General features: G+C 65.5%; 44 protein-coding genes. 20 read left to right on the forward strand and 24 right to left on the reverse strand.

Features of this window, described 5'->3' with window-relative positions:
- The 4 genes from AC6H42_RS31790 to xapA form a co-directional block, all read right to left on the reverse strand.
- Positions 1-684, reverse strand: a 684-nt coding sequence (locus AC6H42_RS31790) for an aldehyde dehydrogenase family protein (protein ID WP_497549807.1), incomplete at its 3' end; no start/stop codon positions are given.
- A 12-nt stretch (positions 685-696) separates the two neighbouring features.
- Positions 697-1,653 (reverse strand): deoxyribose-phosphate aldolase, encoded by a 957-nt coding sequence (gene deoC, locus AC6H42_RS31795; protein ID WP_057153405.1) that lies wholly within the window; start codon positions 1,651-1,653, stop codon positions 697-699.
- Positions 1,650-2,843, reverse strand: coding sequence for a phosphopentomutase (locus AC6H42_RS31800; RefSeq protein WP_497549808.1), 1,194 nt, complete (start codon positions 2,841-2,843; stop codon positions 1,650-1,652). Before AC6H42_RS31800 ends, deoC begins: the two co-directional genes overlap by 4 nt.
- Before the next feature lie 70 nt (positions 2,844-2,913).
- Entirely contained in the window at positions 2,914-3,753 is an 840-nt protein-coding gene (xapA, locus tag AC6H42_RS31805) for a xanthosine phosphorylase (protein ID WP_057153403.1), read from the reverse strand.
- 244 nt (positions 3,754-3,997) lie between these two features.
- On the opposite strand from xapA, the gene AC6H42_RS31810 reads away from it, so the two are divergent.
- From AC6H42_RS31810 to AC6H42_RS31820, 3 genes are read left to right on the forward strand one after another with little or no spacing between them, the layout of a single operon-like run.
- Positions 3,998-5,116 carry a carbohydrate kinase gene (locus AC6H42_RS31810; RefSeq protein WP_057153402.1) on the forward strand — a complete coding sequence of 373 codons (1,119 nt, stop codon included), beginning with the start codon at positions 3,998-4,000 and terminating at the stop codon, positions 5,114-5,116.
- 11 nt (positions 5,117-5,127) lie between these two features.
- Positions 5,128-6,048 (forward strand): pseudouridine-5'-phosphate glycosidase, encoded by a 921-nt coding sequence (locus AC6H42_RS31815; RefSeq protein ID WP_497549809.1) that lies wholly within the window; start codon positions 5,128-5,130, stop codon positions 6,046-6,048.
- A gap of 25 nt (positions 6,049-6,073) precedes the next feature.
- Entirely contained in the window at positions 6,074-6,973 is a 900-nt protein-coding gene (locus AC6H42_RS31820; protein WP_057153400.1) for a LysR family transcriptional regulator, read from the forward strand.
- A 21-nt stretch (positions 6,974-6,994) separates the two neighbouring features.
- Here AC6H42_RS31820 and pcp read toward each other — a convergent pair whose 3' ends face one another.
- From pcp to AC6H42_RS31840, 4 genes are all read right to left on the reverse strand, one after another.
- Positions 6,995-7,642, reverse strand: a complete 648-nt coding sequence (gene pcp, locus AC6H42_RS31825) for a pyroglutamyl-peptidase I (protein WP_057153399.1) — start codon at positions 7,640-7,642, stop codon at positions 6,995-6,997.
- Between the two features lies 1 nt (position 7,643).
- Positions 7,644-8,600 carry a DUF979 domain-containing protein gene (locus AC6H42_RS31830; RefSeq protein ID WP_497549810.1) on the reverse strand — a complete coding sequence of 319 codons (957 nt, stop codon included), beginning with the start codon at positions 8,598-8,600 and terminating at the stop codon, positions 7,644-7,646.
- Positions 8,597-9,325 carry a DUF969 domain-containing protein gene (locus tag AC6H42_RS31835; protein ID WP_497549811.1) on the reverse strand — a complete coding sequence of 243 codons (729 nt, stop codon included), beginning with the start codon at positions 9,323-9,325 and terminating at the stop codon, positions 8,597-8,599. The genes AC6H42_RS31830 and AC6H42_RS31835 overlap by 4 nt, the downstream gene beginning before the upstream one ends.
- 69 nt (positions 9,326-9,394) lie before the next feature.
- Positions 9,395-11,647, reverse strand: coding sequence for a TonB-dependent receptor (locus AC6H42_RS31840; protein WP_057153704.1), 2,253 nt, complete (start codon positions 11,645-11,647; stop codon positions 9,395-9,397).
- Between the two features lie 578 nt (positions 11,648-12,225).
- Between AC6H42_RS31840 and AC6H42_RS31845 the strand changes: the two genes are divergently transcribed.
- From AC6H42_RS31845 to AC6H42_RS31880, 8 genes are all read left to right on the forward strand, one after another.
- Positions 12,226-13,221, forward strand: a complete 996-nt coding sequence (locus AC6H42_RS31845; protein ID WP_057153396.1) for a BMP family lipoprotein — start codon at positions 12,226-12,228, stop codon at positions 13,219-13,221.
- Positions 13,222-13,307: 86 nt separating this feature from the next.
- The gene (locus AC6H42_RS31850) at positions 13,308-14,837 is read left to right on the forward strand and encodes an ABC transporter ATP-binding protein (protein WP_497549812.1); all 1,530 of its coding nucleotides are present in this window, start codon (positions 13,308-13,310) and stop codon (positions 14,835-14,837) included.
- Positions 14,834-15,913 (forward strand): ABC transporter permease, encoded by a 1,080-nt coding sequence (locus AC6H42_RS31855; RefSeq protein ID WP_057153394.1) that lies wholly within the window; start codon positions 14,834-14,836, stop codon positions 15,911-15,913. The genes AC6H42_RS31850 and AC6H42_RS31855 overlap by 4 nt, the downstream gene beginning before the upstream one ends.
- A 4-nt stretch (positions 15,914-15,917) precedes the next feature.
- A complete protein-coding gene (locus tag AC6H42_RS31860) occupies positions 15,918-16,889 on the forward strand; it encodes an ABC transporter permease (RefSeq protein WP_057153393.1) in 972 nt (323 codons plus the stop codon).
- Positions 16,890-17,321: 432 nt separating this feature from the next.
- Positions 17,322-17,876: a DUF1569 domain-containing protein gene (locus AC6H42_RS31865; protein WP_497549813.1), complete on the forward strand. Its 555-nt coding sequence runs from the start codon at positions 17,322-17,324 to the stop codon at positions 17,874-17,876.
- Positions 17,877-17,879: 3 nt separating this feature from the next.
- The gene (locus AC6H42_RS31870) at positions 17,880-18,584 is read left to right on the forward strand and encodes a glycine-rich domain-containing protein (RefSeq protein ID WP_497549814.1); all 705 of its coding nucleotides are present in this window, start codon (positions 17,880-17,882) and stop codon (positions 18,582-18,584) included.
- 27 nt (positions 18,585-18,611) lie between these two features.
- Entirely contained in the window at positions 18,612-18,923 is a 312-nt protein-coding gene (locus tag AC6H42_RS31875) for a hypothetical protein (protein ID WP_157200797.1), read from the forward strand.
- A 72-nt stretch (positions 18,924-18,995) separates the two neighbouring features.
- Entirely contained in the window at positions 18,996-19,403 is a 408-nt protein-coding gene (locus AC6H42_RS31880) for a VOC family protein (RefSeq protein ID WP_057153390.1), read from the forward strand.
- Here AC6H42_RS31880 and AC6H42_RS31885 read toward each other — a convergent pair.
- Entirely contained in the window at positions 19,388-19,978 is a 591-nt protein-coding gene (locus AC6H42_RS31885) for an NUDIX domain-containing protein (RefSeq protein WP_057153389.1), read from the reverse strand. The two genes, AC6H42_RS31880 and AC6H42_RS31885, sit on opposite strands and share 16 nt — an antisense overlap.
- Positions 19,979-20,052: 74 nt before the next feature.
- Here AC6H42_RS31885 and AC6H42_RS31890 point away from each other — a divergent pair, with 74 nt between their 5' ends.
- The 3 genes from AC6H42_RS31890 to AC6H42_RS31900 all read left to right on the forward strand — a co-directional run bounded on the left by AC6H42_RS31890 (position 20,053) and on the right by AC6H42_RS31900 (position 22,680).
- Entirely contained in the window at positions 20,053-20,811 is a 759-nt protein-coding gene (locus AC6H42_RS31890) for a DeoR/GlpR family DNA-binding transcription regulator (protein WP_057153388.1), read from the forward strand.
- 52 nt (positions 20,812-20,863) lie between these two features.
- A complete protein-coding gene (locus tag AC6H42_RS31895) occupies positions 20,864-21,679 on the forward strand; it encodes an isocitrate lyase/PEP mutase family protein (protein ID WP_057153387.1) in 816 nt (271 codons plus the stop codon).
- Positions 21,680-21,765: 86 nt separating this feature from the next.
- The gene (locus tag AC6H42_RS31900) at positions 21,766-22,680 is read left to right on the forward strand and encodes a hypothetical protein (protein WP_497549815.1); all 915 of its coding nucleotides are present in this window, start codon (positions 21,766-21,768) and stop codon (positions 22,678-22,680) included.
- On the opposite strand, the gene AC6H42_RS31905 is transcribed toward AC6H42_RS31900, so the two are convergent.
- From AC6H42_RS31905 to puuE, 10 genes are all read right to left on the reverse strand, one after another.
- Positions 22,681-23,784: a S1/P1 nuclease gene (locus AC6H42_RS31905; RefSeq protein ID WP_057153386.1), complete on the reverse strand. Its 1,104-nt coding sequence runs from the start codon at positions 23,782-23,784 to the stop codon at positions 22,681-22,683.
- Entirely contained in the window at positions 23,785-25,002 is a 1,218-nt protein-coding gene (locus AC6H42_RS31910; protein ID WP_057153699.1) for a phospholipase D-like domain-containing protein, read from the reverse strand.
- A gap of 17 nt (positions 25,003-25,019) precedes the next feature.
- Positions 25,020-26,720: a bifunctional metallophosphatase/5'-nucleotidase gene (locus AC6H42_RS31915; RefSeq protein ID WP_497549816.1), complete on the reverse strand. Its 1,701-nt coding sequence runs from the start codon at positions 26,718-26,720 to the stop codon at positions 25,020-25,022.
- A gap of 174 nt (positions 26,721-26,894) precedes the next feature.
- Positions 26,895-29,222 carry a TonB-dependent receptor gene (locus tag AC6H42_RS31920; RefSeq protein WP_229418048.1) on the reverse strand — a complete coding sequence of 776 codons (2,328 nt, stop codon included), beginning with the start codon at positions 29,220-29,222 and terminating at the stop codon, positions 26,895-26,897.
- A gap of 517 nt (positions 29,223-29,739) precedes the next feature.
- On the reverse strand, positions 29,740-31,239 hold the full coding sequence (locus AC6H42_RS31925; RefSeq protein WP_497549817.1) for an adenosine deaminase family protein: 1,500 nt from the start codon (positions 31,237-31,239) through the stop codon (positions 29,740-29,742).
- Positions 31,240-31,332: 93 nt separating this feature from the next.
- Positions 31,333-32,637, reverse strand: a complete 1,305-nt coding sequence (gene guaD / locus AC6H42_RS31930) for a guanine deaminase (RefSeq protein ID WP_057153382.1) — start codon at positions 32,635-32,637, stop codon at positions 31,333-31,335.
- 10 nt (positions 32,638-32,647) lie between these two features.
- Complete coding sequence (gene xdhC, locus AC6H42_RS31935; RefSeq protein ID WP_497549818.1) at positions 32,648-33,739, reverse strand: xanthine dehydrogenase accessory protein XdhC; 1,092 nt, start codon at positions 33,737-33,739, stop codon at positions 32,648-32,650.
- Positions 33,736-36,084 carry a xanthine dehydrogenase molybdopterin binding subunit gene (gene xdhB, locus AC6H42_RS31940; protein WP_057153380.1) on the reverse strand — a complete coding sequence of 783 codons (2,349 nt, stop codon included), beginning with the start codon at positions 36,082-36,084 and terminating at the stop codon, positions 33,736-33,738. Before xdhB ends, xdhC begins: the two co-directional genes overlap by 4 nt.
- 25 nt (positions 36,085-36,109) lie before the next feature.
- Complete coding sequence (gene xdhA / locus AC6H42_RS31945; protein ID WP_497549819.1) at positions 36,110-37,576, reverse strand: xanthine dehydrogenase small subunit; 1,467 nt, start codon at positions 37,574-37,576, stop codon at positions 36,110-36,112.
- 85 nt (positions 37,577-37,661) lie between these two features.
- A complete protein-coding gene (gene puuE, locus AC6H42_RS31950; protein WP_057153378.1) occupies positions 37,662-38,615 on the reverse strand; it encodes an allantoinase PuuE in 954 nt (317 codons plus the stop codon).
- A gap of 82 nt (positions 38,616-38,697) precedes the next feature.
- On the opposite strand from puuE, the gene uraH reads away from it, so the two are divergent.
- On the forward strand, positions 38,698-39,051 hold the full coding sequence (gene uraH, locus AC6H42_RS31955) for a hydroxyisourate hydrolase (RefSeq protein WP_057153377.1): 354 nt from the start codon (positions 38,698-38,700) through the stop codon (positions 39,049-39,051).
- Complete coding sequence (gene bla, locus AC6H42_RS31960; protein WP_497549820.1) at positions 39,051-39,932, forward strand: class A beta-lactamase; 882 nt, start codon at positions 39,051-39,053, stop codon at positions 39,930-39,932. Before uraH ends, bla begins: the two co-directional genes overlap by 1 nt.
- Before the next feature lie 79 nt (positions 39,933-40,011).
- Here the strand turns inward: bla and AC6H42_RS31965 are convergent, their stop codons facing one another.
- Entirely contained in the window at positions 40,012-41,271 is a 1,260-nt protein-coding gene (locus AC6H42_RS31965; protein ID WP_497549821.1) for a glutamate carboxypeptidase, read from the reverse strand.
- A 176-nt stretch (positions 41,272-41,447) separates the two neighbouring features.
- A complete protein-coding gene (locus AC6H42_RS31970) occupies positions 41,448-41,876 on the reverse strand; it encodes an META domain-containing protein (RefSeq protein ID WP_497549822.1) in 429 nt (142 codons plus the stop codon).
- A gap of 114 nt (positions 41,877-41,990) precedes the next feature.
- Here AC6H42_RS31970 and AC6H42_RS31975 point away from each other — a divergent pair, with 114 nt between their 5' ends.
- On the forward strand, positions 41,991-42,308 hold the full coding sequence (locus tag AC6H42_RS31975) for a PsiF family protein (protein ID WP_057153374.1): 318 nt from the start codon (positions 41,991-41,993) through the stop codon (positions 42,306-42,308).
- Between the two features lie 7 nt (positions 42,309-42,315).
- Positions 42,316-43,677, forward strand: a complete 1,362-nt coding sequence (locus AC6H42_RS31980; RefSeq protein WP_057153373.1) for a sodium/glutamate symporter — start codon at positions 42,316-42,318, stop codon at positions 43,675-43,677.
- An 18-nt stretch (positions 43,678-43,695) separates the two neighbouring features.
- Here AC6H42_RS31980 and AC6H42_RS31985 read toward each other — a convergent pair whose 3' ends face one another.
- The 3 genes from AC6H42_RS31985 to AC6H42_RS31995 form a co-directional block, all read right to left on the reverse strand.
- Positions 43,696-44,859 (reverse strand): right-handed parallel beta-helix repeat-containing protein, encoded by a 1,164-nt coding sequence (locus AC6H42_RS31985; RefSeq protein ID WP_497549823.1) that lies wholly within the window; start codon positions 44,857-44,859, stop codon positions 43,696-43,698.
- A 117-nt stretch (positions 44,860-44,976) separates the two neighbouring features.
- Complete coding sequence (locus tag AC6H42_RS31990; protein ID WP_057153372.1) at positions 44,977-45,483, reverse strand: NuoB/complex I 20 kDa subunit family protein; 507 nt, start codon at positions 45,481-45,483, stop codon at positions 44,977-44,979.
- 78 nt (positions 45,484-45,561) lie between these two features.
- Positions 45,562-46,440: a helix-turn-helix domain-containing protein gene (locus tag AC6H42_RS31995; protein WP_497549824.1), complete on the reverse strand. Its 879-nt coding sequence runs from the start codon at positions 46,438-46,440 to the stop codon at positions 45,562-45,564.
- A 155-nt stretch (positions 46,441-46,595) separates the two neighbouring features.
- On the opposite strand from AC6H42_RS31995, the gene AC6H42_RS32000 reads away from it, so the two are divergent.
- Both AC6H42_RS32000 and AC6H42_RS32005 read left to right on the forward strand, forming a co-directional pair.
- Complete coding sequence (locus tag AC6H42_RS32000; RefSeq protein ID WP_057153370.1) at positions 46,596-47,873, forward strand: HlyC/CorC family transporter; 1,278 nt, start codon at positions 46,596-46,598, stop codon at positions 47,871-47,873.
- A gap of 121 nt (positions 47,874-47,994) precedes the next feature.
- Positions 47,995-49,324, forward strand: a 1,330-nt coding sequence (locus AC6H42_RS32005; RefSeq protein WP_497549825.1) for an ATPase, T2SS/T4P/T4SS family, incomplete at its 3' end; no start/stop codon positions are given.

A 49,324-nucleotide genomic window follows, 5' to 3' on the forward strand; every position in this document is an offset into this window, starting at 1 on the left:
TTCGCCCACGCGGCCGTCGCCGGTGACGATATTCACAACACCGGCAGGCACGCCGGCCTGCACGCAGATGTCGGCGAACAGCATGGCCGTCAGCGAAGTGAATTCGGCCGGTTTGAAGACCACGGTGTTGCCGGCGGCCAGCGCCGGGGCGATTTTCCACGCCAGCATCAGCAGCGGGAAATTCCAGGGGACGATCTGGCCGACCACGCCCACCGGACGGTGGTTGGCGAATTCTTCGTCCTGCAGCTGGGCCCAGCCTGCGTGGTAGTAGAAGTGGCGCGCCACCAGCGGCAGGTCGGCGTCGCGGGTTTCGCGGATGGTCTTGCCGTTGTCCAGCGTTTCCAGCACGGCGAACAGGCGCGAATGCTTTTGCATCAGGCGCGCGACCGAATACAGGATCCTGGCGCGGCCATGGCCGCCCAGGCCTTGCCAGGCCGGCTGCGCGCGGCGCGCCGCTGCCACGGCGCGGTCGACGTCGTCGCCGGTGGCCTGCGTCAGCCTGGCCAGCTCTTTGCCGTCGGCCGGGTTGGTCGATGCGAACAGTTCACCGGCGTCGCTCCAGGCGTTGTCGATGAACAGGCCGAACTGGCGGCCCTTCTGGTCCAGCCACGCTTGCGCTTCTTTCTGGCTTTCTGGTGCCGGGCCGTATTCCATGGTGTTGAGGATCTCGTTGATAGTTGGCATATCGGTGTCTTCTTAAGGTTGCGCGTGACGGTGGGCAGCGGAGTAGTTGCCGGTGACGTAGTGCTCGAGCTGACGCTCGATGTCGGTCAGCAGGCTCGATGCGCCGATGCGGAACAGGTGCGGCTCCAGCCACTCGTTGCCCAGTTCCTCTTTCATCACGGTCATGTACTGCAGGGCGCCCTTGGCCGTGCCCACGCCGCCGGCGGGCTTGTAGCCGATCTTGAAGCCGGTCTGTTCGTAGAACTCGCGGATCGCGCGCACCATCACCAGCGACACCGGAATGGTGGCGTTCACGCCTTCCTTGCCGGTGGAGGTCTTGATGAAGTCCGCGCCGGCCATCATGCACACCCACGATGCCTTGGCCACGTTTTCCAGCGTCACCAGGTCGCCGGTGGCCAGGATGGCCTTCACGTGCGCTTCGCCGCAGGCTTTGCGGTAAGCCAGCATTTCGTCGTACAGCGCCTGCCAGTTGCCGGTCAGGACGTGCTGGCGGGTGATCACGATGTCGATCTCGGTGGCGCCTGCGGCCACGCTCAGTTCAATCTCGCGCACCTTGGTTTCCATGCTGGTCAGGCCGGCCGGGAAGCCGGTCGACACGGCGGCGATCGGCAGGCGGCCCTGCAGCACCTGCACCGCCGGCTTGATCATCTCGTGGTACACGCACACCGCGCCGGTGGTCACATTCGAGATGCCCAGCGCTTCCACCAAATCCGAACGCAGCGGACGCATGGCCTTCATGCACAGGCGCTCGACACGGCCCGGGGTGTCGTCGCCCGACAGCGTGGTCAGGTCGATCAGGCCGATGGCCTTCACCAGCCAGGCGGCCTGGTACTCTTTCTTCACCGAGCGGCGGTTTGCCAGCGAGGCGGCGCGGCGGTCGGCCGCTGCCTTGTTCACGTGGATATGGTTCAGCCAGCTCAGGTCGAGGGCCATGGCCTCGGTGCGCTTGAAGTCGTGCGGGATGGTCATAGGAGGTTGGTTCCGTTGGAAAGTGGTTTCACGCCCAGGTGGTGCGCCAGCGTCTGGCCGATGTCGGAGAAGGTCTCCGAGATGCCAAGCGGGCGGCCTTGCACGCCTGGACCGAAGAAGATCATCGGGATGTGTTCGCGGGTGTGGTCCGAGCCCGGCGAGGTCGGATCGCAGCCATGGTCGGCCGTGATCACGCACAGGTCGCCGTCCTTCATCCTGGCGAAGAACTCGGGCAGGCGGGCGTCCATTTCGTGCAGCGCGTTGGCGTAGCCGGCCACGTCGCGGCGGTGGCCGAAGGCCTGGTCGAAGTCGACGAAGTTCACGAAGGTGAGCGACTTCTCGCCCGCCTCGTCCTGCACCTTCAGCAGCGCATCGAACAAGGCCATGTTGTCCACGCCCTTGACCACGCGGCTCACGCCCTTGGCGGCGTAGATGTCGCTGATCTTGCCCAGGGCGATCACTTCGCCGCCTTCGTCGTGCACGTGGTCCAGCAGCGTCGGCGCGTGCGGCGGAATGGCGTAGTCGTGGCGGTTCGAGGTGCGCTTGTAGTTGCCGTTGGCGCCCGTAAACGGGCGCGCGATGATGCGGCCGATGTTGTACGGCTTGACCAGCTCATACGCCTTCTCGCACATGTCGTACAGGCGTTCCAGGCCGAAGTGCTCTTCGTGGCAGGCGATCTGCAGCACCGAATCGGCCGAGGTATAGAGAATAGGCTTGCCGCTGGCGACGTGTTCGTCGCCCAGCTCGTTGATGATGGTGGTGCCGGACGCGTGGCAGTTGCCCAGGAAGCCGGGCACGCCGGTCAGTTCCTGCAGCTTGTCGGTCAGCTCTTGGGGGAAGGACGGCACGGTCTTGGGGAAGTAGCCCCAGTCGAACAGCACCGGCACGCCGGCGATTTCCCAGTGGCCGCTCTGCGTGTCCTTGCCGGTGGACTGTTCGCGCGCCGCGCCGTAGGCGGCGGTGAAACCGTCGCGCAGGGCAAAACCGTCGGCCCACTGGCCGCAGGCTGCGTGGGCGGCGGCGGCCAGGCCCAGCTTTTCCATGTTCGGCAGCGACATCGGCTTGCCTTCCCTGGCGGCCCAGGCGGCGATATGGCCGAAGGTGTTGGTGGCGCTGTCGCCGTATTTGTCGGCGTCCGGGGTTGCACCCAGGCCGAAGGAATCCAGTAGGAGGATGAATGCGCGTGACATGATAGGCTCGCTCAAAAGGTCAGTTTATGCCGAATAAAGCACAGGGGCGGTCCAGCCGCCCCTTTTTACATTACGCCTTAGGCGTTTTTGCCACGTTTTCCACGAAGCCCAGGATCAGTTTGATCAGGCTTTCGGCGCCGATGGCGGCGTACTTCAGGGTCTGCTCGTGCGACAGCGGGAACGGCGACAGGCCTTCGGCCAGGTTGGTGACAACGGACACGCCCACCACCTTCAGGCCGCAATGCCGCGCAGGCACCACTTCCGGCACCACCGACATGCCCACCACGTCCGCGCCCAGCGTCTTGAAGGCGCGGATTTCAGCCGGCGTTTCGAAGTTGGGGCCGGCGTAGGCGATGTAGACGCCGTCGTGCAGCGTGATGGACTGCTCGGCGGCAGTGCTCTTCAGCAGGCTGCGCAGGTCGGCGTCGTAGGCGTTGGCCATGCTGAAGAAGCGCGGGCCGAAGCGTTCGTCGTTCGGGCCGATCATCGGCGTGCCCGGCAGGAAATTGATATGGTCGGTCAGCGCCACTAGCGAGCCGGCGTCCACTTCGGGACGCAGCGAGCCGGCCGCGTTGGTGACGAACAGGAAGTCCACGCCCAGCAGTTTCAGGGTGCGCACGGCGGACGTCATCACGCCCAGGCCGTAGCCTTCGTAGAAGTGGCCGCGCCCCTTCAGCATCACCACCTGCACGCCGTTCAGCGTGCCCAGCACCATGGCGCCGGCGTGGCCGTGCACGGTGGAGATGGGAAAGCCCGGCAGCTCGTCGAAGCCGATGGTCACCGCGTCCGTCATCTGTTCCGCCAGCACGCCCAGGCCGGAGCCGAGGATCATCGCCAGGCGCGGCTGGAAGCTCGCAGGCATGCGCGAACGGACAATGGCGGCGGCCTGGAATGGAGAATTGTTAGACATGGTTATCCTCGTTTTTAAGATGTTTTTAACTATGAGATTGAGCTGCTGCGTGTGGCGGATATGTGACGTATGAATATACAGGCGACACTATGCCTGAGCGGCTATATGTATGGCAAATACCATTTTTCTTGTTCATTTATAGCAAATTCATATAAATTAGGGAAGGCACCCGGTTTTGCGCCCGATTGACACTGTGCAAACAAATGTTTACGATTAAGGACAAATGTTTACAAGGCTACCGCCCGTGACGGACACCTCCAAAAAGGAACAGCTGTACCAGCTGATCCGCGCCAACCCCTTCGTCTCGCAGCAAGACCTCGCGGTCGAGCTGCGCCTGTCGCGCTCCGCCGTGGCTGGCCATGTCGCCAGCCTGATACGCGAACGCCGCCTGCTCGGCCGTGCCTACGTGCTACCGGACAAGCGTCCCGTTCTCTGTATAGGCGCTGCCAACCTGGACCGCAAGCTACGCACGCTGTCCGCGCTGCAGATGGGCACCTCCAATCCGGCCTACGCCGAGGAAGTGCACGGCGGCGTGGCGCGCAACATCGCAGAAAACCTGGCCCGCCTCGGCCTGCCGTCCGCGCTGCTGACGGCAGTGGGCGACGACGCGGCCGGCAACTCGCTGCAGTCGCGCGCCGAAAGCGCCGGCATCGACACGCGCGGCAGCCTGCGCCTGAACGACACCTACAGCGGCACCTACACGGCGGTGCTGGACGAGCGCGGCGAGATGGTGCTGGCCTTGGCCGACATGGCCCTGTACGACCAGATGACGCCGGAGTTCCTGGCCAGCCGCGCGCCGCAGCGCGCCGGCGCGGCTATGGTGGTGGCCGACCTGAACCTGCCGCTGGACAGCGTGGCCACGCTGCTGCAGGACGCGCGCCGCGACGCGGTGGCGCTGATCATCGTGGCGGTATCGCAGCCCAAGATGGCGCGCCTGCCGCGCGAGCTGCACGGCCTGCGCCTGCTGGTGCTCAACCGCGGCGAACTGGAAACCCGGGTCGGCCGCGCCCTGCCCGACGAAGCCGCGCTGGCGGCGGCCTGCCGCGAAGTGCAGGAGCAAGGCGCGCGCGACATCATCATCACTTGCGGCGGCGCGGGCGTGTTCCACACCGCAGGCGCCGGCGGTGGCCTGAACTGGCTGCCCGCGCCGCAAGTGGACGTGGTCGATGTGACCGGCGCCGGCGACGCCTTCGCCGCCGGCGTGTGCTGGTCCATCTACCAGGGCAGCAGCGACCTCACGCTGGCCTGCCGGCGCGGCCTGAAAGTGGCCGCCATGACGCTGGAAAGCCCCGATACCGTCTCCCCGCTGCTGGCCGCCGACATCCTCGACGAGATCAGCGAATTCCAACACCAGGCCCCTTAAGGAACCCCACCATGCACCAATTCCTCTCCTACTCGGCCGAAGTGGCCAACGCGCGCGCTGCGGGCAAACCTGTCGTGGCGCTGGAATCGACCATTATTTCGCACGGCATGCCCTACCCGCAGAACGTGCAGACGGCCCGGGAAGTCGAGCAGATCATCCGCGACGCGGGCGCCGTGCCGGCCACCATCGCCATCATCGGCGGCAAGATCTGCATCGGCCTGTCGCCCGAGCAGCTGGAATTGCTGGGCAATTCGCCGGATGCCATGAAGGTGAGCCGGCGCGACCTTCCCTACGTGCTCTCGCAGGGCAAACTGGGCGCCACCACCGTGGCCGCCACCATGATCTGCGCCGAATTGGCCGGCATCCATGTGTTCGTCACCGGCGGCATCGGCGGCGTGCACCGCGGCGCGGAAACCAGCTTCGACATCTCGGCCGACCTGCAGGAACTGGCGCAAACCTCGGTGGCCGTGGTGTGTGCGGGCGTGAAGTCCATCCTCGACATCGGCTTGACCCTGGAATACCTCGAAACGCACGGCGTGCCGGTGGTGAGCGTGGGCCAGGCCGGCTTCCCGGCCTTCTTCACGCGCGAGAGCGGCTTCAATGCCGACTTCCAGCTCGACACGCCGGCCGAACAGGCCTCCTTCATCAACACCAAGTGGAAGCTGGGCCTGAAGGGCGGCGTGGTGGTGAGCGCGCCGGTGCCGCAGGCCGACGCCATGCCGAAGGCGGAAATCGACGCCATCACCGCGCAGGCGCTGGGCGAGGCGGCAGCCGGCGGCGTCACCGGCAAGAAGGTCACGCCCTTCCTGCTGGCGCGCATCAAGCAGCTGACCGAGGGCCGCAGCCTGGCCACCAATATCGCGCTGGTCAAGAACAACGCGCGGGTAGGCGCCGAACTGGCCCGCGCCCTGCTGGAGCATCCTGTCGCTTGAACGCGGCGACGCCTGGAGACATGCCATGTCCATCGACCTGAAACAGCTAAAGTACTTTCTCGCCGTCGCAGAAGAAAAGAGTTTCAGCCGCGCCGCCGAACGCCTGCACATATCGCAGCCGCCCCTGAGCCAGCAGATCATGAAGCTGGAAAGCGAGTTGGGCGTGCGCCTGTTCGCGCGCACCACGCGCACCTTCGAGCTGACGGTGGCGGGCAAAGCCCTGATGTCCGAGGCGTCCGACCTGCTGGCCAAGATGCGCATGACCATCGACACCATCCGCCAGATCGACCGGGGCGAAGTGGGCCGGCTGCGGGTGGGCATCGTCGGTTCGGCGATGTGGGGGCCGATTCCCTCGCTGCTGGAGGAATTCCAGAGCAAATATCCGCGCGTGACCTGGACCATCCACGAGTTCGGCCCCACGGTGCAGTACGAGGCGCTGCGCGCCAAGCAGATCGACGTGGGCTTCTGGCGCGAACCCCGGCTCAACGATGACGACCTGAAGAACGACAACCTGCGCCAGGAACTGTGCTTCCGGGAGAACGTGTGCGTGGCGCTCAACGAGCACCACCCGCTGGCCAAGCAGGACGCGATCGAGCTGACCGACATCGCCAGCGAACCGATGCTGACGCTGGCGCTCGACAAGTCCGCCTTCCCGCGCTACCTGATCCAGTGCTGCGTCAAGGCCGGCTTCCAGCCCACCATCTTCCAGGAGGCCTCCGAGCCGCAAACCCTGCTGGCCATGGTGGGCGCGGGGTTGGGCGTGGCGCTGCTGCCGGAGACCACCAGCCGCATCGGCTGGCCCGGCGTGGTGTTCGTGCCGATCCGCACCAATCCGCCGTCGGCCAACCTCTACATCACTTACACCACGCTGGATGACGCGCCGGTGGTGCGCGCCTTCCTCAACATACTGAAACCGGCCACCTGACGCTCCCCGGGCGGCACGCGGTTACTGCGTCGCCCCGCCCTGCATGCGCAGGTCGGCCCCGGTGGCAAGCGTGGTGCGCACCGCGATGCGCAGTCCCTCGACCATGTCCGCCAGCGACATGCTGGCCGCACCCGGATGGGCGGCCGCCTGCTGCGGCAGGTAGGGAATGTGGATGAACCCGCCCCTCATGGCGTCCGTGCGCGAGGCGGCGGCGTGCATCAGGCCATAGAACACATGGTTGCAGACGAAGGTGCCGGCGGTCTGCGACACCGAAGCCGGCAGACCGGCGGCGCGCAGGGCCTGCACGATGGCCTTGATCGGCAGCGTGGCGAAATAGGCCGCCGGGCCGTCCGCCACGATGGCCTGGTCCACCAGCTGCTGCTGGCGGTTGTCCATGATGGGCGCATCGTCGATGTTGATGGCGATGCGCTCGACCGACAGGTCGCAGCGCCCGCCGGCCTGCCCCACCGCAATCACTACCGCGGGCTCAAGTTCGGCCAGCGCCTGCGCCATCGCCTGGTTGGCCGCGCCGAACACGCAGGGCAGCTGGCGCGCCACGACCCGGAAGCCGTCCTCGCTCCAGCCGTCCAGCGCGCGCACGGTTTCCCAGGCGGGGTTGATGGTCTCTTGGTTAAACGGCTCGAAGCCGGTCAGCAGTACGGTTCTCATCTTAAAAATCCATCAGGAAGTACAACAGCAGTATATTCGCGCCCAGCAGCGGCAGCGCGGTGGGAATCTGGGCCTTGATGACGGCGTGCTTGTCGTGCAGGTCGAGCAGCGCGGCCGGCACGATGTTGAAGTTGGCCGCCATCGGCGTCATCAGGGTGCCGCAATAGCCGCTGAACATGCCGATGGCGGCCATGACCGCCGGATTGGCGCCATACACGTTGACCAGCACCGGCACGCCGACGCCGCCCGCCATCACCGGGAAAGCCGCGAAGCCGTTGCCCATGACGATGGTAAACAGTGCCATGCCGCCGCAATACACGGCCACCGCCACCAGCTTCCAGTCCATATTGATGTAGGACGTGCTGACATGCGCCACGGCCTTGCCCACGCCCGCCTCGGTGAACAGCAGGCCCAGCACGGCCAGCATGTGCGGCAGCACGATGGCCCAGCCCATGGCGTCCACCAGGCGGCGCTGCTCGCGCGCCGCTTGCAGCGGCGAGGCGCGCAGCATCACGCAGGCCACCGCCACGGCGATGACGGAGGCGCAGCCCAGCGCGGCCAAAGTGATGTGCTTCTGGTCGAACAGGAACAGGCCGCCCAGCTGCACGTCCTTGAGCAGCGTGGCGCAGGCCATGGTGACGGCCGGGATCACGAGCGCGGGCACGAACAGCTTGTTGCCGAGGCGCTGGGCGCTGCTGCGGCGCTCCGCTTCGGGCAGGTTCTTCGGCGCCCCCATGCGCACGCCGCCGAATCCGGCCAGCAGGGCCATGGCGATCATGATGGCGCCGGCCGTGGCGTCCGGCAGCGCTGCGCCGGCCAGGTAGATGATGGCATACAGCGCCCAGAACAGCGCGGTGCTGTAGCGGCGGGGATTGCTGCGGTCCGCCAGCGTGAGCAGCGCGATCAGGCCCAATACAGCGCCCAGCAGCAGGTAGAAATAGTCGAGCTTGAAGATCATGGCTGCGCTCCCGGGGCCGCTGCCGCCCTGGCAGCTGCGGCGGCCAGCTCGCGCTCGATCTCGCGGTCCAGGCGGCGCAAGCGCCAGGCGTGGATCAGGTAGGCGGTGACGGCGGTGGGAATGCCCCACATTGCCATGTGCAGCGGGTTCACGTCGATGCCTTCGCCGTGCAGGATGGTCTGCATCAGCACAATGGCGCCAAAGGCCACGAAGATGTCCTCGCCAAAGAACAGGCCGACGTTGTCGGTGGCGGCGGCCATGGCGCGCACGCGCTGGCGCAGACGCTCGCTCAGGCCCGGGTGGCGCAGCTCGGCCGCCGCTTCGGCCATCGGCGCCACCAGCGGGCGCACCATGTTGGGATGCCCGCCCAGGCTGGTCAGCCCGCCGGCGGCGGACAGTTCGCGCACCGTCAGGTAGACGATCAGGATACGCCCCGCCGTGGCCGACTTCACGCGCGCGATGGCCGCCTGCGCATGCTCGCGCAAGCCGTAGCGCTCCAGCAGGCCGATGGCGGCCAGCGGCAGCAAATAGATCAGCGGCAGGTTGCGCGTCTTGACGAAAGCCCTGCCCAGCGACGCCAGCAAGGCCTCCACCGGCATCATGGCCGCGAACCCGGTGGTGAAGCACGCCGCCACCACCACCAGTACCGGGTGCGCGCGCAGCAGGAAGCCCGCCACGATCACCCCTACGCCCAGCAAGGGCCATAAACTCACCGCTGTCTGCATGCGTCTCCCCTGAAAGTAAAAAAGCCCGCACATCTTACGATGCGCGGGCTTCGCTAATAAAGCAACTTATCAGAAGTTCGCTTTGAACTGCACACCATAGGTGCGCGGCTCGTTGACGATGCCGGTCAGGTTGTTGAAGTCGATCGCGGCGATGACTTGCTCGCGGCCGGTGATGTTGCGGCCGTAGGCGGCCACTTCATACTTGCCATCGGCCCACTTGTAGCCGGCGCGCAGGCCGCCTTCCAGCATGGACTTGGCTTTGTATTCCTTCGCTTCATACAGGAACATGTTGTATTTGTCGCGGTAGGCCCAGTCGGTGTAGGCGTAGAACTCGCCGTTGCCCACAGGCGTGCTGTAGCGCAGCGTGAAGTTGCCTACCCACTTGGGCGCGCGCGGCAGCGGATTGCCGTTGATCAGCGCGACGCGGCTGCCGCCCACGGTCTGGGTCGGGTTGGTCACGGTGCAGCCGTTGCCGCATGGGGACACGAACAGGCCTGCATCCTTGATCTCGGTGTCGTTGTAGCTGCCGCCGATGGTGGCGCGCCATTCGTCCGAGATGATCGCTTGCAGGTCGAGCTCGAAGCCCTGGCCTTCAGCCTTGTCCGCGTTGACCAGGCGATTCTGGTTGACTGCGCCCGAACCTGCGGTCAGCTGCAGGTCTTTCACGCGGTACTTGAAGACCGATGCCGACAGGCGCGCGCGCTTGTTCAGGAAGTCCTGCTTGATGCCGGCCTCCACCGACAGGTTCTTTTCCGAGTCGCCCACCGAGATGGTGTCACCGAACAGCACGCGGCCCTGGATCGACGGTGCGCGGTAGCCGGTCGCGATGCGGCCGTAGACGTTGGTGTTCTTGTCGATTTCGTAGTTGGTGCTCAGGTCCCAGCTGACATTGGTGTCTTGCGGATGCGCAAACAGCGGACCGACGTTCTTGCCGCCGAACGGCGTCAGGGTGCGGGCTGCCACGAAGTCCTTCTTGTCGTCGGTGTAGCGGATACCGGCGCGCACTTTCCATACATCGCTCAGCGCGTAGTTCACCGAGCCGAAGGCGGCCCACGAACGCGAGTTCTGGGTCTGCTGCGCATAGCCATTGACCACGCCGCCGCCCAGGGTGTCGAAGTTGAAGCTGTCGACGACGATGTCTTCCTTGAAGTAGTACACGCCGGCGATCCACTGCAGGCGGTCCTTGGTGTTGGACTCGACGCGGAACTCTTGCGAGATCTGTTTGTGGTCCGGCAGCCCGTCGGCGGTTTCGGAAGTGAACGGGATGAAGGCCGGCGCCGGACCGGAGGTGGCGCCGGAACCGTAGCCGCCGTCCACATCGGCGCGGCTATAGAACTTGGCCTTCTCGTAGCCCGTGATGGAGTGCAGCGTCATCGCCGGCAGGTCGTAGCGCAGGGTCAGGCTGGAGCCGGTGACCTTCAGCTTCTGGGTGTTGAAGCCGTCGGTCGGATAGCTGCCGTAGTCGAAGCCGTCGACGATGTCGTTGGTGCCCTTCTTGATGATGCCGGCGCGGAACAGGGTGGCGCTGCCGTCCATGTCGCGATGGTGCACGTTGAACAGCGCGCTGAAGTCCTTGTTAGGCTTGAACGCCACCTGCACGCGGGCCGCGTTGTCCTTGTAGCCTTCGAAGTCCTGGGTACCGGTGATGCGCGGATTGTGCACGCGGTCGTCGCGCGACTGCGACTGCAGCGACACGCGGGCGTTGATCATTTCGTTGACCGGCAGGTTGAACGCGCCTTCGGCGTTGAACACGCCGTCCTTGCCGAAGCCGGCCGACACATAGCCTTCCTGTTTGTTCGACGGCTTGACCGAATCGAACTTGATCACGCCGGCTGGCGAGTTGCGGCCGAACAGTGTGCCTTGCGGGCCGCGCAGCACTTCGATCTGTTCCACGTCGAAGACCGGGAAGCCTTTCAGCATCGGCGACTCCTGCACCACGCCGTCGTACACCAGGCCCACTGGCTGGGATGCGTTCAGGTCGAAGTCGGTGTTGCCCAGGCCGCGGATGTAGAAGCGCGGGAAGGAACGGCCGAAGTCCGATTCCACGTTCAGCGACGGCGTGCGGCCGGACATGAAGCGGATGTCGTCGCCGCCGGCGGTCAGCACGTCCAGCTTTTCGCCTTTCATGGTGGAGATGGCCATCGGCACATCCTTGATGTTTTCCGAGCGGCGCGCTGCCGTCACGATCACCGTCTCGAGCTGGCCGGCTTGCGGCTTGGCTTCGGCTTGAGCGGCCTCCTGGGCCATCGCGCCTTGCAGCGGGAAGGCAGCGGCGATTGCCAGGGCGATCAGCGTACGGGACGCGTACTTACTTTTTGTCATCATGAACCAACTCCTTGCTGGGATTGCACCGGGGTGCGAAATGGGCGTAAAACATTCGTTCAAGCTTTACAAAAAACAAAGAAAAAACGTTACAAGCGCGAATCCTAGCATGAAAAGTTTTGACTGGAAATTACGACACATTAGTTTCTATTTATATGTTTGACATATAAATAAGCAATAAAAAACGTATTTGCCATACATATACAGGCTCATGCATAGTAAGCGACTATCCAACCGCGATGCAGGCCATTTATATAGTGCGCTCCTGCCATAGTGCGGCAGAGTGCGGTGGAGGGAATGGGGCGCGGTGCCGATTTGGCAATACCAATCGACAACAGCATGAAAAAGCAACAAGGCAAAATAAATTTCGGTGTTTCGACAATGTTGCATCAGCACGACATGACCCGGACACAATATGACCAAGTTTCACGTTTTTGATGGCATGCCATAGTAACAATGAAGCAGGCCGGACCGCCGCCGGGAATCAGGCCATTCAAGACGCGGGCCTCTAAAATGAGCCCAAATTACATGTTTCAGCCGCAAAAAATATACAATATCGAACTTCCAGGAGCCTACTCATGAAAATCAAACAACTCAGTATGACGATAGCCGCCATGTGCGTGGCCGCCGGCGCCTCCGCCGCTGCCCCGAAACTGGCCGTCGTCTACGACGCGGGCGGTAAGTTCGACAAGTCGTTCAACCAGTCCGCTTTCGAAGGCGCCTCGCGCTTCAAGAAAGACACCGGCATCAACTTCATCGAAGTGCAGGCCAGCAGCGACACGCAGGCCGAGCAGGTGCTGCGCGGCCTGGCGCGCAAGAACATGGACCTGATCGCCTCGATCGGCTTCGCCCAGACCCAGGCGGTGCAGAAGGTGGCCAAGGAATTCCCGAAAGTGCGCTTCGTGCTGATCGACGGCGTGGCGCAAGGCGCCAATGTGAACTCGATCACCTTCAAGGAAGAAGAAGGCTCCTACCTGGTGGGCGTAGCCGGCGCCATGGCGTCGAAGACCAAGAAGCTGGGCTTCATCGGCGGCATCGACATTCCGCTGATCCGCACCTTCGCCTGCGGCTATGCGCAAGGCGCGAAGGCGGCCGACAAGAAATCGGAAGTGTTCCAGAACATGGTGGGCACCACCTCGGCCGCATGGAACGACCCGGCCAAGGGCGGCGAACTGGCGCGCTCGCAGTTCGAGCGCGGCGTGGACGTGGTGTTCGCCGTGGCCGGCGGCTCGGGCATGGGCACGCTGCAGACCGCCAAGGAAAAAGGCAAGCTGTCGATCGGCGTCGATTCCAACCAGAACAGCCTGTATCCGGGCAGCGTGCTGACCTCCATGGTCAAGCGCATCGACAACGCCGTCTACGATTCCTTCACGCAGATGAAGGACGGCACCTGGAAGGCCGGCGTGCAGGCCAAGGGCTTGAAGGAAGGCGGCGTGGACTGGGCGCTGGACGAGCATAACCGCAAGCTGATCACCCCGGAGATCGAAAAGAAAGTCCTGGGCGTCCGCAAAGACATCATCGACGGCAAGATCAAAGTGATCGACTACCGCACTGGCAACAGCTGCCCGGTCTAATCACGTGATTCAATAAAGAGAACGCGCCGGCGGGTGATCCCGTCCGGCGCGTTTTTTAGTCATAGCAACCATCATCCAGTGATCCTATGCACCCAGCAGTAGAATTTCGCGGCATCTCCAAGCACTTCGGGGCGGTCAAGGCGAACACGGACGTCAGCTTCAGCATCGCCAAGGGCGCCATCCATGGCCTGGTGGGCGAGAATGGCGCCGGCAAATCGACCCTGATGAGCATCCTGTACGGATACTACCGCGCCGACAGCGGCAGCATCCTGCTGGACGGCCAGGCCCGCAACATCCACAGCAGCCACGAGGCGATCCGCCTGGGCATCGGCATGGTGCACCAGCACTTCATGCTGGTCGAGAACATGACCGTGCTCGACAACGTGATGCTGGGCGCCGAGGGCGGCTTCAAGCTGGCCGGCAAGCGCGCCGCCGTGGAAGCGCAGCTGCGCGAGATCTGCGCGCGCTACCGGCTGGACGTCGATCCGCTGGCCACCATCCACGACCTGTCGGTGGGCGCGCAGCAGCGCGTCGAGATCCTCAAGCAGATCTACCGCAGCGCCAACATCCTGATCCTGGACGAGCCGACCGCCGTGCTGACCGCGCAGGAAACCGCGTCGCTGTTCGAGATCCTGCGCCTGTTCAAGGAACAGGGCAAGACCATCATCCTGATCACCCACAAGCTGCAGGAAATCCTCGACATCACCGACACCGTGACGGTGATGCGCGGCGGCCGCGTGGTCGGTGCGGTGGACACCGCGCAGACCTCGAAAGAGGACCTGGCCAACATGATGGTGGGCCGCCCGATCGAGAACAACCTGCCGCGCGGCGCCTACAACCCCGGCGCGCCGGTGCTGGAAGTGCGCGACCTGCAGCTGACCGACGACCAGGGCGTAACGCTGCTGAACAAGCTGAACTTCACGCTGCGCGCGGGCGAGATCGTCGCCATTGCCGGCGTGTCGGGCAACGGCCAGAGCGAGCTGATGGAAATCCTGTCGGGCATGCGCCTGCCGAGCGCCGGCCAGGTGGACTTCGAAGGCAAGGCCCTGCCCTACGCCGGGCGCGGCGACGCCGACGGCCTGCCGCTGGAATTCCGCCACCTGGGCATCGGCCACGTGCCGGAAGACCGCCTGCGCGACGGCGTGATCAAGAACTTCTCGGTCATGCACAACACCTTCTTCGGCTACCAGGACCGCGTGAAGAACGCCTGGGGCCTGATCGACTTCAAGGGCGTGGCCGAGCGCTGCGCCGGCCTGCTGAAGGCGTTCGACGTGCGCCCGGCCAACCCGGACCTGCGCATCGGCCTGCTCTCGGGCGGCAACCAGCAGAAGGTGGTGATCGCGCGCGAGGTGCTGGCCAAGCCCAAGCTGATGCTGGTGGGCCAGCCCACGCGCGGCGTGGACATCGGCACCATCGAGTCCATCCACACCCAGCTGCTCGCGCTGCGCGACGCGGGCGTGGCCATCCTGCTCGTGTCCGTGGAGCTGGAGGAGGTGCGCGCGCTGGCCGACCGCATCCTGGTCATGTGCGGCGGCAGCATCACCGGCGAACTGAAAATCGACGAATTCGACACCACCCGCATCGGCTTGCTGATGGGCGGGATGCACAAATCATGAACACTAACGATATGCCACGCTGGGCGACAGCCTTTGTCCTGCCCGTACTGAACCTGCTCTCGGCGCTGCTGGTGGCGGCCCTGGTGATCCACCTGCTCGGTGAAGACCCGGTCGACTCCATGCGCATCCTGATCAACAGCGCCATCGTCAATCCGGAGGGCCTGAGCTACACGCTGTTCTACGCCTCCACCTTCATCTTCACCGGCCTGTCGGTGTCGATTGCCATGCAGGCGGGCCTGTTCAACATCGGCTCGGAAGGCCAGATGTATATCGGCGGCCTGGGCCTGACGCTGGCCATGCTGGCCTTCGACGCCACGCTGCCGTGGTGGCTGCTGATCCCGTGCGGCATTCTGGGCGCGGCCGTCTTCGGCGCGCTGTGGGGCTTCCTGCCGGGCTACCTGCAGGCCAAGCGCGGCAGCCACATTGTGGTCACCACCATCATGTTCAACTTCATCGCGGCCTCGCTGATGAATTTCTTCATCGTCAAATACCTGATCCCGCCGGGCGAGCAGAACACCGCCAGCCGCGTGTTCTCGGCCGCCGCCGAAATGCCGCGCCTGAACAGCTGGTTCCCCATCCTGGGCGACACGCCGCTCAACGTGAGCTTCCTGCTGGCCATCTTCGCGCTGGCCGTGTACGGCGTGGTGGTGTCGCGCTCGGCCTGGGGCTACAAGCTGCGCGCCACCGGCTTGAACAAGCACGCCGCGCACTACGCGGGCATCCGCATCAGCAAGATGATCATCGTGGTCATGCTGATCTCGGGCGCGCTGGCCGGCCTCGGCTCGGTCAACTCCATCATGGGCTCGACCCACTACCTGTCGCTCAACTTCGTCGGCGGCGCGGGCTTTGTCGGCATCGCCATTGCGCTGATGGGCCGCCAGCACCCGGTCGGCATCTTCCTGTCGGCCGTGCTGTTCGGCGCGCTGATCCAGGGCGGCTTCGACCTGTCGCTGGAAAAGCCGAACATCCCGACCGAAACGTTTATCTTCATCCAGGGCCTGATCATCCTGTTCTGCGGCGCCATGGAGAACTTCTACGCACCGGCCATCGCCAAGCTGATCAAGGCCAAGGGGTAATGACATGACTTTTGAAGACCTGCATATCGGCAGCATCCTGGTATCGACCGTGCGCAACGCGCCGGTGCTGATTTTCGCCGCCATGGCCGGCCTGTTCGCGGAGCGCTCCGGCGTGATCGACATCGGCCTGGAAGGCAAGATCCTGGCCTCGGCCTTCGTCTCGGCGGCGGTGGCCTTCGCCACCCAGAACCCGTGGTATGGCGTGGCCGCCGGCGTGGCCGTGTCGGTGGCGCTGGCCACCCTGCAAGGCTACGTCAGCATCACGCAAAAGGGCAACCAGCTGGTGGCCGGCATCGCCATCAACATCGCCATGAGCGGGCTGACCTTCGTGGTGGCCCAGTTCTTCTTCCAGCAGGGCGGCCGCACGCCGGACCTGGGCCAGGCGCGCCTGTTCGACGTGGTGCTGCCGGGCAGCGCGGCGGTGGCGGACGTGCCCTTCCTGGGCTGGCTGTACACCAAGCTGATCGGCGGCCATTCGGTGCTGGTCTACCTGGCGTTTGCGCTGGTGCCGCTGGTGCACTGGGTGCTGTACCACACCCGCTTCGGCCTGCGCCTGCGCGCCTGCGGGGAAAATCCGCATGCTGCGGATGCGGCCGGCGTGTCGGTGGAATGGACGCGCTACAAGGCGATGATCATCGCCGGCGTGCTGTGCTCGTTCTCGGGCGCCTACCTGGCCATCGTGCAGAGCGGCTTCTTCCTGCGCGACATGTCGGCCGGCGCCGGCTACCTGGCGCTGACGGCCATGGTGTTCGGCAACTGGCGTCCGCTGTACACCTTCTTCGGCTGCCTGATGTTCGGCTTCTTCGGCGCGGTGCAGATCCAGATCGAAGGCGTGGACCTGCCGCTGGTGGGCCGCATCCCCGGCTCGCTGATCCAGATGGTGCCGTACGTGGTCACCGTGATTGTGCTGGCCGGCCTGATGGCCAAATCGGTGGCCCCGAAAGCCATCGGCGTACCGTTCGTCAAATCGCGCTAACGCGCCCTCCTGCGGATGGCGCCGCGCGCGCCATCCGCAGGGCCGGGTTCAGATTGAAGAACTTTCCACGGCGAACCGCCACGTTTTAGGTAAACGCCCGACTGCCGTCCAGCAGGCCCGACAATTCGATCTTGTCTACAACCGGCCGCAGGTCCTTCGCAGTCCACACCCCCTGCTCCATAAGGTCCTGCACTCACTGGTGCGCCTCCACAGCCGCCAGTACCACGCGCTCTGCCGCAAGGCCTTTGGCCATTACTTGCGATTGCAAAGCCCGGATTCCCGGCCTGGGCAACGCCGGCGCACCGGGCGGCAGCGGTGGCGACGCAGGCGGATGCGACAGTTGGGCGCAGCGCGCAGGACCGTCCATATCATTGACTCGATATTTCGCATATGCAATCATCGACTGCATTCCATCACAGCCCCGGGTCCTGTATGCAAAACAAGCTCGATACAAAGCGGCGCTCGATACTGATCGCGGCCACCGGCGCCGCCGCTGCGGGCCTGGCCGGTTGCCGGGGCGCGTCCACGGAGGACCGCCAGCTGCAGTTCGCCAGCCTGGCGGAGGCCGGGCAAGAGCTGGCGCGGCTGGCGCAGGCCGGGGAACTGGCCTCCAGCGCCGCGTGGAGCTGGGCCCAGACGCTGGCGCACTGCGCGCAAAGCATTGAATTTTCCATGTCCGGTTTTCCACAATCGAAGTCCGCGCTGTTCCAGCGCACCGTGGGCTCGGCCGCACTGGGCGTGTTCGCCTGGCGCGGCCGCATGAGCCACGACCTGTCCGAACCCATCCCCGGCGCCCCGGCCCTGGATGCGGCGGCAGATCCCGCCCAGGCCCTGCAGCGCCTGGGCGCCGCCATCGCGGCGTTCCGTGCCTGGACCGGCCCGCTGCGCCCGCACTTTGCCTACGGCGCGCTTGGCAAACAGGACTACGAGCTGGCGCACGCCATGCACCTGGCCAACCATCTGTCCGCCTTCCGCGTCAAGGCCTGAGCCATGTCGCTCCTCATCTCCATCGCCTGCGCCTCGCTGGCCGGGCTGTCGGCCATGCTGTGGCGGCGCCAGGTCAAGCTCAAGCGCGAAGCCTATATCCGCACTTTCGTGCTGCCCAAAGGCTTGTTCGAGAAGCTGATGCAAAAGCATCCGCAACTCAGCACCAAGGACTGCCAGCTGGTGGCGCAAGGCTTGCGGCAGTTCTTCCTGGCCCATTTGAAGAGCGGCCGCCAGTATGTGTCGATGCCGTCCCAGGTGGCGGACGACCTGTGGCATGAATTTATCCTCTACACCAAGAATTACCAGCAGTTCTGCCAGCACGCCTTCGGCCGCTTTCTGCACCACACGCCGGCGGTGGTGCTGGGCAAAGGCCAGCAGGGCAACGCCGGCATCCGTCGCTGCTGGCATTTCGCCTGCCACGAGGAAAACATCAACCCGGCCAGGCCAACCCGCCTGCCGCTGCTGTTCGCGCTGGACAGCAAACTGAACATTCCGAACGGCTTTGTGTACGCGGCCGACTGCAGCGGCTTCAAGCGGCAGGACGACAGCGGCGCGGGCGCGGTCTACTGCGGCGCCGACCTGGGCTGCGGCGACGGCGGCAGCGGTTCAGGCTCGGACGCCAGCAGCGACAGTGACGGGGGCGGCGGCGACAGCGGCGGCGGCGACAGCGGCTGCGGCGGCGGTGGCTGCGGCGGCGGTGGCGACTGAGGCCGGCCGCCCCGTATAATGCCGCCCATGGATAAACTGAAAACCCACCTCCTGGCCCGCATCTGCTGGCTGACCTTCGGCGGCGTGATGGCGGCCACCCGCATTGTCGACGGCATCAAGCAAAGTTCCACCGGCATGACCGTCACCGGCATCGGCTGGCTGCTGCTGGGCATCCTGTGGTTCCTGAGCCCGCTCATCATTGGCAAGAAGAAGGCCGACATGGCACTGCAGCAACGCCAGGCCGCTATCGGCTCCGACGGCTTGCGCAACAAGCTGCTGTTTACCGCCGCCGGCTGCGTGATCGTGGGCATGGTGCTGCGCTACGGCTTCGGTAATTGACTGCCGTCAAAGTGGCGCGCCTGCCGCGCTAGCACACCTATACTGGCGCGACCCATATTCAAGGAGCGAGCCATGGAATTCCATCGAGGCAGGCTGTTTGACCACGTGCACCTGCGCGTGGCCGATGTGGACGCGAGCAAGCGTTTTTACCGGGCGGCGTTCGGCGCGCTGGGCCTGGACCAGGAAGTGGTCGAGGGCGAAGGCAACTTCTATCTCGACGACTTGTATGTGGACAAGGCGGACGGCCCCGTGTCCCATGTGCATATCGCCTTCATTGCCAAGGACCAGGAAACGGTCAAGGCCTTCCACCAGGCCGTGCTGGCGGCCGGCGGGCGCGACAACGGTCCTCCCGGCGAGCGCGACTACCATCCCGGCTACTACGCCGCCTTCGCCTTCGACCCGGACGGCAACAACGTCGAGGCGGTATTCCATGGACCGTTCAAGCGCTCGGCCGAATCGGTGGTCTATACGGCGTTGTGAAACAGGTGCAGCTGCGCGTATTGCAGCAGCATGATGGTCTTGGCGTCGCAGATGTCGCCGCTGGCCATCATGTCGGCTGCGCGCTCCAGCGGCAATTCCAGCACTTCGATGTCTTCCCCTTCCGCAGCCAGGCCGCCCCCGCCGCCCGGGCGCGAGGCGGGGTCGTACTCGGCCACGAAAAAGTGCAGGCGCTCGGTGACCGAACCCGGGCTCATGAAGGCTGAGAAGATCTTCTGCACCTCGGCCACGCGGTAGCCGGTCTCCTCCTCCACTTCCGCCTTGATGCGTTCCTCCGGGCTGGCCTGGTCCAGCAGCCCGGCCGGCGCTTCGATCAGGAAACCGTCGTGCCCGTCCTGCCCGTAGGCGGGAAAGCGGAACTGGCGCACCAGGATCACGCTGCGCTGCGCGCGGTGGTACAGCAGGATGACGGCGCCGTGCCCCCGGTCGTAGGTCTCGCGCGACATGGCCTGCCAGCTGCCGTCGCTGCGGCGGTAGTCGAAGGTGGTCTTGCGCAGCAGATACCAGTCGTCCGACAGGGTCTCCACGGCGCGTATCCTGACGCGGTCTTCCGGCATGCTGCTCTCCTTGTTGTGTAAGCGGGTTTACATGATAGTATGCAAATTCATGCAACATCAAGAAAATTCGTGCAATGCTGACACGCCAACGCAAAGAGCTGCTGCTCAAAATCCTGCGCGAGGACGGCCAGATCGTGGCCAAAACGCTGAGCGAAAAACTGGGCCTGTCCGAGGACACCATCCGGCGCGACTTGCGCGAGCTGGCCAAGGAAGGCCTGCTGGAGCGGGTGCACGGCGGCGCCCTGCCCGCCTCGCCGGCCATGGGCAATTTCGCCCAGCGCCAGCAGATCTCGGCTGACTGCAAGCCGGCCATCGGCCGCGCCGCCGCCGCCATGGTGCGCCCGGGCCAGGTGGTGTTCATCGACGGCGGCACCACGGCGGTGCAGGTGGCGCGCCACCTGCCGCGCGACCTGCGCGCCGTGGTGGTCACGCACAGTCCGTCCGTCGCGGTCGAACTGGCCGAGCACCCGACGGTGGAGGTGATCATGATAGGCGGGCGCCTGTTCAAGCATTCCATCGTCGGCGTGGGCGCGGCCACCATGGAAGCGATTGCCCAGATCCGCGCCGACATCTTCTTCATGGGCGTGTGCAGCTTGCACCCGCAAGCGGGCATCACCACCGGCGACTACGAGGAGGGCTGCGTCAAGCGCGCCATCAGTGCCGCCTCGCTGCGCACCGTGGTGCTGGCCTCGCCCGAGAAGCTGGACACCGCCGCGCCGTTCCAGACCGTGCCGCTGGCGCAGGTCAGCGCCATCGTCGTCAACGCCGGCGTGGACGAGGCGCTGCTGGCGCCCTACCGCGGCATGGGAATCGCTATCACATTGGCAACTTAATTGGATAACAATGTAAAATAGGCCATCTTCCACCGCCCACCTGGAGCCCGACATGACCCGATCCGCGAACGCCTTCCGCCAACTACACCAGGGCCCCGAGCTGCTGCGCCTGGCCAACGCCTGGGACGCCGGCAGCGCCCGCCTGATAGAAAGCCTGGGCGCGCCCGCCGTGGCCACCACCAGCGCCGGCCTGGCCTGGTCACTGGGCTATGCCGACGGCCACAACATGCCGGCCAGCGCCGCCATCGCCGCCGCGCAGAACATCGTGCGCGTGCTGTCCGTACCGCTCACGGTGGACATGGAGAACGGCTATTCGGACAAGCCGTCCACGGTGGCGGCCTACATCATGCTGCTGGTCGACAGCGGCGTGGCCGGCATCAACATCGAGGACGGCGGCGACGCGCCCTCCCTGCTGGCACGCAAGGTGGAGGCCATCAAGGAAGCGGTGGCCAAGGCCGGCGGCGACATCTTCGTCAACGTGCGCACCGACGTCTACCTGCGCGGCCTGGCGCCCGCGGGCGCGCGTGCGCAGGAAGTGCTGGCGCGCGCCGAGACCTACCGCGCGGCCGGTGCGGACGGGCTGTTCGTGCCGGGCATCTGCCTGCCCGACGAGATCGGCCAGGTGGCCGGCGCGGCCAAACTGCCGCTCAACGTGATGGACTGGCCGGGCATTCCGGCAGCGGCCGAGCTGAGCGCGCTGGGCGCGCGCCGTTTCAGCGCTGGCTCCGGCATTGCACAGGCGCTGTGGGGCGCCGCGCGCGAAATGGCGCAGGGCTTCCTCCAGACCGGCAACGCAGGCCCGCTGGCGCAGAAGGCCATGGCCTACGGCGATATCCAGCAGCTGTTCCTGCATCCCGCCGCCAAATAGCGGCAACGCCGGCTGTCTCGTCCCGTTAGCAACGCTTCGCGGTGCGCCGCTTGCTGCCGCGCCGCTGGACGTGGCACACTGGACGCATGGCGAGCTCCTCCCCCACCCGCAGGCGTTTTCTCCAGGCCACCGCGTCCGGCTGCCTGCTGCCGGTGCTCGGCAGCACGGACGCGCGGACGTCCCCGCAGCAGATCGTCTATCCGCGCCATATCGACACGCTGGACAACCGCTACGACTACGACTGGCTGATCCTGCGCACCGCGCTGGAGAAGTCCAGCGCCGCATTCGGGCCGTTCGAGATGCGGCAGCTGGGCGAAGCCATGTCGCCGCCGCGCGTGGCGCAGGAGCTGACGCTGCCGCAGGGCCGCATCAACGTGCTGGCGCGCGCCACCTCGCCGGCGGTGGAGCAGCAGTTCCTGCCGATCCGCATCCCCATCGACAAAGGCCTGCTGGGCTTGCGCGTGTTCCTGGTGCGCGCGGCCGACCTGCCCCGTTTCGCGGCCGTGCGCAGCGTGCCGGACCTGCGCGCCATGCGCGCCGGCCAGGGCAAAGACTGGGCTGACGTCGCCATCCTGCGCGCGGCCGGCATCGAGGTGATCGAAGGCACCTATGAGCGCCTGTACTCGATGCTGATGGCGGGCCGCTTCGACTTCTATTCGCGCGGCGTGGATGAAGCGCCGCGCGAGCTGCAGGAAGCGCGCACCCAGTATCCCGGCATGGCGCTGGAGCCGAGCCTGCTGCTGGAATACCCGCTGCCGCGCTACATCTTCGTGCGGCGCGACGCCGAGGGCGAGCGGCTGGCCAAGCGCATCACGGCAGGCCTGGAAAGCATGGTGCAGGACGGCACGCTGAACGCCCTGTTCCGCAAGCACAAGGGCCCGGTGATCGAGCGCTGCGGCCTGGACAAGCGCCGCGTGCTGTCGCTGCGCCATCCCGGCATCTCGCCGGAAACGCCGCTGAACCGGCCCGAACTGTGGTACCGGCCGCCCGCCGCGAAGTAGTTATTTGGCCGCCGGCTCGGGCCAGATGGCCTGCAGCAGCGATGCCAGGTGGTAGCCGCCCTTGATCAGCTGTTCCTTGGCGATGGCCGACGACGGCACCGGGTAGTTGTCCGGCACGTTCAGCTGCCACACGGTGTAGACGGCGCCGTTGCGGCTGGTCTGCTTGCCGGCCGGGCCCACGGTCACGTCCGCATGCGCCAGCTTGGCGACCGCCAGCGCGTCGTTGGCCCACTGGTAAGGCCAGCTGGCCGGCTCGCCCGTGTTGACCGCCACGGCGGGCTTGCCGGCAATGGCGATCTGCGCGAACTGCTCCGGCGTGCGCGCGCTCACGCGGCGCATGGCGTAGTCCACCACGGTGGTGTCCCAATAGGAGTGGAAGGGCTTGGTCTTCGGCGCAGGCTTGGCGTCGGCGGCGGCAGGCGCGGTGGCTGCAGCCTTGGCGGCTTCGCCCTCTTTCGGCAACGGCGCCGGAATCAGCGCGCCGCCCAGCGCTGCGATGCGCGCGTCGTCCAGCAGCATGTTGTTGCCGCCCTGCGGGTTGAAGATGTTGACGCCGTCGATCTGCTCCTGCTTGAGCGGCACCACGAACACGCCGTCCTTGCTGATGAAGGCCGAGCCCACGTGCAGCGGCTGGTGCACGTCGCCCGCCAAGTGGGCCAGCAGCAGCAAGGCCTGGCGCCTGGTGAACTTGTGCGGGTTGACGGCCGCTCCGTCCTTGCCCTGCAGGACCCAGATGGCCTGGCGCAGCGATTGCACGATATCGTGCTCGTCGGTGCCCACGCCGTGGTCGTGGTACTCGTCCAGCTGGAACGGCACGTCGGTGTAGTGGTACTCGGAATGCTTGGGATTGGCCGCCGTGTAGTCGGTCATTTCCGGCGTCTGCGGGCCGCAGTAGGTGCCCTTCACGCAGTCCATCCAGGTGGCGACCTTTTCCAGGCTCTCGCCCGGCAGCAGCAGCGCGCGTACCTGTTTCTCGGCGTAGCTGCCCTTGATCAGCTGGTCGGCGATGGAGCCGACGATGCGGTGGCCGTCGTTGCCCCATGCCATGACGTTGGTCGATACGAAGGCGGCGCCCAGCGCCAGCACACATGCGAGCTTCTTCATTTACTCTTCTTTCCCTTTGCTTGGTTTCGGATAATTCTTGTTCACGTCCAGCGGCGCGGCATACGGAGAGTCCCACAGCTGCTGGTGCAGCGCGCCGATGCGCTGCGCCATCTGCTCGTTGCGCATCACCACTTCCAGGTTGCGCGACAGGTCGAAATAGCCGCCGGCCCAGTTGCTGGTGCCGACCCACGCCACCTTGCCGTCCACGCTCATGGTCTTGCTGTGGATGACGCGCGCGAACGGAATAAAGCCTGCCGCCGCTTTCGGCAGGGTCACCACGCGCACTTCGACGTTGGGCAGCAGCGCCAGGCTTTTCAGGTAGGCGATGGCCGGCGCTTCGGTGTTCCAGTTGGACACCATCAGCTTGATCTTCACGCCGCGCTGGGCGGCTGCGCGCACCGCGTTGTCGACCACCGGGTAGTAAGGGCGCGTGCCTTTCGGGCCGTAGCTGAGCGGCGCGTAATCCAGCAGCTGCACCCGCACTTCGCTTTGCGCCTCTTCCAGCAGCGCCGGCAGGCCGCGCTCGGAGTCGGCCACGCCGGCCGGGTTGTAGGCGTAGGGGCTGGCCATCAGGAAGGCGCTCGGCGCGTAGTTCGCGCTGGCCACCGCCGTGCCGATTTCCGCCACGCGCTGGCCGCGCGCCAGGCGCGCCTGGGCGTTCCAGTCCTGGTCGAAAATCGCCTGGACCTGTTTCACCACCTTGCCGTCCGTGATGCGCAAGCCGGTTTCCTGGATGTGGCTGAACGAGCGCCAGTCGAAGTTCTGGCTGCCCACGTAGGCCACGGCGTGGTCCACCACCAGGTACTTGGCGTGGATGATGCCGTTGCCGGTGAGCTGGTTGTAATCGAGGATGCGCAATTCCAGGTTGGGGATGGCCTTCAGGCGCTCGATGGTCGGCGCTTCGGACAGGTTGATACCCTTCTTGTCGAGCAGGAAGCGGATCTTCACGCCGCGCCGGCCGGCCGCCTCCAGGCGTTCGAACACTTTCTCGAAAGCGCTGCCTTCGCGCACCACGGCGTAGAACTGGCCGATGGCGATATCCTTCTTCGCATTGTCGAACAGCTCCGTCCACACGGCGGCCGCCTCGCGCAGGTCCGGATTGGCCAGCGCGGTTTCCACCGGCGTGGTCAGCACCAGTTCATAGCCGGGGATGCTGAAGTCGGCATGGGCGCTGCCAAAGCTCGCTGCCAGCAGTACGGGTAGTAAGAGTTTGCGCATGATGGGCTCCTTGGTTGTCATGGTGATTGCAGGCGCTGGACACGGCCCGCGTGCTGCGCGGAGCCGGCAGGCTTGCCGTCGCGGTCGCGCTGGGCCAGGTAGGCGGCCAGGGCGTCGATGTCGCGTATGGTGGTGGGAGCGCGGTTGCTGCCGCGCGCGAAGGTCGGGAAGTAGTCGCCGCCTTCGGCCAGGAAGTGGTTGGTCACCACGCGGTAGCTGGCGCCGTCTTCCACCGGCACGCCGTGCAGCAGCACGCTGCCCGGCACGACGCGCTGTCCTGCCGGCTGCTTGTGATCCCACTGGTAGGTGAAACCGTTGGACACCTGCAGCAGGCCGCGCACGATATTGCGCCCATCGGTCCACTGCTCTTCCAGCAGCGCGCGCAGCTGCGCGCCGGTCAGGTTCATCACGTCCAGCGTGTTCCCGAACGGCAGCACGGCGTGCAGGTGCCCCAGCGTGGCCACGTTGCCGCTGCCCGACAGCAGGTCGTTGCGCAGGCCGCCGCGGTTCATGAAGGCGATCTGCGCGCCGTATGGCTTGGCGGCGGCCAGCATGGAGTCCGCCACCAGGTTGCCGATGGCCGATTCGCTGGTGTCGTCGCCGCTGGCGCGCGCCACCCTGGCCACGGCCAGGCGCGCCACCGGTCTGCCCAGCACCTCGGCGCTGCGCTTGCGCACGCTGTCCATGTACGCCACCATGGCCGGATCGGCCGGGTAGCGGTCCTGCTCCATTACCACGTTGCGGGCGCTCTCGCCCACCACCGTGCCGGTGGCCGTGTCCACGCTCAGCTTGATACGGGACATCACGTGGCCCGCCGTTTCAGCCTGCGTCACCAGGCGCCCGTCCACGCGGCACAGATAGCCCTTGTGCGAATGGCCGCTGATGACCACGCGCACGGCCGGGTCGAGACGCTTCACCACGTCCACGATTTCGCCCTGCAGATCGGGGCAGTCCTGCCGGTCCAATGCGTCCTTGGTGCGGCCGCCCTGGTGGATCAGTACCACGAACACGTTCACGCCCTGCGCGCGCAGTTCCGGCAGCACGCGGTTGATGGCCTGCGCCTCGTCGACGAATTGCAGGCCCGCGATGCCGGACGCCAGCACCACCTGCGCGGTGTCTTTCAGCACCGCGCCGATGAAGCCGACCTTCACGCCGCGCACTTCCTCCACATGGTAGGCTGGCAGGAAAGGCTTGTTGGTCGCCATGTCCACCACGTTGGCGGCCAGGTACTGGAACTTGGCGCCGGGGTAAATCGGCTCGAACTTGCAGGCCTTGTCCGGGCGCGGCGACACGCAGCCGCCCTTCTGCTGGCGCAGCAGCTCGGCGCGGCCGGCGTCGAATTCATGGTTGCCTACCGAGGTGGCGTTCATGCCCAGCAGGTTGAGCGCGCCCAGCGTGGTCTCGTCGGCCCACATCGAGGAGATGGCCGGGCTGGCGCCGATCAGGTCGCCGGCGCCCACCAGCAGCAGCTGCGGGTCTTCCTTGCGCCAGGCCTGCAGCGCGGCGGCGATGGTGTCGATGCCGCCGGCCAGTTCACTGCGCGCATTGCCGCGCGCGTCGGTGTAGGAGAATTTGCTCGCTTCGATGTAACCGTGGAAGTCGTTCAGGGTGGCGATGTTGATGTCCACCACGGTGGCAGGACGCTGGCTGGCGCAGCCGGCCAGCAGCGCGGCGGCCATGGCCAGCGCACAGGCCTGGAGCTTGTAAATGTTGATCATTGCGAGGGGGAAAAAACGCTACGGAAAAGAGTTGCAGCATACCTGAAACAACGCCGCCTCTGCGCCGCCGAAACAAGGCTGATACAAAAAAACCGGCTCAAAAAAAAGCGGACCCGCAGGTCCGCTTTACCGCTGTTCCGCGCTGCTACGACTGCAGCGGCGCGGCGCATCAGCTTAGATGTCGATCGACAGGGTGGCCGAGATGAAGCGCGGCGCGCCCAGGTAGTAACGCTGGGTACCGGTGGTGGTGGTCACGCCCGGCACCGGCTTCACGTTGGTGATCGATACCGACGATGGGTTGCGGTATTCCTTGTTGGTGATGTTGCTCACGTTGAAGGTCAGCTTAGGACGCTTGAAGATACCGAAGTTGGCGAAGGTGTAGCCGCCGTCCAGGCCGAAGGTGGTGTAGCCTGGCGCGGTTTCGTCGTTGACGAACGATGCCTGCTGCTTGCCGGTCTGGCGCGCTTTCAGGCGGGCCCAGAACGGACCATCCTGGTACTCGGCCGAAATGCTGGTCTTCAGCTTAGGCGCGTTGATCATTTCCTTGCCTGCGGTTGGCAGGAAGGCGTTGGCGCCAACGCGCATATTGTCCTGGATCTCGGACTTGTTGTAGCCGATCGAACCGTAGAACGCCCAGCCGTTGATCGGCATGTTGCCCAGCTCCACTTCCACGCCATGGCTCTTCACGCGGCCCACGTTGGTGTAGCTGCTGACCTGGGTCACTGGATCGAAGGCGGTTGCCTGGCGGTCCTTGAAGTCCACTGCGAAGAAGGTCACGGTCGCGATGTACTTCGAGTCCTGGTGGCGGTAGCCGACGTCGGTGTTCCACGACACTTCAGGCTTGACTTCGCCGACGAAGTTGCCCACGCCGTTGGTGACGATCACGTTGGTGCCAACGTTGCCGAACACGAAGTTAGGCGGCGCTTTCATGTTCTTGGCGACCGACATGAAGACCTGGTCGTCGTTGGTGATGCGGTAACGGGCGCCCAGCTGCGGCAGCACGTCGTCATACTTGCGCACCATCTTGTACTGGCGCACGGTGTTGTTTTCGTCGCCCCAGTTGGTGAAGTCGCGCTTGATGTCCGGCGTACGCACGCCCAGGTTCACCTTCAGCTTGTCGTCCATCAGGCTGATGGTGTCCTGGATGAACATCTGGCGCGCGGTCGAAATGGTCAGCTGGTCGCGGCTGTTGGCGAAGGTGCCGTCAGGACGGGTGATCTTGCCGTCTTGCAGGTAGATGTCTTCACGTTCGCCGCTGTTGCTCAGTGCCAGCATCGGGCCGGTCTGCTCGTGGCGTGCGCGCTCCCACCAGAAGCCGCCCAGGATTTCATGGTTGCCCAGGGTGTAGATGGCGGACGCGGTCACGCCAGGACGGTAGGTCTTGGTCACGGACGCGTTGGCCACCAGGATGGTGTCCAGGGTGTCGCCGTCGCCGTTCAGGTCCTTGGCGCCGGTGCGGGTGCCGCTGGCGGTGTTGTAGAACTGGTTCTCACGCTGGGCGCGCTGCTGGATGCCGCCGTTGCCGAAGCCGTACCACAGGTATGGCAGCACTTTGATGTCCAGGTTTTCATTCAGGCGGAACTTGGCGGTGGCCGACACGATCGCGTTCTTGAACGGGTTGATGCCCAGCTTGTAGTACGCCGGCGACTGGGTGGTTTCGGTCTGCGGGGTGCCCTTGACCGGGGTCAGGTGGCCCTTGAAGGTGTCGGCGAAGTCGCCATAGTAGCCCTGGGTTTGCAGTTCGGTCAGGGTCAGGTTGTTGATGTTGTTGTTGACGGCATCATTCCACAGCACGGTGGCGTGGATGTAGTTGAAACGATCCCAGTCGTAATTGAAGCCGGCGTCGATGTGGTCGCGCTTGGCGGTACCCTTGCCTTTCCATTTGTCGGTCTCGGCGTGCGAGGCGGAGATGAACAGCTTGGAACGGCCGTCGGGGAACAGACCGCTGTCGTAGCGCAGGAAGGTCTTCATCATGTTCAGCTGACCGAAGGTCTGCATGAAGCGCAGGCGCTGCTTGTTCTCGGGGTTGCAGGTGTTAATGCCGAAGTTACCGCCGGTTGCGCCCACTTGCGGGGAGTCGACGTCGGTCGAGCCCTGGGTGACGAACTGCGAGCAGGTGTTTTCCTGGTCCACGTATTCTTGCGGGTAGACCGAGAAGGAACCCGAGTCGTTGACCGGCACGCCGTTGATGGTGGCGCCGATCTGGTCGCTGTTGAAGCCGCGCAGGGTCATGCCGCCGCCAAACAGGCCGGTTGCGTCGTAGTTGTAGCTGTTTACTGCAGGCAGCATTTCCAGCGCTTCATATGCATTGCCGGTAGGACGCTGTTTTTCCAGCTCTTCGGCAGTGATCGTCGAACGTGCTTTTGGCGCGTCTTCCGTCACCATCAGGCCCATGCCGAGCTTCTTGCTGGTAATGACGACCTGGTTGGTACCAGTGCCGGTGGTCACTTGCGGCGCTACTTCGGACGCGGTTTGCGCGAAGGCGGCCGAAGCGCATGCCATTTGGCACGCCACAGCGATCAGACTCAAACGCAGCTTGGGCTGATTAACGTATTGCATGTAAAACTCCCCAGGGGTTATGTGAATTTTTCTCAAAACTGCAGTCAGACTCTGCAAGAAACGGAGCAGTCTAACTGGACAATATTTCTTACTGATGTCATCTCTATGACAGATTCATGACATGCAGCGACACGAATGGACTGCAACTTCGGCAACGCTATCGCCAACTATGCATTAGTAAAAAATGCATGACAAATACGTTTTCGTTTGGCGATTCATACGAAAACCAAATAAATACGGAAAAAAGCGAGAGAAAAGCAGAAGTTGGATGACGTGGACGTGCCGGTCGCGTGACCTATATGGGCGGAATTATAAGGGTTCCGTCAAGCGGATGAAATTCTTTCATGGGTTTCTTTCATGAAAGAATGCTTATCTGTGGCATAACGGCCACAAACTTGTCGGGAAAATACGATATCCGGCGGCAAACTTGGGCGTTCCCCGCCGGATACCGTTTCTTACATCAGCGCTGGCGCGCGGCGCCGGCGGCGCCGGTGCTGGCGGCCACATCGGCCTCAAACTTCTTGAAACGGCCATCCAACTGGGCGCTTAAGCGTTGTTTTTCAGCAGCGGACAGGAAGGAGTAGCGGATGCTGTCATATGACAGTTTCTTTACATCCGCGTAGGAAGTTGGGTAGCGGCTGGCGAACAGCACGTATTCGTTGGCCAGATTGTTACGCGAAACGCCGGCGTCATCGGTCGAGATGACAAACGGTACGCCATACTTGCGGAACAATGTGACAGGATGCGCGTCGCCCTTGATGCCAAGAATGAAATCATTGCTGGTCAGGTTCACCTCCACTGCGATGCCGCGCTCGCGCATGGCTTTCATGGTGGCCAGCGCGTTCGATTCGTGGGCGATGTCCATGCCGTGGCCGATGCGGCTGGCGCCGGCAACGTTGATGGCGTCCGCGATGTGCGACTGCAGGCCTTCCGGCGGCACCATGCCCAGCGCCAGCTCGCCCGCGTGCAGCGCCAGCTTCACGTCCGGGTACTTGGATTTGAGGAACTTGAACATTTGCATATGCAGCTTGTAGTCGCGCATGGAAACATAGGTGCTTTCCTGGCCGACAATGTTCACGCCCACCACTTTCGGGTTCTCGCGCGCCAGCTTGAAGGCCGACACCATGGACGAGAACACTTGCGAAGGCGACAGGAAACGCAGCACAAAGGGCTGGTAGCGCATGGTGAACTGCTCGTCGTCGATGCCGGCGCTGGCGGTGTCCACGTTCTTTTTATAAGCGTCCAGCCAGCCGGTCCAGGCGGCGTCCTTGTCCAGCACCGGCAGCAGCGCTTCCAGCCTGGCGTTCAGCGCGGCGCTGTCCAGGCCGCTGGCCAGCACCGCCTTGTCGAAATCGGCGTTGGCGGTGAACGGGGCCAGCTCGAACACGGTTTCGATGTAGCTGACGTTCTCGTTGATGGCGCGCTGCTTCAGCGTGCGCAGGCCTTCGGCGGTGTTGGTCGAGGCGACCGGGTTGAAGTAGCCGAAGGTGTCGAAGAAGGTACGGTCGGGCGGGGTTTGCTGGCCGCTGTGGTTGTAGAAGTCCTTGGTGCCCCAGCGCTGCAGCAACTCGGCCAGCATGGTGTTGTCCAGCATGACGGCTTCGCCGCTGATGCAGGTGCGCGTGGCCGGCGACGCGGCGCGTTCCAGCGCCAGCTTGCCGGCGTCGCTTTCGATCTGGTAGCTGTTCTTGTAGACGCAGTAGCCTTGCTTGTCCACCCACTGCAGGAACTGCTCGGCGTAGATGGCGCCCGAATAGTGGTGGTGCAGGTCGCCGCCCTTGGGCATCATGGTGAAGAACAAAGTCAGTTCGGCCGACTTGGGCTGGCTGCCCGAAACCAGCGAGGCGAAGTGGCGGCTGGTTGCCTGCTCGTTGGCGCTCGGAGCGGCTTTCTGGGCTTGCGCATTGCAGGCCGCCGTCACAGCCAGCGCCATCATCAGTTTCGGGAAAAATTTGTTCATCAGCTGCCCTCGGTTAAATGTAGGGCGGGTTGTAACCCGCCATGTGGGCAGTTTGGCGGCGCCGGCGGGTTACGCGCGCTGCGCTGCCCCGCCCTACGGACGCCGGTGCACCATGCGCCCCGCCGAATACGTGGCGGCCACGGTGCGGTCGTCGCCCAGCAAAGCCAGCGCGAACAGCAGCTCTTCCAGGCTTTCGGTATGGCCCGTGCGGCGCGCCAGCAGCGGCGTCGCATGCGGGTCCAGCACCACGAAATCGGCCTCCGCGCCTGCGGCAAAACTGCCTATCGTGCCTTCCAGCTGCATGCTGCGGGCCGCGCCCAGCGTGGCCAGGTAGAACATGCGCAGCGCCGGCAGGTAACTGCCCTTCAAGCGCGCTACTTTATAGGCTTCGTTCATGGTTTGCAACATGGAGAACGCGGTGCCCGCGCCCACGTCCGTCGCCAGCGACAGGAGCATGCCCGCCTGGTCGGCGCGCTCGAAGTCGAACAGGCCGCTGCCCAGGAACAGGTTGGAGGTGGGGCACACGGCGGCGGCAGCCTGGCTCTCCGCCATGCGGCGGCGGTCGCCCTGGTCCAGCCAGATGCAGTGGCCGTACATGGCGCGCGGGCGCAGCATGCCATAGCTGTCGTACACGTCCAGGTAGCTGCGCGCCTGCGGAAACAGCTCGCGCACCCACTTCACTTCGTCCTCGTTTTCGGACACATGGGTCTGGATATAGGTGTCCGGATAAGCGCGCGCCAGTTCGCCGGCCACGCCCAGCTGCGCTTCGGTGGAGGTGGGCGCGAAGCGCGGCGTGATGGCGTACTGCGCGCGGCCGCGGTTGTGCCAGCGCTTGATCAGATCCTCGCTTTCGCGGCCGCCGGTTTCGGCGCAGTCCTGCAGGAAGGTCGGGCAATGGCGGTCCATCAGCACCTTGCCGGCCACCATGCGCAGGTTCCGCTTTTCGCTCGCTTCAAAGAATGCGTCCACCGATTGCGGGTGCACGGTGCAATACACCATGGCCGTGGTGGTGCCCACGCGCAGCAGCTCGTCGAGGAAGAACTCGGCGGTGGCGGCCGCGTGCGCCGGGTCTTCGAACTGGCGCTCGGTCGGGAAGGTGTAGGTGTTCAGCCAGGGCAGCAGGCCGGGCGCCGGCGAGGCGATCATGTCGGTCTGCGGATAGTGCACGTGCGTGTCGATGAACCCGGGCGTGATCAGCTTGCCGCGATAGTCGTGCACCACCGCGCCGGGCGGCAGCGCGGCGTGCAGCGCAGCGTAGCCGCCCGCCGCCTGCACCTTGCCATCGGCGACCACCAGCAGGCCGTCCTCATGCCAGTGGTGGGCGTCGGGCGTGAAGGCCGGATCGGCGTGAAAGTGCAGCAAGCCTGCTCGGTAGGCTTGCACCTGGGTCGTTTGCATAAGGGTCTTTCTAAACTTTGTATTGCGTGGAACCGGCTGCGCGCAGCAGGGTCGCGGTCTGGCTGAGGGGTTTCGGCATGCGTTCGGCGTCCTGCTGCTCCCACACGCCCAGCAGCTGGGCGCACACGGAGGCGGCGATGACGGCCGGCGCCTTGTTGGTGATGCCGGCGATGCCGATCGGGCACACCATGGCGTCGATGCGGGCCTGGTCTATGCCTTTGGCCTGCAGGCGGTGTTCGAACTGCATGCGCTTGGTCTTGGAGCCGATCAGGCCGAACCAGTACACGTCCTGGCGCTGCAGGATGGTTTCGGTGAGGCGCTGGTCCAGCGCGTGGTTGTGGGTCAGCACCAGGTAGCTGCTGTTGGGCGGGGCTTGGGCCACGCAGGCTTCCGGCAGCTCGCTCGCTTCCACGGTGACGTTGGCCGGGATATCGGCGGGGAACATGTCCTCGCGCTCGTCCACCCAGGTGACGGTGCACGGCAGCTCGGCCAGCGCGCGCACGATGGCGGCGCCCACGTGGCCGGCGCCGAACAGGGTGAGATGCGCGCGCGGGGCCAGGACGGGGTCCACCATCCAGCGGCGGCCGGCGGCGTCTTGCATCAGGTGGGCGCCACGGTCGCGTGCAAAAAAGGGAACGGACAGCGGGTCGCTGACGGGCGTGGCCAGCGGAATGCTGGCGAGCGATGGCGCAGCGGGGGCTGCCGTCAGTGGCTGGCCGCGCATGTCGAACAGGGCCACGCACGCCGGGCCGTCTACCGCTGTGAGGCGCCAGCAGTCTTCGCGGCGGCGCTCGCGCAACGCTGCCAGTACGGCGCCCAGGCGGGTGTCGACGCGCTCGAACAGCAGGTAGACCACGCCGCCGCAGCACTGCCCCAGGCTGGGGCCGAGCGCGAAACGTTCATAGCGCACGGCCTGCCCGGCCAGCATTTCGCGGGCAATGTCGATGGCGCGCATTTCCAGGTGGCCGCCGCCGATGGTGTCGAGTTCGCGGTCAGCCGTCACCAGCATCTTGGTGCCGGCCTCGCGCGGGCCGGAGCCATCCACCCGCGCCACGGTAATCAGCACCGCCGGTGCCGAAGGATCTGTCAGCCAGTCGCTCATTTTATTTCACCGCCGCGTTTTACAGCCACCTCGACAGCGGCAATGGCCTTGAGGATTTCTTCGGAAGTCGCCGGTGCGTTCAGCGGCGGATTGACCTTGTGGCCGCCCACGGCCGACACGGCGTCGCGGATGGCGAAAAACACCGAGAACGGCAGCAGCAGCGGCGGCTCGCCCACGGCCTTGGAGCGATGGATGCTGTCCTCCACGTTGCGGTTCTCGAACAGGCGCACACGGAAGTCCTCGGGGCAGTCGGACACGCCGGGAATCTTGTAGGTGGACGGCGCGTGCGTCATCAGCTTGCCGCCCGCGTTCCACCACAGCTGCTCGGTGGTGAGCCAGCCCATGCCCTGGATGAAGGCGCCTTCCACCTGGCCCAGATCGATCGCCGGATTGAGGGACTGGCCCGCGTCGTACAGCGCATCCGCGCGCAACAGCTTCCACTCGCCGGTGAGCGTGTCCACCACCACTTCGGACACGGCGGCGCCGTAGGCGTAGTAGGAGAACGGATGGCCGTTCATGGTCTTCGGGTCCCAGTGCAGGTGCGGCGTCGCGTAGTAGCCGTCCGACCACAGCTGCACCCGCGCCAGGTAGGCCTTCTGCACCAGTTCAGCGAACGGCACGGCGTGGCCGTTGACGTGAATGCGGTTGTCGAAGAACTGCACGCCACCCGCATCGCCGCCGTACAGCTTCACGGCATAGGCCGACAGGCGCTCGCGGATCTGGCGCGCGGCATCCTGCGCGGCCTTGCCGTTCAGGTCCGCGCCGGTGGAGGCGGCGGTGGCCGAAGTGTTGGCGACCTTGCTGGTGTCGGTGGCAGTGATGCGCACGTGCTCCAGGTCCAGGCCCAGTTCATGCGCCACCACCTGCAGCACCTTGGTGTTGATGCCCTGCCCCATCTCGGTGCCGCCGTGGTTGACCAGCACGGAGCCGTCCACATAGACGTGCACCAGCGCGCCGGCCTGGTTCAGGTGCGTGACGTTGAAGGCGATGCCGAACTTGAGCGGCGTCAGCGCCAGGCCCTTCTTCAGCAGCGGACTGGTGGCGTTGTAGGCGGCCACGGCTTCGCGGCGCGCGCGGTACTCGCTGCTCTGCTCCAGCTCCGCCGTCAGCTCGGCGATCACGTTGTCCACGATGACCTGTCCGTAGGGCGTGACGTTGCGCTCGTCCTTGCCGTAGAAGTTCAGGCGGCGGATGTCGTAGGCGTCCTGCCCCAGCTCGCGCGCGATCTCGTCGATGATGTATTCGATGGCGATGGCGCCCTGCGGCCCGCCGAAACCGCGGAAGGCGGTGTTCGACTGGGTGTTGGTCTTGCCGCAGGCGGCGCGGATGTCCACGTCGCTCAGGTAGTAGGTGTTGTCGAAGTGGCAGACCGCGCGCGTGGCGACCGGGCCGGACAGGTCGGCCGAATAGCCGGCGCGCGACACCATGTCCACCTTGGCGGCGATGATCTTGCCGTCGTCGCCGTAGCCCACTTCGTATTCGTAATAGAAGCAGTGGCGCTTGCCGGTAACGAGCATGTCGTCGTCGCGGTCGGCGCGCAGCTTGACAGGGCGGCCGGACTTCCTCGCGGCGATGGCCGCAGCAGCGCACCACAGGGCGGACTGCGATTCCTTGCCGCCGAAACCGCCGCCCATGCGGCGGCACTCCACCTGCACGTTATGCGAATGCAGGCCCAGCGCATGCGCCACCACGTGCTGCATTTCGCTCGGGTGCTGGGTGGAGCACAGGATCTGCATGCCGTTCTGCTCTTTCGGAATGGCGTACGCGATCTGGCCTTCCAGGTAGAACTGCTCCTGGCCGCCCACGTACAGCGTGCCTTTCACGGTGCGCGGCGCTTTCTCGAACGCGGCCTGGTAGTCGCCGCGTTTCAGCTGCATCGGCGGCAGCACATAGGACTGCGCGGCCTTGGCCGCTTGCGGCGTCAGCACGGCAGGCAGCTCTTCATAGGTGACATTGGCGCGGCGCGCGGCGCGGCGGGCGTTGTCATGCGTGTCCGCCACCACGATGAAGATGGGCTGGCCCACGTATTCCACCTTGCCGTCGGCGAGGATGGGATCGTCGTGGATGATGGGGCCGCAGTCGTTGGTGCCGGGGATGTCCTTTACCGTGTAGACGGCCGCCACGCCGGGCGAAGCGCGCACCGCGTCCAGGTCCAGCGCGCGGATGTTGGCGTGCGCCTTGGACGACAGGCCGAGCGCCGCGTGCAGCGTGCCGCGCAGTTCGGGAATGTCGTCGGTGTAGGTGGCCTGGCCGAGCACGTGCAGTTCGGCCGATTCGTGCGGTTTTCCGAGGCCGACGGCGGTCCACGCCATGGCTTTGATATCGCTTGCGCCGGGATGGTTCATGGCGGCTCCTCTTCCTCTGTTTCCGTTACGCGCGGCAGGCGAACGCGTTTACGGCATTCGCCGCGAGCGGCGCGTCAACACGGGTTTCGAACCAGAAGCGGCGCAGCAGGTTCTGCGCAGTCTTCATGCGGTATTCGCTGGAGGCGCGCATGTCGCTCAGCGGCTTGTAGTCCTGCGCCAGCGCCTCCATGGCGATGGCCAGGTTGTCCTCGCTCCACGGCCTGCCCTTCAGCGCCGCTTCGGCCAGCGCGGCGCGCTTGGGCGTGGCGGCCATGCCGCCGAAGGCGATGCGGGCGTCGCGCACCACGCCCGCGTCCAGCGTGAAGGCGAAGGCGGCGCACACGGCGGAAATGTCCTGGTCGAAGCGCTTGGCCAGCTTGTAGGTGCGGAACTGCAGGCCCGCGCGCGGCAGCGGCACGCGCACCGCCTGCACGAATTCGTCCGCACGCAGATCCTTCTTCTGGTAGTCGAGATAAAACGCTTCCAGCGCCAGCGTGCGCGTGCCGGCCGGGCCGCGCAGCACCACTTCGCTGCCCAGTGCGATCATCCACGGCATGGAGTCGCCGATGGGCGAGCCGTTGGCGACGTTGCCGCCCAGGGTGCCGGCGTTGCGGATCGGCAGCGAGGCAAAGCGCTGCTGCATTTCCGACAGCTGCTCCGGGTAGTGCCGGCGCAGCGCGTTGTAGGCGTCGTTCAGCGGCACGCCGGCGCCGATTTCCAGCATGGCGCCGTCCCGCTCGATGGTCTTCAGCGCGTCGACGTGGCCGAGGTAGATGATGTCGTCCAGTTCGCGCATCTGCTTGGTCACCCACAGGCCGACGTCGGTGGAGCCGGCCAGGATCAGTGCGGACGGGCGCGCGGCGCGCAGCGCGGTCAGTTCGTCCAGGGTGCGCGGCGCGTGGAAGTGGCGCTCGCCCACGCTGTAGGTGGCCAGCTTGTCGCGCTTGAGCGCTTCCAGCTGCCGCGCCAGCGCGGCGCGGTCGAACTCCACCTTGGGCAGTTCGGTCATGCGGTGGGCGGCGTCGATGATGGGACGGTAGCCGGTGCAGCGGCACAGGTTGCCGGACAGCGCGTCGTCCACTTCCTTGCGGGCGCAGGGCTGCGCGTCGTTTTTCAGGTACATGCCCCACAGGGACATGACAAAACCGGGGGTGCAGAAACCGCATTGGGAGCCGTGGCATTCCACCAGCGCCTGCTGCACCGGGTGCAGCGCGCCGTCCGGCTGCTGCAGGTCTTCCACGGTAAACAGGGCCTTGCCGTCCAGCGTGGGGGTGAACTGGATGCAGGAATTGACGGACTTGAGCTCGACCTGGCCGTCGACCAGCGAGCCGACCACCACCGTGCAGGCGCCGCAGTCGCCTTCGGCGCAGCCTTCCTTGGTGCCCGTGCAATGCAGATCTTCGCGCAAATGCTGCAGCACGGTCTGCGTCGGCGAGGCCGTGCTCACTTCGTGCACGGCGCCCCGGTAGTAAAAACGAATCGGATCTGACATTGTAGCCTCGGCGTTGTCCCAGATTACAAGGTTAGCAGTTCACGGCCCCCGTTACTTATATTATTCTGATGATGTCAGATATTCGTCAAACCAAATAAGGATGGGTTGCGTGCCAGTGCTCGGCGATATCGATGCGGCGCGTGATCCACACTTTGTCCACGCTCTGCACGTAATCCAGGAAGCGCGCCAGCGCGGCGGCGCGGCCGGGACGCCCGATCAGGCGGCAATGCAGGCCGATGGACAGCATTTTCGGCCGGTTCAGGCCATCCGGGTCGCCCTCGGCGTACAGCGTGTCAAAGGCATCCTTCAGGTAGTCGAAGAACTGGGTGCCGGAATTAAATCCCTGCATGGCGGCAAAACGCATGTCGTTGGTGTCCAGCGTGTAGGGCACGATCAGTTGCGGGCTCACCACATCCAGCCCCGCCTCGTTCTTGTGCGCCACCGGCAGCCAGAACGGCAAGTCGTCGCCGTAGTGGTCGGCGTCGTAGCGGAAACCGCCGTGCTCCATCACCAGCTTGTGGGTGTTGGGCGAGTCGCGGCCGGTGTACCAGCCTTGCGGGGCGCTGCCGGTCAGGTCCTTGATGATCTCGACCGCCTCCTTCATATGCGCGCGCTCGGTGGCCTCGTCCATGTTCTGGTAGGAGATCCAGCGCAGGCCGTGGCAGGCGATTTCGTGGTTCAGTTCCTGGAAGGCGGCCACCGCCTCCGGATTGCGCTTGAGCGCCATGGAGACGCCGAAAATGGTCAGCGGCAGCTTGCGTTCCTCGAACATGCGCAGCAGGCGCCACAAGCCGGCGCGCGAGCCGTACTCGTAGATCGTCTCCATGCTAAGGTGGCGCATCGGAAACGCCGCAGCGCCTATGATCTCGGACAGGAACGTTTCGGACGCCGGGTCGCCGTGCAGCACGTTGTTCTCGGCGCCCTCTTCGTAGTTGAGAACGAACTGCAGCGCCACGCGGGCGCCGCCCGGCCATTGCGCATGGGGTGGAGTGCGGCCGTAGCCGATCATGTCGCGGGGGTAGTTGTCGTAAGTGCTCATCCGCCAATAATATATGGCATTGCCGACATCAGTATAGGTTTTGTACGATAGCGTGATTCACTCAACGGATATAGGAAACACCATGGGAAAGCTCAGTACGCACGTGCTCGACACCGCCGCCGGCAAGCCCGGCGCAGGGGTGAAAGTGGCGCTGTTTGAAGTGAAGCCGGAGGGCAAGGTCTTGCTGAAGATGGATATCACCAATGCCGACGGCCGCTGCGCCACGCCGCTGCTGGAAGGCGACAGCATGAAGGCCGGCCAGTACGAACTGGTGTTCAACGCGGGCGACTATTTCGCCGGCCAGGGGGTAGACTTGCCATCCCCGCGATTCATCGATCTGGTGACGCTGGCGTTCGGCATTGCCGACCCAGCACAGAATTATCACGTGCCACTGGTGGTCACGCCGTGGTCCTATTCCACTTACCGAGGCAGCTGATGCAACGTCGTCATTTTCTGGGCGCCACCGTCCTTACCCCTGTCATCATCCATCAAGCATGGGCGGCCGATGCGCCCAACGCGCCCGACCAGCCCCTGACCGCATTCGCGGCGCTGGAGAAAGACCTGGGCGGACGGCTGGGCGTCTGCGCCATCAACCTGGCCAACGGCAGGCAAGTCGGGCACCGCACGGGCGAACGCTTTCCGGTGTGCAGCACCTTCAAGGCCATGCTGGCCGGCGCCATCCTGCAACGCAGCGCCAGCGACGCGACGCTGCTGAACAGGCGCATTGGCTACACCAGGCAAGACCTGGTGCCGCACGCGCCCATCACTGAAAAGAACCTCGCCCAGGGCATGACGGTGGCGGAACTGTGCGCGGCCACCGTGCAGTACAGCGACAACCCGGCCGCCAACCTGCTGATGAAAGTGCTGGGCGGCCCGGAAGCGGTGACGGCGTTCGCGCGCAGCATCGGCGACACCGCGTTCCGGCTGGACCGCTGGGAAACCGAACTGAACAGCGCCATTCCCGGCGACCCGCGCGACACCACCACGCCGCTGGCGATGATGCGCAGCCTGCAGGCGCTGGTGGTGGGCGACGCCCTGCCCGCGCCGCAGCGCCAACAGCTGAAGGACTGGCTGGTGGGCAACACCACGGGCGGCAAGCTGATCCGCGCAGGCACGCCGGCCGGCTGGACCGTGGGCGACAAGACCGGCGGCGGCGCCTACGGCGCGCGCAACGACGTCGCGGTGATCTGGCCGCCCGGCCAGGCGCCCATCGTCATCGCGGTCTACACCGCGCACAACAAGGAAGACGCCGGCTACCGCGAAGACATCATCGCCGGCGCCGCCAGCGCCGCCATCGCGCTGCTGGCCAAGGCATGAACCCGCCCGCCCTACGCACCAAGCCCAGGCCGTAGGGCGGCTAGCGGCAGGCACGCCCAAACCCGCCAGGCGCCCGCCGCTAGCGCCCGTACTCCTGAATCAGCCGCGCCAGCAGGTAGACACGCGGCGCGATGGACTCCACTTCCGCATATTCCTCCGGCGTGTGGATCGCGCCGCCGACTATCCCCAGCCCGTCGACGGTCGGCACGCCGGCGGCGTAGGTGAGGCTGGCGTCGGCCGCGCCGCCGGAGCTCTCCAGCGTCAGCTTGCGGCCCAGTTCCCCATATACCGCCTGCGCCTTGGCGGCCACCGCGTCCGTCACCGGGCTTTTCGGCATCGGCGGGAATCCGCGCCGCAGCCTGGCGCTGACCTCGGTGTCCGGGATCAGGCGGTGGGCCGAGATGCGCGCCAGGTCCTGCTCCACGCGGTCGAATTCCTCCGGCACCGCCACCCGCACGTCCGCCTCCGCCGTGGCCCGGTCCGGGATCACATTGCTGCGCTCGCCGGACTTGATGACGGTGAAATTGACGGTGGTCTGCCTGGCCGGGTCCGCCAGCTTGGCCAGCTGCAGCATCTGGTGCGCCGCCTCCATGGCCGCGTTGCGGCCGGAATCCGGCGCCACGCCCGCGTGGGCAGCCTTGCCGGTCACTTCCAGCGCGATTTCGCCGCTGCCCTTGCGCACCACCACCAGACCGTCGGCCGGGCGGCCCGGCTCCAGGTTCAGCGCCACGTCGTGTTCCCTGGACAGCTTCTCCATCAGCGCGCGCGTGCCGTGCGAACCGGTTTCCTCGTTGGTGTTGAGCAGCACGGTGATCTTGCCGTAGCCGGTGTCGCCGGACTGCTTCAATATCTTCAGCGCCGTCAGCGCGATCACGATGCCGCCCTTGTCGTCCATGATGCCGGGACCATAGGCCCGCGCGCCCTCGATGCGGAACGGCCGCGCGGCGGCTGCGCCGTCCGGGAACACCGTATCCATGTGCGCCACCAGCAGGATGCGGCCCTTGCCGGTGCCGGTCAACGTGGCCTGGATGTTGCGGCTCAGCGCAGGCGTGGCGGCGAAGGTTTCCACTTGCGCGCCCAGCCGCTTGAGCTCCTCCTGCGCGAGGGCGCCGACCCGGTCCAGGCCAGGCCCGTTGAAGGTGCCCGAGTCGATATTGACGAGGCGCTCCAGCAGCTTGAGCGCCTCCGGCCTGGCCTGCTCAGCCTTGGCCAGCAGCGCCTGGTCCGGCTTGCCCGCCGCGGCCGCCGCCGCGTGCCCGACCGCCCCCGCCGCCAGCGCCATCAACGCGACCCGCGCCGCTGCCCTCGCCACCGTCAACCCGCCAGCCCGTTTGCTCATCGCTGCTCCCGCAGGAAATATTGGTGAGCGAATAATAACGTACGGTCCTGTGGTGTGCTTGTGATGCAGCCCGTTCGGGCATAGTCTTGGACGAATTCATACACAAAACAATGTCCATTCCCAGGCCCATAGGGCCCTGCGACGGGCCGCATTGCCGGGCTGCGCCGGAATCGCTGCTACTGTGCGGTAAAACGGGCTACTTGGCCGCTGTCGCCGCTGAGGATCAGGGTCTTGCCTTCCACTTGCCAGGTGCGGGTGGCGTCCAGCGCCTGCAAGTAGGCATTTTCCTGACGGCTGGCGGATTCATCCGTGCAGGCGCGGCGGGTGGACGCGAGCGGCCCCATCTTCAGGGACTTGCCGCTCCACTGATAGGCACCGGTGAAGCTGTTGCAGCCGCCGCTGCCGGACACCATGCCTTTCGACGCGTCGAACTGCAAGGACTGCTTGCCGGCGGGCTGGCCGCCCAGATCGGCCAGCTGCCACGACGTGCCAGTCAGCGCGGCGCTCGGCGGCGCGGCCGGGGTGGTGCTGCAACCGCTGGCGAACGCCAGCACCACTGCGGCCGTGGCCGCCATCGTCAATTTCCGCTTGTTCAAAGTTTGCATCGCCCGCTCCTTTACGTTGTGTTGCTTCAAATACACTTAAGTAACATGAATTCAGAAATACTGTCGTATAGTTAGCCTTGCAGTTTCGCCACTCAACTTTACAGGAATACGTCCATGAAAAAAATTATTGCTGTTATCGCTGCTGTCGCCGCTTTCGCTTCCGCCGCTTCCGCATCCGCGGCGCCTGAGGCAGCGCCGGCGGCGTCGGCGCCAAAGAATTCGCAGCAGTCCAAGATGGCGACCTGCAACGCCGACGCCGCCGGCAAAAAAGGCGATGAGCGCAAGGCTTTCATGAAGGATTGCCTGAGCGCCAAGCCGGCCGCGCCCGTGACCCAACAGACCAAAATGAAGACCTGCAACGCCGACGCCGCCGGCAAGAAAGGCGATGAACGCAAGGCCTTCATGAAGGAATGCCTGAGCGCCAAGAAGTAAGCGGCCGATGACGCCGGCATATTCTCCCTGGTATCTGCTGCTGCTCGCCGTCCCCATCCTGTTGCTGGGCGAATGGCTGCTGAAGCGGATACCGGTGCTGGCGCGCATCAATATTCCTGTTCCCGTCGCGGGCGGGCTGCTGTTCAGCGCGGCCTGCCTGTGCCTCAATTTGTCCGGGCTGGCCACGGTCGGTTTCGGCACCAAGGTCGACGCAGGCTGGTGGACCTGGCTGGTGACGCCGGATATCGAATGGCTGGCGCGGCCGGCCAAAAATCTCAATCTGCCGCTGCTGATCGCCTTCTTCACTTGCGTGGGGCTGGGCGCGCCGCTGCGCGTGCTGCTGGGCGGCGGACGCATGCTGCTGGTGCTGCTGCTGGCAACCACGGCATTGGCGGCGCTGCAGAATGCCGCCGGCGCGGCGGTGGCCGTGGCGCTGGGCGCGCCGGCCTTGCTGGGCGTGGCGTGCGGCTCGCTGACGCTGGTGGGCGGGCATGGGACCGCGCTCGGGTTCGCGTCGCGCTTCGAGCAGGCGGGGCTGGCCTCGGCGGCGGCCATCGGCGCCTCGGCCGCCACCTTCGGCCTGGTCGCGGGCGCGCTGCTGTCCGGCCCGCTGGGCGCATGGCTGCTGCGCAAGGTGTCGCCCATCGCGGCGCAGGGCAGCACGGCAACGGACGCTGCCAGCGATCAGCCGGGCCGCGCGGCGCCCCACCCGGCCGCCGGCGGGGCGGCAACCGGCATGACGGCACAAGGCGCCAGGGCGGCGCCTGCCGTGGCCCATTTTTTCGCGGACGCGCGCGCGCTTGCAGCGCTGGGGCGCGGCGCGCTGCTGCATCTGCTGGTGGTGGCCGCGTGCGTGAAGGCGGGCGCCTGGGTGAGCTTCGGGCTGGACCGCGCCGGCGCCGCCCTGCCCGCCTACATGGGCGCCCTGCTGCTGGGCTTTGCGGTGCGCGCCATCCATGATGCGCTGGGCGGCGCCTGGCTGCGCGGCGAGACCATCGCCCGCATCGCCGCCGTGCTGCTGCCGCTGTTCCTGGCCGTGACACTGGCCGCGCTGAACCTGGCCGACCTGGCCTCGGTGGCCGGCCCCATGCTGGCCATCCTGGCCGTCAATATTGCGCTGACCTTGCTGTTTTGCGCCGCCATCGCGTGGCCGCTGCTGGGCCGCAACCATGAAGCCGGCGTGGCCACGGCGGGGCTGGCGGGCTATGGCATCGGCTCGACCGCCACCGCCGTCGCCGCGATGGACGCCATCACCCGCCAGCGCGGCCCGGCGCCGCGCGCCACCACCATCGTGCCGCCCACCGGCGGCTTCCTGATCGACCTGACCAACGCGCCGGTGATCAGCGCCTTCCTGCGCATGCTGGGCTGACGCCGCGCCGGCAGCGGCTTACTTCAGCAAGCCCTCATACCAGCTCTTCTTGCTCTTCTCCACGATCACCGCCTGGTAGGCGCCGATGTCCAGCGCGCCCAACACCGGCCGCTGCATGCCGCCGGCCGGATGCCTGTACTGCATGGTGGGCCGCAGCGCCACGCCGGACGGCAGCATGGGCGGCTCGGCGCCGGCGTTGATGATCTTGGCGTTCTCGGTGGGCACCAGCACGTAGTTGGCGCGGTCGACGAACTCAACCTCCATGGCGGCGTGGTTGCGGCGCTGCACCGCCGCAGCCTGGTTGGTCACGATGCCCTTGCCGGCGAAGATATTGTTCTGGATATGCGCCGGCGTCTTGATGCGCTCATGCACGCGCACGAACACGCCGTTGCGCTTGTCGTCGTTGATGAAGGTATTGTTCACCACGTACAGCATGTCGTTCGGGCCGCTGGCCTCGTTGCCGTAGGCCAGCAGGGTATTGTTGTCGTTGTCGGCCGGCTGCTGGATCACGTTGCCCAGCACGTAGGCCGCGCCCGCGTTCGGCAGGTCGATCTCGAAGCTGGGCCGGCCGGCGGCGGTGCTGCCCTTCTCGCCCGGCGCCAGGCTGGAGAAGCGGTTGTAGGCGATGGTGTTGATGCGCGCGCGCGACTTCAGGTTGTGGCCGATGTTGGCGTCGTGCGAATAGTTGAAGCGGAACGTCAGGCTGGCCACATCCCCCACATAGATGTTGTGGGTCTGGCCGCTGCCGTCGCCGTTGCGCCCGAACTCGCTGTTCTCGATCACGATGCGGCTGGTGGGCGAGGCGCCGGTCAGCACGCCGTTCTCGTTGTCGTGCAGGAAGCTGTTCTTCAGCGTGAAGTTGTTGCCCTCGATGCGCAGCGCGGCGCCGTTCTTGTCGGACACCTTGGCGTTGAAGATCTCCACGTTGTCGACCGTCACGTCGTTGCCGGCGATGATCCACGCGCCCTTGCCCTCCGCGCCGCGCCCCTGCGCGTCGATGCGCGCGCGTCCGCGCATGCCGCGGATGGTGAGGAAATTGGGCGTGATGCGGCATACCTCGCCGGGATAGAGGCCGGCCTCGATCTCCACCGTGCGCCGCTGCGGGCGGCGGCAAACGCCAGGCAGGGCCGCGCATACGCCATGCCCGGTCCCACGGTCAGGGTCGCGGCCCAAGCGGCGCAAGGTGCGAAACTCATCGATACTGCGAGGGCCAGGCTGCGGGCGCGCAACGTCATCATGCAATTCTCCTGATAGTCGGAATCGCAATTTTACGCTGCCTGCGCACCGGTCCGGCAAGTGTCAGCGCGCGATTTCGTTCGGCAAGCGCCCGGCCTTGGGTCCGCGTATCTTGTTTTGCAGCTGGAGCAGACCGTACAGCAACGCTTCCGGCGTGGGCGGGCAGCCCGGCACATAGATATCGACCGGCACGATGCGGTCGCAGCCGCGCACCACCGAGTAGCTGTAGTGGTAGTAGCCGCCGCCGTTGGCGCACGAGCCCATCGACACCACGTAGCGCGGCTCCGGCATCTGGTCGTAGGAGCGGCGCACGGCGCGCGCCATCTTGTTGGTCAGCGTGCCGGAGATGATCATCAGGTCCGCGTGGCGCGGCGACGGGCGCGGCACCATGCCGAAGCGGTCCATGTCGTAGCGTGCGGCGGCAGCTTGCATCATCTCCACCGCGCAGCAGGCCAGGCCGAAGCTCAGGTACCACAAGCTGTCGCTCTTGGCCGCGTGCAGCAGGCCGTCCACCGACGTCAAGATAAAGCCGTCGCCTTCCAGCGTCGGCAAGCCAGTCGTTTCATTCATAGCACTCCCCTGTCGTTTCAGCACACGATAGCGGGAACGGCATGCGCTTCATTGTACCGACACGACAGCCGGGCAATGTCACCAGCCCTGCACCACCGCCGGCCGGGAATGCGCGTCGTAGCGCAGCAGGCGCAGCTCGCCGGTGTCCGGTCCCGCCATCAGGGCGCCCGGGGCCTGGCCCAGCAGGTCGCCGAAATCGCGCACCATGTGGGCCTGGTCGTGGTAGCCGGCATCCATGGCGATGCGGGTCAGCTGCCCGCGCGGCAAGGGCTGCGGGCACGACATCATCATCGCCAGCGCACGCGCATAGCGCGCCAGGCGGCGGCTGTCGCGCAGGTTCTGGCCGTAGGCGGCCAGGAAGCGCCGCTCGAACTGGCGCACGCTGATGCCATGCTGCAGGGCGATGCTCTCCGCCGGGCAGAACAGCAGTGCGGCGGGCAGGCGGAACGCGGCGCGCAGCGCATGCTCGCGGCGCGCGGCCAGCCGCAGCAGCCAGTCCGACATCAGCGCCACCCAGCGCGCCGCGTCGCGCGTGGCCAGCAGGCGCTGCTGCAGCTCCCGGTACGGCAGGCCGGGAACAGCATCGTCCAGCGGTACCGGCAGGTTGAGCAAAGCGTTCAAGGGCAGGCCGAACAGGCCGCTGAAGCGGGACGGCTCGATCAGCGCGCTGACGAAGGTGGTGCCCGGCTGCCACTCGGCCGGCATGGCACGCGACATGGGCCCGCAGACGAAGGGCCGGTTCAGCAAGCGCGGCTGGCCTTGCCGGCCTTGCTCTGGCGCAAGCAGCGAGCCGCCTTCGATGAAAAAGGTCAGCTGGGCCAGCGGCGACGCCGGCACCACCACCCGGCCCGCGCTGGCGTACTCGATGTGGAAATGATGCAGCAGCCCGGACAGCGCCGGCGGCGGCGGCAACGCCAGCCGCAGGGCCGCGCCGGCAGGGGGATATGGACAGTCCATGGCCGGATTATAGCCGTGGAAACAGTGTCCGGCTTGCACCCCGGCTGGGCTTGACTTAAAATCCACCACTCTGAAGCCGCATTGTGCAGCTTCCCGCTCTGGGCCGGCCACGCCTGACCAGCTATTCCCCATGCCAGTTTCTTCACGGTGACCCATTGGATACCGTTCCCATATGGGCGCAATTTCTTGCGCTTGCTTTCCTGATCCTGTGCTCGGCGTTCTTCGCCATGGCCGAAACCGCCCTGATGGCGGCCAACCGCTACCGTTTGCGCCACCAGGCCAAGCGCGGCAGCCGGCGTGCGCTGGCCACCCTGTGGCTGCTGGACCGCACTGACAAGCTGCTGTCGCTGGTGCTGATTGCCAACACGCTGATCAACGCCACCGCCATCGCGCTGGTCACGGCCATCGTGATCCACACCTTCGGCTACGACGAGTGGCTGATTGTGGCCTCCACCGCCTGCATGACCTTTCTGCTGGTGGTGTTCGCCGAGATCTCGCCGAAGATGATAGGCGCCACCTACCCCGAGCAGATCGCCCTGCCCACCGCCACCATCCTGCGGCCGCTGATGGCGGCCGCCAAGCCGGTGATCTGGTTCACCAACCTGTTCGTGGGCGTGGTGCTGAAGCTGTTCCGCATCAAGATGGGCACGCCGCTGCGCGACACCCGCCTGTCGCCCGAGGAGCTGCGCTCGCTGGTGCTGGAAGGCGGCAACTTCATCCCGCAAAAGCACAAGAGCATCCTGCTCAACCTGTTCGACCTGGAAGCCATTTCCATCGAAGACGTGATGACGCCGCGCAGCCAGATCGAAGCGCTCAACCTGGCCGCGCCGGTGGAGGAAATCGTGCAGCAGCTGACCACCTGCTACCACAACAAGCTGCCGGTCTACGAAGGCGAGATCAACCAGATCGCCGGTATCCTGCACGTGCGCAAGGCCATGGCGCTGCTGACCCAGGAGGACGAACTGACGGCCGAGCACTTCCGCGCGCTGCTGTCCGAGCCCTACTTCATTCCGCAGGACACCGGCGTGTTTGCCCAGCTGCAGTACTTCCAGGAGAACAAGGAACGCCTCGGCATCATCGTCGACGAGTACGGCGAAGTGCAGGGCCTGGTGACGCTGGACGATATCATCGAGGAAATGATCGGTGAATTTACGACATCAACCCCGGGCGCCGCGCGCGCCGACAGCTTCAACTGGACCGCGTCCGGCGACTGCCTGCTGGAAGGCGCCACGGCCTTGCGTGACATCAATAAGCGGCTGGGATTAAACTTCCCCCTGGACGGACCGAAAACATTGAACGGGATGCTGCTCGAATACTTGCAGGAAATTCCGGAGGCGGCCATCAGCGTGCGCCTCGGCGGTTGCGTCATCGAGGTGGTGCAGGTGCAGAACCAGGCCATCAAAGTCGTGAAATTGATACGGGCCGGCGCATAAGGTTGTCATAGATCGGCGCACGGTAGGGATCTTGCTTTACAAAAGTGATGCCTCCGGGCATCATCCGGTGGATGGCCCCGGTGCCAGCCTCCTTATGTAGTTTTCCTGACAGCGCGCTTCTATGGCAGCAGTTCAACCCAATACGGCGTCCAGCGCCCCCATGGCGGGACTGGCGCGGGCCTTGATGCAAGCCGGCCGGCTGACGCCGGTGCAGGCGGACGCGCTGCAAAAGAAGGCCTTGGCCGACAAGCTGCCGTTTATCGACACCTTGTTGGCCAGCAACGCCATCCAGGCCCGCGAGCTAGCCTCCTTCTGTTCCGAAACGTTCGCCTACCCGCTGATGGACCTGGCCGCGTTCAGCATCGACGCGCTGCCGCCCAAGATCATCGACGCCAAGCTGATGCAGGGCCAGCGCGTGATCGCCCTGTCCAAGCGCGGCAACAAGATGTCGGTGGCGATCTCGGACCCCACCAACACCCAGGCGCTGGACCAGATCAAGTTCCAGACCGAATCGCTGGTGGAACCGGTGATCGTGGCGCACGATGCGCTGCTGGCCATGCTGGGCAGCCTGGGCCGCAGCGCCGAGCAAAACCTGAACGAACTGGCCGGCGACGAGCAGGAAATCCAGTTCGCCGACGAAACCGAAGCGCCCTCGGCCGCCGCCGAGCAGGCCGCCAACGAAGTGGAAGACGCGCCCATCGTGCGCTTCCTGAACAAGATGCTGATGGACGCCGTTGGCATGGGTGCATCGGACTTGCATTTTGAACCATTCGAAAAGTTCTACCGCATCCGCTTCCGCGTCGACGGCGTGCTGATGGAACACGCGCAGCCGCCGGTGTCGATCAAGGACAAGCTGGTGTCGCGCATCAAGGTGCTGGCCAAGCTGGACATCTCGGAAAAACGCGTGCCGCAGGATGGCCGCATGCGCCTGATCGTCTCGCCCACCAAGACGGTCGACCTGCGCGTGTCCACCCTGCCGACCCTGTTCGGCGAAAAGACCGTGATGCGTATCCTGGACGCGACCCAGGCCCAGATGGGCATCGACTCGCTGGGCTACGACCCGGACCAGAAAGACCTGCTGCTGGACGCCATCCAGCGCCCCTACGGCATGGTGCTGGTGACCGGCCCGACCGGCTCCGGCAAGACGGTGTCGCTGTACACCTGCCTGAACATCCTGAACAAGCCGGGCATCAACATTTCCACCGCTGAAGACCCGGCCGAGATCAACCTGCCCGGCGTGAACCAGGTCAACGTCAACGACCGCGCCGGCCTGACCTTCCCGGTGGCGCTGAAATCCTTCCTGCGCCAGGATCCGGACATCATCATGGTGGGCGAGATCCGCGACCTGGAAACGGCCGACATCGCCATCAAGGCGGCGCAGACCGGCCACATGGTGTTCTCCACGCTGCACACCAACGACGCGCCATCCACGCTGACGCGTTTGATGAACA

It is taken from the genome of Massilia sp. NBRC 108631 (assembly GCF_059704565.1).

Bases quoted from the DNA above. Each gene is read 5' to 3' on its own strand.
- xdhC (WP_497549818.1), bottom strand. From the start codon at position 33,739: ATGAGCGACTGGCTGACAGATCCTTCGGCACCGGCGGTGCTGATTACC.
- xapA (WP_057153403.1), bottom strand. From the start codon at position 3,753: ATGTCTAACAATTCTCCATTCCAGGCCGCCGCCATTGTCCGTTCGCGC.
- AC6H42_RS31860 (WP_057153393.1), top strand. From the start codon at position 15,918: ATGACTTTTGAAGACCTGCATATCGGCAGCATCCTGGTATCGACCGTG.
- xdhB (WP_057153380.1), bottom strand. From the start codon at position 36,084: ATGAACCATCCCGGCGCAAGCGATATCAAAGCCATGGCGTGGACCGCC.
- AC6H42_RS31900 (WP_497549815.1), top strand. From the start codon at position 21,766: ATGGCGAGCTCCTCCCCCACCCGCAGGCGTTTTCTCCAGGCCACCGCG.
- xdhA (WP_497549819.1), bottom strand. From the start codon at position 37,576: ATGTCAGATCCGATTCGTTTTTACTACCGGGGCGCCGTGCACGAAGTG.
- AC6H42_RS31990 (WP_057153372.1), bottom strand. From the start codon at position 45,483: ATGAATGAAACGACTGGCTTGCCGACGCTGGAAGGCGACGGCTTTATC.
- AC6H42_RS31815 (WP_497549809.1), top strand. From the start codon at position 5,128: ATGCACCAATTCCTCTCCTACTCGGCCGAAGTGGCCAACGCGCGCGCT.
- AC6H42_RS31870 (WP_497549814.1), top strand. From the start codon at position 17,880: ATGTCGCTCCTCATCTCCATCGCCTGCGCCTCGCTGGCCGGGCTGTCG.
- deoC (WP_057153405.1), bottom strand. From the start codon at position 1,653: ATGACCATCCCGCACGACTTCAAGCGCACCGAGGCCATGGCCCTCGAC.
- AC6H42_RS31970 (WP_497549822.1), bottom strand. From the start codon at position 41,876: ATGCAAACTTTGAACAAGCGGAAATTGACGATGGCGGCCACGGCCGCA.
- AC6H42_RS31820 (WP_057153400.1), top strand. From the start codon at position 6,074: ATGTCCATCGACCTGAAACAGCTAAAGTACTTTCTCGCCGTCGCAGAA.
- AC6H42_RS31925 (WP_497549817.1), bottom strand. From the start codon at position 31,239: ATGAACAAATTTTTCCCGAAACTGATGATGGCGCTGGCTGTGACGGCG.
- AC6H42_RS31800 (WP_497549808.1), bottom strand. From the start codon at position 2,843: ATGTCACGCGCATTCATCCTCCTACTGGATTCCTTCGGCCTGGGTGCA.
- AC6H42_RS31905 (WP_057153386.1), bottom strand. From the start codon at position 23,784: ATGAAGAAGCTCGCATGTGTGCTGGCGCTGGGCGCCGCCTTCGTATCG.
- AC6H42_RS31920 (WP_229418048.1), bottom strand. From the start codon at position 29,222: ATGGCATGCGCTTCGGCCGCCTTCGCGCAAACCGCGTCCGAAGTAGCG.
- AC6H42_RS31830 (WP_497549810.1), bottom strand. From the start codon at position 8,600: ATGATCTTCAAGCTCGACTATTTCTACCTGCTGCTGGGCGCTGTATTG.
- AC6H42_RS31910 (WP_057153699.1), bottom strand. From the start codon at position 25,002: ATGCGCAAACTCTTACTACCCGTACTGCTGGCAGCGAGCTTTGGCAGC.
- AC6H42_RS31840 (WP_057153704.1), bottom strand. From the start codon at position 11,647: ATGACAAAAAGTAAGTACGCGTCCCGTACGCTGATCGCCCTGGCAATC.
- AC6H42_RS31890 (WP_057153388.1), top strand. From the start codon at position 20,053: ATGCTGACACGCCAACGCAAAGAGCTGCTGCTCAAAATCCTGCGCGAG.
- AC6H42_RS31865 (WP_497549813.1), top strand. From the start codon at position 17,322: ATGCAAAACAAGCTCGATACAAAGCGGCGCTCGATACTGATCGCGGCC.
- pcp (WP_057153399.1), bottom strand. From the start codon at position 7,642: ATGAGAACCGTACTGCTGACCGGCTTCGAGCCGTTTAACCAAGAGACC.
- AC6H42_RS31855 (WP_057153394.1), top strand. From the start codon at position 14,834: ATGAACACTAACGATATGCCACGCTGGGCGACAGCCTTTGTCCTGCCC.
- AC6H42_RS31895 (WP_057153387.1), top strand. From the start codon at position 20,864: ATGACCCGATCCGCGAACGCCTTCCGCCAACTACACCAGGGCCCCGAG.
- AC6H42_RS31980 (WP_057153373.1), top strand. From the start codon at position 42,316: ATGACGCCGGCATATTCTCCCTGGTATCTGCTGCTGCTCGCCGTCCCC.
- AC6H42_RS31845 (WP_057153396.1), top strand. From the start codon at position 12,226: ATGAAAATCAAACAACTCAGTATGACGATAGCCGCCATGTGCGTGGCC.
- guaD (WP_057153382.1), bottom strand. From the start codon at position 32,637: ATGCAAACGACCCAGGTGCAAGCCTACCGAGCAGGCTTGCTGCACTTT.
- uraH (WP_057153377.1), top strand. From the start codon at position 38,698: ATGGGAAAGCTCAGTACGCACGTGCTCGACACCGCCGCCGGCAAGCCC.
- AC6H42_RS31875 (WP_157200797.1), top strand. From the start codon at position 18,612: ATGGATAAACTGAAAACCCACCTCCTGGCCCGCATCTGCTGGCTGACC.
- AC6H42_RS31885 (WP_057153389.1), bottom strand. From the start codon at position 19,978: ATGCCGGAAGACCGCGTCAGGATACGCGCCGTGGAGACCCTGTCGGAC.
- AC6H42_RS31880 (WP_057153390.1), top strand. From the start codon at position 18,996: ATGGAATTCCATCGAGGCAGGCTGTTTGACCACGTGCACCTGCGCGTG.
- bla (WP_497549820.1), top strand. From the start codon at position 39,051: ATGCAACGTCGTCATTTTCTGGGCGCCACCGTCCTTACCCCTGTCATC.
- AC6H42_RS31850 (WP_497549812.1), top strand. From the start codon at position 13,308: ATGCACCCAGCAGTAGAATTTCGCGGCATCTCCAAGCACTTCGGGGCG.
- AC6H42_RS31915 (WP_497549816.1), bottom strand. From the start codon at position 26,720: ATGATCAACATTTACAAGCTCCAGGCCTGTGCGCTGGCCATGGCCGCC.
- AC6H42_RS31975 (WP_057153374.1), top strand. From the start codon at position 41,991: ATGAAAAAAATTATTGCTGTTATCGCTGCTGTCGCCGCTTTCGCTTCC.
- AC6H42_RS31965 (WP_497549821.1), bottom strand. From the start codon at position 41,271: ATGAGCAAACGGGCTGGCGGGTTGACGGTGGCGAGGGCAGCGGCGCGG.
- AC6H42_RS31995 (WP_497549824.1), bottom strand. From the start codon at position 46,440: ATGGACTGTCCATATCCCCCTGCCGGCGCGGCCCTGCGGCTGGCGTTG.
- puuE (WP_057153378.1), bottom strand. From the start codon at position 38,615: ATGAGCACTTACGACAACTACCCCCGCGACATGATCGGCTACGGCCGC.
- AC6H42_RS31835 (WP_497549811.1), bottom strand. From the start codon at position 9,325: ATGCAGACAGCGGTGAGTTTATGGCCCTTGCTGGGCGTAGGGGTGATC.